Annotated in this window: 57 protein-coding genes (2 of these 57 cut by a window edge); 37 read left to right on the plus strand and 20 right to left on the minus strand. The window is 42.5% G+C overall.

Features of this window, described 5'->3' with window-relative positions; translation table 11 throughout:
- The 5 genes from cyoA to cyoE form a co-directional block, all read left to right on the plus strand.
- On the plus strand, positions 1-614 hold the 3' portion of the coding sequence (gene cyoA, locus ACSSVW_RS15645; RefSeq protein ID WP_454179633.1) for a ubiquinol oxidase subunit II. It extends 301 nt beyond the left edge of the window; only the last 614 of its 915 coding nucleotides appear in the window; its start codon lies off the left edge, out of view; it ends in the stop codon at positions 612-614.
- A gap of 2 nt (positions 615-616) precedes the next feature.
- Positions 617-2,605, plus strand: a complete 1,989-nt coding sequence (gene cyoB, locus ACSSVW_RS15650) for a cytochrome o ubiquinol oxidase subunit I (protein WP_036966505.1) — start codon at positions 617-619, stop codon at positions 2,603-2,605.
- The gene (gene cyoC, locus ACSSVW_RS15655) at positions 2,602-3,237 is read left to right on the plus strand and encodes a cytochrome o ubiquinol oxidase subunit III (protein ID WP_036966507.1); all 636 of its coding nucleotides are present in this window, start codon (positions 2,602-2,604) and stop codon (positions 3,235-3,237) included. Before cyoB ends, cyoC begins: the two co-directional genes overlap by 4 nt.
- Complete coding sequence (gene cyoD / locus ACSSVW_RS15660; RefSeq protein WP_065978652.1) at positions 3,237-3,596, plus strand: cytochrome o ubiquinol oxidase subunit IV; 360 nt, start codon at positions 3,237-3,239, stop codon at positions 3,594-3,596. The genes cyoC and cyoD overlap by 1 nt, the downstream gene beginning before the upstream one ends.
- 146 nt (positions 3,597-3,742) lie before the next feature.
- A complete protein-coding gene (gene cyoE, locus ACSSVW_RS15665) occupies positions 3,743-4,627 on the plus strand; it encodes a heme o synthase (RefSeq protein WP_036966514.1) in 885 nt (294 codons plus the stop codon).
- A gap of 152 nt (positions 4,628-4,779) precedes the next feature.
- Here the strand turns inward: cyoE and ACSSVW_RS15670 are convergent, their stop codons facing one another.
- The 3 genes from ACSSVW_RS15670 to ettA form a co-directional block, all read right to left on the minus strand.
- Positions 4,780-5,688: a histone deacetylase family protein gene (locus ACSSVW_RS15670; protein ID WP_075594435.1), complete on the minus strand. Its 909-nt coding sequence runs from the start codon at positions 5,686-5,688 to the stop codon at positions 4,780-4,782.
- Positions 5,689-5,741: 53 nt separating this feature from the next.
- Positions 5,742-6,107 carry a PilZ domain-containing protein gene (locus ACSSVW_RS15675; RefSeq protein WP_075594436.1) on the minus strand — a complete coding sequence of 122 codons (366 nt, stop codon included), beginning with the start codon at positions 6,105-6,107 and terminating at the stop codon, positions 5,742-5,744.
- Between the two features lie 149 nt (positions 6,108-6,256).
- A complete protein-coding gene (gene ettA / locus ACSSVW_RS15680; protein ID WP_036966523.1) occupies positions 6,257-7,930 on the minus strand; it encodes an energy-dependent translational throttle protein EttA in 1,674 nt (557 codons plus the stop codon).
- Positions 7,931-8,382: 452 nt separating this feature from the next.
- Between ettA and metA the strand changes: the two genes are divergently transcribed.
- The 4 genes from metA to ACSSVW_RS15700 all read left to right on the plus strand — a co-directional run bounded on the left by metA (position 8,383) and on the right by ACSSVW_RS15700 (position 14,294).
- Positions 8,383-9,330, plus strand: coding sequence for a homoserine O-acetyltransferase MetA (gene metA / locus ACSSVW_RS15685; RefSeq protein ID WP_036966526.1), 948 nt, complete (start codon positions 8,383-8,385; stop codon positions 9,328-9,330).
- On the plus strand, positions 9,320-10,387 hold the full coding sequence (locus tag ACSSVW_RS15690; protein ID WP_065978650.1) for a homocysteine S-methyltransferase family protein: 1,068 nt from the start codon (positions 9,320-9,322) through the stop codon (positions 10,385-10,387). Before metA ends, ACSSVW_RS15690 begins: the two co-directional genes overlap by 11 nt.
- Positions 10,388-10,397: 10 nt before the next feature.
- Positions 10,398-13,028, plus strand: a complete 2,631-nt coding sequence (gene metH, locus ACSSVW_RS15695) for a methionine synthase (protein ID WP_036966532.1) — start codon at positions 10,398-10,400, stop codon at positions 13,026-13,028.
- A gap of 225 nt (positions 13,029-13,253) precedes the next feature.
- Positions 13,254-14,294 carry a GGDEF domain-containing protein gene (locus ACSSVW_RS15700; protein ID WP_180311039.1) on the plus strand — a complete coding sequence of 347 codons (1,041 nt, stop codon included), beginning with the start codon at positions 13,254-13,256 and terminating at the stop codon, positions 14,292-14,294.
- Positions 14,295-14,372: 78 nt separating this feature from the next.
- Here ACSSVW_RS15700 and ACSSVW_RS15705 read toward each other — a convergent pair whose 3' ends face one another.
- Positions 14,373-14,570, minus strand: coding sequence for a CsbD family protein (locus ACSSVW_RS15705; protein WP_036966535.1), 198 nt, complete (start codon positions 14,568-14,570; stop codon positions 14,373-14,375).
- A 237-nt stretch (positions 14,571-14,807) separates the two neighbouring features.
- Here ACSSVW_RS15705 and hrpB point away from each other — a divergent pair, with 237 nt between their 5' ends.
- The 8 genes from hrpB to ACSSVW_RS15745 all read left to right on the plus strand — a co-directional run bounded on the left by hrpB (position 14,808) and on the right by ACSSVW_RS15745 (position 24,501).
- Positions 14,808-17,228: an ATP-dependent helicase HrpB gene (hrpB, locus tag ACSSVW_RS15710; RefSeq protein ID WP_454179665.1), complete on the plus strand. Its 2,421-nt coding sequence runs from the start codon at positions 14,808-14,810 to the stop codon at positions 17,226-17,228.
- Between the two features lie 151 nt (positions 17,229-17,379).
- Positions 17,380-17,823, plus strand: a complete 444-nt coding sequence (locus ACSSVW_RS15715; protein ID WP_371915647.1) for an acyltransferase — start codon at positions 17,380-17,382, stop codon at positions 17,821-17,823.
- A 125-nt stretch (positions 17,824-17,948) separates the two neighbouring features.
- Positions 17,949-18,416, plus strand: a complete 468-nt coding sequence (locus ACSSVW_RS15720; RefSeq protein ID WP_075594438.1) for a nuclear transport factor 2 family protein — start codon at positions 17,949-17,951, stop codon at positions 18,414-18,416.
- Between the two features lie 292 nt (positions 18,417-18,708).
- Positions 18,709-19,299, plus strand: coding sequence for a transcriptional regulator BetI (gene betI / locus ACSSVW_RS15725; protein ID WP_036966541.1), 591 nt, complete (start codon positions 18,709-18,711; stop codon positions 19,297-19,299).
- A 1-nt stretch (position 19,300) separates the two neighbouring features.
- A complete protein-coding gene (gene betB, locus ACSSVW_RS15730; RefSeq protein WP_036966544.1) occupies positions 19,301-20,764 on the plus strand; it encodes a betaine-aldehyde dehydrogenase in 1,464 nt (487 codons plus the stop codon).
- Positions 20,764-22,434, plus strand: coding sequence for a choline dehydrogenase (betA, locus tag ACSSVW_RS15735; RefSeq protein ID WP_454179634.1), 1,671 nt, complete (start codon positions 20,764-20,766; stop codon positions 22,432-22,434). The genes betB and betA overlap by 1 nt, the downstream gene beginning before the upstream one ends.
- A gap of 130 nt (positions 22,435-22,564) precedes the next feature.
- A complete protein-coding gene (locus tag ACSSVW_RS15740) occupies positions 22,565-23,782 on the plus strand; it encodes a choline transporter (RefSeq protein WP_036966549.1) in 1,218 nt (405 codons plus the stop codon).
- An 11-nt stretch (positions 23,783-23,793) separates the two neighbouring features.
- Positions 23,794-24,501: a TorF family putative porin gene (locus ACSSVW_RS15745; protein WP_036966552.1), complete on the plus strand. Its 708-nt coding sequence runs from the start codon at positions 23,794-23,796 to the stop codon at positions 24,499-24,501.
- A 61-nt stretch (positions 24,502-24,562) separates the two neighbouring features.
- On the opposite strand, the gene ACSSVW_RS15750 is transcribed toward ACSSVW_RS15745, so the two are convergent.
- From ACSSVW_RS15750 to ACSSVW_RS15760, 3 genes are read right to left on the minus strand one after another with little or no spacing between them, the layout of a single operon-like run.
- Entirely contained in the window at positions 24,563-24,778 is a 216-nt protein-coding gene (locus ACSSVW_RS15750; RefSeq protein ID WP_036966555.1) for a hypothetical protein, read from the minus strand.
- 49 nt (positions 24,779-24,827) lie between these two features.
- Positions 24,828-25,718: a dienelactone hydrolase family protein gene (locus tag ACSSVW_RS15755; RefSeq protein ID WP_036966557.1), complete on the minus strand. Its 891-nt coding sequence runs from the start codon at positions 25,716-25,718 to the stop codon at positions 24,828-24,830.
- A 48-nt stretch (positions 25,719-25,766) separates the two neighbouring features.
- The gene (locus tag ACSSVW_RS15760) at positions 25,767-26,918 is read right to left on the minus strand and encodes a hypothetical protein (protein WP_454179635.1); all 1,152 of its coding nucleotides are present in this window, start codon (positions 26,916-26,918) and stop codon (positions 25,767-25,769) included.
- A 126-nt stretch (positions 26,919-27,044) separates the two neighbouring features.
- On the opposite strand from ACSSVW_RS15760, the gene ACSSVW_RS15765 reads away from it, so the two are divergent.
- Positions 27,045-27,509: a MarR family winged helix-turn-helix transcriptional regulator gene (locus ACSSVW_RS15765; protein ID WP_454179636.1), complete on the plus strand. Its 465-nt coding sequence runs from the start codon at positions 27,045-27,047 to the stop codon at positions 27,507-27,509.
- An 86-nt stretch (positions 27,510-27,595) separates the two neighbouring features.
- Positions 27,596-28,345, plus strand: a complete 750-nt coding sequence (locus ACSSVW_RS15770; RefSeq protein ID WP_036966563.1) for an RIO1 family regulatory kinase/ATPase domain-containing protein — start codon at positions 27,596-27,598, stop codon at positions 28,343-28,345.
- A 33-nt stretch (positions 28,346-28,378) separates the two neighbouring features.
- Here the strand turns inward: ACSSVW_RS15770 and ACSSVW_RS15775 are convergent, their stop codons facing one another.
- From ACSSVW_RS15775 to ACSSVW_RS15805, 7 genes are all read right to left on the minus strand, one after another.
- Positions 28,379-29,791 (minus strand): family 43 glycosylhydrolase, encoded by a 1,413-nt coding sequence (locus ACSSVW_RS15775; RefSeq protein ID WP_454179638.1) that lies wholly within the window; start codon positions 29,789-29,791, stop codon positions 28,379-28,381.
- 202 nt (positions 29,792-29,993) lie between these two features.
- Positions 29,994-30,464: a hypothetical protein gene (locus ACSSVW_RS15780; protein ID WP_036966570.1), complete on the minus strand. Its 471-nt coding sequence runs from the start codon at positions 30,462-30,464 to the stop codon at positions 29,994-29,996.
- Positions 30,464-31,606, minus strand: coding sequence for a PepSY-associated TM helix domain-containing protein (locus ACSSVW_RS15785; RefSeq protein ID WP_036966573.1), 1,143 nt, complete (start codon positions 31,604-31,606; stop codon positions 30,464-30,466). Before ACSSVW_RS15785 ends, ACSSVW_RS15780 begins: the two co-directional genes overlap by 1 nt.
- 106 nt (positions 31,607-31,712) lie before the next feature.
- Positions 31,713-32,555 carry a mechanosensitive ion channel family protein gene (locus tag ACSSVW_RS15790; RefSeq protein ID WP_075593798.1) on the minus strand — a complete coding sequence of 281 codons (843 nt, stop codon included), beginning with the start codon at positions 32,553-32,555 and terminating at the stop codon, positions 31,713-31,715.
- Between the two features lie 33 nt (positions 32,556-32,588).
- Entirely contained in the window at positions 32,589-33,299 is a 711-nt protein-coding gene (locus ACSSVW_RS15795) for an LrgB family protein (RefSeq protein ID WP_036966578.1), read from the minus strand.
- Positions 33,289-33,642: a CidA/LrgA family protein gene (locus ACSSVW_RS15800; protein WP_036966581.1), complete on the minus strand. Its 354-nt coding sequence runs from the start codon at positions 33,640-33,642 to the stop codon at positions 33,289-33,291. The genes ACSSVW_RS15795 and ACSSVW_RS15800 overlap by 11 nt, the downstream gene beginning before the upstream one ends.
- Before the next feature lie 71 nt (positions 33,643-33,713).
- Positions 33,714-34,505 (minus strand): crotonase/enoyl-CoA hydratase family protein, encoded by a 792-nt coding sequence (locus ACSSVW_RS15805; protein ID WP_036966584.1) that lies wholly within the window; start codon positions 34,503-34,505, stop codon positions 33,714-33,716.
- 268 nt (positions 34,506-34,773) lie between these two features.
- Here ACSSVW_RS15805 and ACSSVW_RS15810 point away from each other — a divergent pair, with 268 nt between their 5' ends.
- The 5 genes from ACSSVW_RS15810 (at position 34,774) to ACSSVW_RS15830 (ending at position 40,888) form a co-directional block, all read left to right on the plus strand.
- Positions 34,774-35,973 carry an efflux RND transporter periplasmic adaptor subunit gene (locus ACSSVW_RS15810; RefSeq protein ID WP_454179639.1) on the plus strand — a complete coding sequence of 400 codons (1,200 nt, stop codon included), beginning with the start codon at positions 34,774-34,776 and terminating at the stop codon, positions 35,971-35,973.
- A gap of 9 nt (positions 35,974-35,982) precedes the next feature.
- A complete protein-coding gene (locus tag ACSSVW_RS15815; protein ID WP_454179640.1) occupies positions 35,983-39,096 on the plus strand; it encodes an efflux RND transporter permease subunit in 3,114 nt (1,037 codons plus the stop codon).
- A gap of 120 nt (positions 39,097-39,216) precedes the next feature.
- Complete coding sequence (locus ACSSVW_RS15820) at positions 39,217-39,537, plus strand: HI1450 family dsDNA-mimic protein (protein WP_454179641.1); 321 nt, start codon at positions 39,217-39,219, stop codon at positions 39,535-39,537.
- Between the two features lie 11 nt (positions 39,538-39,548).
- Entirely contained in the window at positions 39,549-40,391 is an 843-nt protein-coding gene (locus ACSSVW_RS15825; RefSeq protein ID WP_118844560.1) for a DUF481 domain-containing protein, read from the plus strand.
- Positions 40,392-40,405: 14 nt separating this feature from the next.
- Entirely contained in the window at positions 40,406-40,888 is a 483-nt protein-coding gene (locus tag ACSSVW_RS15830) for a hypothetical protein (protein WP_074989039.1), read from the plus strand.
- Between the two features lie 55 nt (positions 40,889-40,943).
- Here ACSSVW_RS15830 and ACSSVW_RS15835 read toward each other — a convergent pair whose 3' ends face one another.
- The gene (locus ACSSVW_RS15835; RefSeq protein WP_036966596.1) at positions 40,944-41,429 is read right to left on the minus strand and encodes an FKBP-type peptidyl-prolyl cis-trans isomerase; all 486 of its coding nucleotides are present in this window, start codon (positions 41,427-41,429) and stop codon (positions 40,944-40,946) included.
- Between the two features lie 12 nt (positions 41,430-41,441).
- Positions 41,442-42,353: a tRNA-modifying protein YgfZ gene (gene ygfZ, locus ACSSVW_RS15840; protein WP_454179643.1), complete on the minus strand. Its 912-nt coding sequence runs from the start codon at positions 42,351-42,353 to the stop codon at positions 41,442-41,444.
- 120 nt (positions 42,354-42,473) lie between these two features.
- Between ygfZ and ACSSVW_RS15845 the strand changes: the two genes are divergently transcribed.
- Positions 42,474-42,725, plus strand: coding sequence for an FAD assembly factor SdhE (locus ACSSVW_RS15845; protein WP_036966599.1), 252 nt, complete (start codon positions 42,474-42,476; stop codon positions 42,723-42,725).
- Positions 42,726-42,882: 157 nt separating this feature from the next.
- The gene (locus tag ACSSVW_RS15850; protein ID WP_454179645.1) at positions 42,883-43,131 is read left to right on the plus strand and encodes a hypothetical protein; all 249 of its coding nucleotides are present in this window, start codon (positions 42,883-42,885) and stop codon (positions 43,129-43,131) included.
- Here ACSSVW_RS15850 and nadB read toward each other — a convergent pair.
- Positions 43,100-44,722, minus strand: coding sequence for an L-aspartate oxidase (nadB, locus tag ACSSVW_RS15855; RefSeq protein ID WP_454179646.1), 1,623 nt, complete (start codon positions 44,720-44,722; stop codon positions 43,100-43,102). The two genes, ACSSVW_RS15850 and nadB, sit on opposite strands and share 32 nt — an antisense overlap.
- Positions 44,723-45,126: 404 nt before the next feature.
- Here nadB and rpoE point away from each other — a divergent pair, with 404 nt between their 5' ends.
- From rpoE to pdxJ, 10 genes are all read left to right on the plus strand, one after another.
- The gene (gene rpoE, locus ACSSVW_RS15860; protein WP_036969086.1) at positions 45,127-45,708 is read left to right on the plus strand and encodes an RNA polymerase sigma factor RpoE; all 582 of its coding nucleotides are present in this window, start codon (positions 45,127-45,129) and stop codon (positions 45,706-45,708) included.
- A gap of 1 nt (position 45,709) precedes the next feature.
- Positions 45,710-46,336 (plus strand): sigma-E factor negative regulatory protein, encoded by a 627-nt coding sequence (locus tag ACSSVW_RS15865; RefSeq protein ID WP_036966603.1) that lies wholly within the window; start codon positions 45,710-45,712, stop codon positions 46,334-46,336.
- Positions 46,337-46,340: 4 nt separating this feature from the next.
- On the plus strand, positions 46,341-47,297 hold the full coding sequence (locus ACSSVW_RS15870; protein WP_036966604.1) for a MucB/RseB C-terminal domain-containing protein: 957 nt from the start codon (positions 46,341-46,343) through the stop codon (positions 47,295-47,297).
- Positions 47,298-47,300: 3 nt separating this feature from the next.
- Positions 47,301-47,750, plus strand: a complete 450-nt coding sequence (locus ACSSVW_RS15875) for a SoxR reducing system RseC family protein (RefSeq protein ID WP_036966606.1) — start codon at positions 47,301-47,303, stop codon at positions 47,748-47,750.
- A gap of 70 nt (positions 47,751-47,820) precedes the next feature.
- Positions 47,821-49,608: a translation elongation factor 4 gene (gene lepA, locus ACSSVW_RS15880; RefSeq protein ID WP_036966608.1), complete on the plus strand. Its 1,788-nt coding sequence runs from the start codon at positions 47,821-47,823 to the stop codon at positions 49,606-49,608.
- 26 nt (positions 49,609-49,634) lie between these two features.
- Positions 49,635-50,570 carry a signal peptidase I gene (lepB, locus tag ACSSVW_RS15885; RefSeq protein ID WP_036966610.1) on the plus strand — a complete coding sequence of 312 codons (936 nt, stop codon included), beginning with the start codon at positions 49,635-49,637 and terminating at the stop codon, positions 50,568-50,570.
- A 2-nt stretch (positions 50,571-50,572) separates the two neighbouring features.
- Entirely contained in the window at positions 50,573-51,250 is a 678-nt protein-coding gene (gene rnc / locus ACSSVW_RS15890) for a ribonuclease III (protein ID WP_036966612.1), read from the plus strand.
- Positions 51,240-52,172, plus strand: a complete 933-nt coding sequence (era, locus tag ACSSVW_RS15895) for a GTPase Era (protein ID WP_036966614.1) — start codon at positions 51,240-51,242, stop codon at positions 52,170-52,172. Before rnc ends, era begins: the two co-directional genes overlap by 11 nt.
- 17 nt (positions 52,173-52,189) lie before the next feature.
- Positions 52,190-52,876, plus strand: a complete 687-nt coding sequence (recO, locus tag ACSSVW_RS15900; protein ID WP_182395323.1) for a DNA repair protein RecO — start codon at positions 52,190-52,192, stop codon at positions 52,874-52,876.
- Positions 52,877-52,919: 43 nt separating this feature from the next.
- Positions 52,920-53,651 carry a pyridoxine 5'-phosphate synthase gene (gene pdxJ, locus ACSSVW_RS15905; RefSeq protein WP_036966619.1) on the plus strand — a complete coding sequence of 244 codons (732 nt, stop codon included), beginning with the start codon at positions 52,920-52,922 and terminating at the stop codon, positions 53,649-53,651.
- 71 nt (positions 53,652-53,722) lie between these two features.
- On the opposite strand, the gene ACSSVW_RS15910 is transcribed toward pdxJ, so the two are convergent.
- From ACSSVW_RS15910 to barA, 3 genes are read right to left on the minus strand one after another with little or no spacing between them, the layout of a single operon-like run.
- Positions 53,723-54,049, minus strand: coding sequence for a hypothetical protein (locus ACSSVW_RS15910; RefSeq protein WP_199525152.1), 327 nt, complete (start codon positions 54,047-54,049; stop codon positions 53,723-53,725).
- Positions 54,050-54,061: 12 nt separating this feature from the next.
- Complete coding sequence (locus tag ACSSVW_RS15915) at positions 54,062-54,538, minus strand: energy transducer TonB (protein WP_075593794.1); 477 nt, start codon at positions 54,536-54,538, stop codon at positions 54,062-54,064.
- 36 nt (positions 54,539-54,574) lie between these two features.
- On the minus strand, positions 54,575-57,343 hold the full coding sequence (barA, locus tag ACSSVW_RS15920) for a two-component sensor histidine kinase BarA (protein WP_036969088.1): 2,769 nt from the start codon (positions 57,341-57,343) through the stop codon (positions 54,575-54,577).
- Positions 57,344-57,423: 80 nt separating this feature from the next.
- Here barA and rlmD point away from each other — a divergent pair, with 80 nt between their 5' ends.
- Positions 57,424-57,671 carry the 5' end (the start) of a 23S rRNA (uracil(1939)-C(5))-methyltransferase RlmD gene (gene rlmD, locus ACSSVW_RS15925; protein ID WP_421418717.1) on the plus strand. Its footprint extends 1,078 nt past the window's final position, so the window shows 248 of its 1,326 coding nt (coding positions 1-248); it begins with the start codon at positions 57,424-57,426; its stop codon lies beyond the right edge, outside the window.

Consider the following 57,671-nt stretch of genomic DNA (forward strand, 5'->3'; position numbering starts at 1 on the left):
TGATCACCTGGCAGTCAACGCAAGAGCTTGACCCTTATAAACCGCTAGAAGGGAAAGGTGAGCATCTCACTGTTGAAGTGGTGTCTTTAAATTGGAAATGGTTATTTATCTACCCTGAGCAAGGCATTGCGACAGTCAACGAGTTGGTGTTTCCCGCTAACGTGCCTGTTCAATACAAGATTACCTCAGAAAGCACCATGAACTCGTTTTTCATACCTCAGCTTGGTAGCCAAATTTATTCAATGGCAGGCATGGAAACCAAACTGCATCTAATAGCTGATGAACCGGGTACTTTTAAAGGTTTCTCTGCTAACTACAGTGGGGCAGGTTTCACAGGCATGAAGTTTAATGCTATCGCCACGCCAACCCAAGCTGACTTTGATGCATGGGTAAATAAGGTGAAAAATTCAGGGTCTGCGCTTACTAAAAAGACCTATGTTGAACTAGCTAAGCCAAGTGAATACGACCCAGTTAAATACTATGCCAGTGTAGACAAAGATATGTTTCATTCAATTGTAATGAAGTATATGCAAGCGCATGGCTCACACGGTGCAATGCAACACGCAATGCCTGAGCACTCTGCTCATAAAGGGCACGGCGAGGACGAGGAATAATCATGTCGTTGTTAGGTAAATTAACATTAGACGCAATCCCGTTTCATGAACCAATTATCATGGTTACCATGACGGTGGTTGCTGTCTTAGGCTTGCTAGTTGCAGGCTTAGTAACAAAATATAAAAAATGGGGCGTGCTTTGGCACGACTGGATCACGTCAATTGATCATAAGCGCTTAGGGGTTATGTACATCATTCTTGCGCTTATTATGTTATTCCGCGGCTTTGCTGATGCCATTATGATGCGATTACAATTAGCAATGGCTACGGGCGGTGCAAGTGGTTACTTACCACCTGAACATTACGACCAAATTTTTACGGCGCATGGGGTGATCATGATCATCTTTATGGCGATGCCGTTCATGATTGGTCTAATGAACATTATTTTGCCACTGCAAATTGGTGCACGTGATGTTGCTTTCCCATTCTTAAATAATTTAAGTTTTTGGCTAACTGCTGGCGGTGCGATATTAATTAATATTTCACTGTTTTTCGGTGAGTTTGCAAAAACAGGCTGGGTTGCCTATCCACCATTATCCGAGTTGTCGTTTAGTCCGGGCGTGGGGGTCGATTATTATATCTGGGCCTTGCAAATATCCGGCTTAGGTACTTTGCTAACGTCGGTTAACTTCTTAGTGACAGTTTTTAAGATGCGTGCACCCGGCATGACCTTAATGAAAATGCCTATTTTTACGTGGGCATGTACGTGGGCAAATATCTTAATTGCAGCCTCGTTCCCAATTTTGACTGCTGTGCTTGCAATGCTGACACTTGACCGTTATCTCGATTTCCACTTTTTCACCAATGAATTAGGTGGTAACGCGATGATGTACATCAACTTATTCTGGGCGTGGGGTCACCCTGAAGTTTACATTCTAATTTTACCTGCGTTTGGTATTTTCTCAGAGGTTATCTCTACTTTTGCTGGTAAACGTTTGTTTGGTTACAAGTCGATGGTTTATGCAAGTGGTGCGATTTCTATTTTAGGTTTCATCGTATGGCTTCATCACTTCTTCACTATGGGGTCAAGTGCGAACGTTAATGCCTTCTTTGGTGTCATGACCATGGTGATTGCAGTGCCGACGGGTGTAAAACTCTTTAATTGGTTATTCACTATGTACCGTGGTCGTTTACGAATCACAGTGCCCGTACTTTGGACTCTGGGTTTCATGGTGACATTCACCATTGGTGGTATGACAGGTGTATTACTTGCAATCCCTGGTGCTGACTATGTATTACACAACAGCTTATTTCTAATTGCTCACTTTCATAACACCATTATTGGTGGTGCAGTGTTCGGTTACTTAGCAGGTTTCGCATTTTGGTTCCCTAAAGCAATGGGATTCAAACTTGACGAACGCTGGGGCAGAAGATCTTTCTGGTGCTGGTTAATTGGTTTCTTTGTGGCATTCATGCCGTTATACGTGCTTGGTTTCTTAGGTATGACTCGTCGTTTAAACCACACAAATAACCCAGATTGGAACATGTGGTTATACATTGCAGCAGGCGGTGCGGTGATCATCATGTTCGGTATCTTGTTCCAAGTAGTACAACTTGTTGTGAGTTTTAAAAACCGCGAGCAATTAGATGATACAACAGGTGATCCATGGAATGGTCATACGCTTGAATGGGCGTCTGCATCACCTCCGCAGTACTACAACTTTGCAAAAATTCCCCATGTTGATGACATTGATGCATGGACTGACATGAAAGAAAAAGGCTTAGCTTACAAACAAGAAGCATCTTATAGCCCAATTCACATGCCAAAAAATACGCCAGCGGGTGTATTGATGAGCGGTGCATTAACAACGTTCTGTTTTGCCATGATTTGGCATATATGGTGGCTTGCAGCCTTTGGTTTACTGGGTGCTATCGCGATATTTATTAAACGTTGTTATACAACTGATGTTGATTATTACGTGCAACCAGATGAAATTGTTGAACTTGAAACGGCGCACAATACCGCCGCGACTAAAGGGGTGAATGCATGAGTACTATCACTGCAGATTTAAACACCTTAAGTAATGCTCAAGGTCATGTTGAAGCACATGATAGTGAGCATCACGACACAGGTGGCAACACGGTATTCGGTTTTTGGCTTTACTTAATGACCGACTGCTTATTATTTGCTTCTTTCTTTGCAACTTATGCCGTGCTGTTTATGAACACAGCCGGCGGCGTGTCAGGCAAAGACATTTTTGAACTTGATTTTGTCGCGGTTGAAACCGCGGCACTCCTACTAAGTAGTATTACATTTGGCTTTGCGATGATTTCTGCACATTCGCAGAAAAAGGCAGCAACATTAACTTGGTTACTTGTCACTTTTGCTTTTGGTGCTGTGTTTATTGGTATGGAAGTGTATGAGTTTCATCACCTAATTGCGCACGGTAATGGCCCGCAACACAGTGCCTTTTTAACGTCGTTTTTCTCTTTAGTCGGTTTACATGGTCTGCATGTAACAGCGGGTTTAATTTGGATGACAATCATGATGATCGAAGTTGTTCGTCGTGGTTTAAACCCGCAAACAGTGACACGCTTAAGTTGTTTAAGTTTGTTCTGGCACTTTTTAGATGTGGTGTGGATCTGTGTGTTTACCGTTGTTTATTTAATGGGAGCAATGTAATGAGTCACAGTGAATCGCATGTCATTAATAACTTAGAAGTACACGCACACGACACACAATCACATGGCAGTATGAAAGACTATTTTATTGGCTTCGTGTTGTCAGTGATTTTAACGGCTATTCCATTTTGGGCTGTGATGAGTGGGTCGTTTTCAAAACCAGCCACCGTCTGGTGCATTGTGACGATGGCGGTTGTGCAAATTTGGGTGCATTTAAAGTACTTCTTGCATTTAAGCTTTAAAACTGAAGACGGCAAAGCCAGCTCATTGTCATTTATCTTCAGCGCCATAATTATCGTGATGGTGGTTGGTTTGTCGGTGTGGATCATCTACGAATCGAACGCCATGATGATGTATTAAATAACAATTATTTTTATGTAATTGATATAAAGATTTACGAAAGGAGCTGGTTAGTTTGAGATTGTGTCTCCAGTTCTTACAGTCTGTTATTAGCTAGTTTCTTTCGTAATTTTGCGTTTGTGCAGAATATTAGAGGAGTCGAGGAAGTGTTTCGACGTTATTTAAATGTCACTAAACCTGGCATTATCATGGGCAATTTAATCTCTGTTGCGGGGGGATTCTTGCTAGCCTCTCGTGGCGATGTTGACCCATGGTTAATGGTCGCAACTTTGCTTGGGTTATCTTTAGTTGTGGCATCTGGATGTGCTATCAATAATGTGATTGATCGTGATATTGATGTTGCAATGGCGCGCACTCGCAAACGCGTCACAGTCACTGGCGAAATGTCAGCAAAGGCCGCTATGGCACATGGCATCGTGCTGGGTGTTTTTGGTTTCACATTATTAGCCGTTTATACCAACGTGGTGGCACTCTTATTTGCTACGTTTGGTTACGTCATTTACGTCGGTGTATACAGCTTATATATGAAACGTCGTTCTGTGTATGGCACCTTTGTCGGTAGTTTATCGGGCGCAGTTCCACCTGTGGTGGGCTATTGTGCGGTAACGGGACAGTTTGATGCCGGTGCTGTGATTTTATTGGTAATGTTTAGTTTATGGCAAATGCCTCATTCATATGCAATTGCAATCTTTCGTTATAACGACTACCAAGCGGCCAGAATTCCCGTGTTACCCGTAGCGCAAGGGATCGAAAAGGCAAAGCATCACATTGTTTTATATATCGCCGTGTATGCGTTGGTTGTGATGTTATTAACCATTAGTGGTTATACAGGTTTAGCTTTCATGGCTGTAGCTTGTACAACGAGTTTTTGGTGGTTGCTTATGGCGCTCAGAGGTTATCGTCGCAATATTGATGTAAGCGGTTGGGCGCGCCAAGTGTTTGCTTTTTCGATAGTAAATATTACGGTTTTGAGCATAGCGATGGCTTTAGATTACCACTCAGTAGCTCCTCAGCTACTGGTTTTAACTTAGAAAAAAGTTGCTAACATATCCCAATGTTACAGTAGCAAAGGCCCGGTTTTTTCTCCACCGGGCCTTTTTTCGTTTCGTTAGTTAATAAAACGAGTTAGACCAATTTTTTAACTAATCCCTCACTATCTTTCGTGTGACTACAAGTGGTATCACTAAAACTGTGCAGCTTGCTCTACCACTATGCCATGACGAGCGGCTAAGCGGCGATGATCTTTATCATAGCCACCACCAATGACCGTTGCGACAGGCACATTATGTTCTAGGCAACGCTTAAGGACTAAATGGTCGCGTTGTTCAATACCTTGCCAGCTTATATCTAATTTTCCTAGGCCATCTTGCTGCCATACATCAACGCCTGCATCGTAAAGTACTAAATCTGGATTAAGGGTTTTTAGTAAGTAACTTAGCGTATCATCAACGATGCCAACGTATTCTTTATCGCTAACACCTGGGTTTAAGCCAATATCGAGATCGCTGGCTGATTTGCGAAATGGAAAGTTCTTCTCACAATGAATCGAGCACGTATACGCATAGGGTTGATGGGTGAGCATGGCTGCAGTGCCATCACCTTGGTGAACATCTAAGTCAAAAATTAGCACATTGGTCACTTCGCCGCTCTTTATCAGTGTTTCACTGGTGAACGCTAAATCGTTTACCATGCAATAACCCGAACCAAAATCATAATGGGCATGATGAGTGCCGCCAGCTAAGTGGCAGGCAAGCCCATGTTTTAAAGCGAGGCGAGCGGTTTGTAAGGTGCCAAGTGGGGCTGTGAATGTTCGTGCCATCAATTGTTCAGACCAAGGTAAACCAATTCGGCGCATGGCTTTTTCATCCAAGCGGTTATGCCACAGGTCATTAATGTAGTCATCGCAATGCACCAGCTCCAGTGGTGCGGGGCTGCCTAATATCGGCTGTACTAAATTATCACTGATCAGGCCAAGGCTTTGAACATGGTCATATAAATAAGCGAATTTACTCATTACAAAGCGATGGTTAGGATCGAAGCTAAAGGAATAATTAGGGTGATATACCAAGGGTAAGTGGGGGTTTAAGTACATAACTCATTTAATAACGGGATTTGCTACAGCATAGCGAATTTATTCGCCGTTGTTTACTCTGGCATGTGAATTAAGTGTGCTAACTCACGATGTAATAGGCCTTCATCGCCTAAGTTCAGCTCAATCAGGCGCTTCAAATGACTGATACTGTCGATATCAATATGTTCGCAAATAAGTCCAGCATGCTGCTGTTCTACATGGCACAACTCGACTTGCATTTTAATCTCTACAGTTGAGTCGGGTAGGGTAAACGATAAAACGGCTTTACTGTGGATAGGAACTAAAAATGAATCGCTTTTGGTTATAAGCGCACCATGCAAGGATAAATCAAGCAGTTGACATTGATACTTATACTCATCAATACAAAGCGTTGCAGGGCAAGAAAATAATACCCGAGAAAACTGTCTACGCTCATTCATGGTGTGATCCCCAAGTCATTGTCGTTTCATAAACTTAATTCGCTAAAATCAGTATAGTTCAATATGCAAGGTGTAAGTGAAACGATTGCTGGTAAACCTTATCGGCCACAAAAAAGCCCCAAGAAGGGGCTTTTGAATAAGACGGTAAATTAACCAATCTTTTTATATTTAATACGCTTAGGTTGTGCGGCTTCTGCGCCTAAGGTTTTCTTCAACCACTCTTCGTATTCTGTGTAGTTACCATCGAAGAAGTTAATTTGGCCTTCGTCACGGTAATCAAGAATATGCGTAGCGATACGGTCAAGGAACCAACGGTCATGCGAGATACACATTACACAGCCAGGGAACTCTAGAATTGCGTTCTCAAGTGCACGAAGTGTTTCAACATCAAGATCGTTAGTCGGCTCATCCAGTAGTAATACGTTACCACCCGCTTTTAATAGTTTTGCAAGGTGTAAACGGTTGCGCTCACCGCCTGATAAGTCTTTAACGAATTTTTGTTGGTCGTTACCTTTGAAGTTAAAGCGACCAACATAGGCGCGGCTTTGGAATTCAAAGTTACCAATTTTTAATACGTCTTGACCGTTAGAGATCTCTTGGAAAACGGTGTTGCTTTCATCCATGTCGCCACGGAACTGATCAACGGTAGCAAGCTCAACAGTTTCACCCACAAGGATTTCACCACTGTCTGGCTTTTCTTCACCGCTTAACATTTTGAATAAGGTTGATTTACCTGCACCATTGGCACCGATAATACCTACGATTGCACCTTTTGGCATCGCAAAGTTTAAGTCGTCGATTAAAACACGATCGCCAAAGCTCTTCTTAAGACCTTTTACTTCAATAACTTGGTCGCCTAAGCGTGGACCCGGTGGAATGAATAGCTCATTCGTTTCGTTACGTTTTTGGTAATCGTTCTGTTGTAGCTCAGAGAACTGTGCCATACGCGCTTTAGACTTAGCTTGACGGCCTTTCGGATTTGAACGAACCCATTCAAGTTCTTGTGCAATTGACTTTTGACGTGCTTTTTCAGATTTTTGTTCTTGTTGTAAACGTAAATCTTTTTGCTCAAGCCATGATGAGTAGTTACCTTCCCACGGAATACCTTCACCACGGTCAAGTTCTAAAATCCACCCAGCAACGTTATCTAAGAAGTAACGGTCGTGGGTTACAGCGACCACAGTACCTTCGTAGTCGTGTAAGAAACGCTCTAACCATGCCACAGACTCTGCGTCTAAGTGGTTGGTTGGTTCGTCAAGAATCAGCATGTCTGGTTTTTCAAGCAGTAAACGACAGATGGCAACACGGCGACGCTCACCACCCGAAAGGTGTTCAATTTTAGCATCCCACGGTGGTAAACGAAGAGCATCTGCTGCGCGCTCTAATACGTTATCGATATTGTGACCGTCGTGTGCTTGGATAATTGCTTCAAGCTCGCCTTGCTCTTTTGCAAGTGCATCAAAGTCAGCATCTTCCATAGCATACTCGTTGTATACTTCATCAAGACGGTTTAGCGCATTTTTTACTTCGCTTACGGCTTCTTCAACGGTTTCGCGTACTGTTTTGTTTTCGTCTAAAACAGGCTCTTGCGGTAAGTAACCTATTTTTGTGCCAGGTTGTGGACGAGCTTCACCTTCAAAGTCTTGGTCAACACCTGCCATAATGCGAAGTAATGTCGATTTACCTGCGCCATTTAGACCAAGCACACCAATTTTTGCGCCCGGGAAAAAGTGTAAAGAGATATCTTTTAAGATAGTGCGCTTAGGCGGCACAACTTTAGAAACTCGACTCATCGAGAATATAAACTTATCTGGTAACACCATGAAAAGAGCCTTCAATTTATAAGAAAAATTAACAGCCACTATTGTATACCCAAACCACCTCAAAATACAGAATTCAGCGTTTATCAGGGGCTTAATATCATGGTACTGCTTTGCAAAAATAGCGCATGCATTTAAGGAGCATAAATGCAGAGTAAGCGCCTTGTAAGCATTGCACAAAGGCTTAAAACTCATTTTTACAGCGGTGTTGGCTTAAACACAGTAACAAGCCACTTTTTGAGGTGCTTGCTCTTTTATCGTGATTAAACACAACCGTCATTCGTAGAGGCACTGCTTTTGGCAATTTAAGGGCCTGCGCATCAACGAAACTGGCTTCCTAAGAGATTGCTTTAGCACAAATAAAAAAATCATTTGGACATCTAAACATCTAGAGGTTGAAATTTCTAACTATCCGTTCATAATTAGCAGTCTAATAAGTATGCTCGGAGCCCACTATGCCCATTACAGTCAAAGATGAATTGCCCGCAATTGTAAAATTACGTCAAGAGAACGTATTTGTAATGCCTAAAAGTCGTGCGAAAACGCAAGAAATTCGTCCAATGCGTTTGGCCATCTTAAACTTAATGCCTAATAAAGTGGAAACCGAAGTGCAGTTTATTCGGTTGTTGGCTAATTCACCGTTGCAAGTGAATGTTGAGCTGCTGCGTTTAGACACCCACCGAAGTAGCAGTACCTCAGAGCAACACCTCGATACGTTTTATCGTTACTTTTCTGAAGTAAAAGACAATAACTATGATGCCATGATCATCACAGGCGCGCCGCTTGCACATTTAGAGTATGACGATGTTGCTTACTGGGATGAGTTAAAAGTGATTTTAGACTGGGCTGAGCACCACGTTACGTCAACATTATTTTCATGTTGGGCGGCTCACGCAGGGCTTTATCATCACTATGGTTTAAAACGAGAGTTAATGCCTAATAAGCTCAGTGGCGTGTTTACGCACAAAAGTTATTTTGAGCATGCCGCGTTAACGCGCGGTTTTGATGATACCTTTTTAGTTCCGCACTCGCGCTATGGCCACATTGATATTGAAAAAATTAACAGCTGTGATGATTTAGTAGTATTAGCAGGGTCTGAGCGTGTTGGGGCGTATTTAATTAAGAATAAATCAGGCAGCCAAGTATATATAACGGGCCATCCTGAGTATGATGCGCATACATTAAAAGGGGAATATTTACGCGACTGCGAAAAGTCAGACGACGCGCCAAAACCAGAAAACTATTTCCCTGACGATAACCCAGATAACGAACCGTCGAAAACATGGCAAAGTCACGCCTTTTTATTGTTTTCGAATTGGTTAAACTACTACGTGTACCAAACAACACCGTATGATATTAACCTAGTTAGCCAAGACGTAAGGACTAACAACTATGCCGAGTAATGCAGTGAATAAACGCGAACAATTAACCGAGGCGCTCAAGCAGCGAATTTTGATCCTCGATGGCGCGATGGGCACCATGATCCAAGAACATAAATTAGAAGAACAAGACTATCGCGGTGAGCGTTTTAAAGACTGGCATGTCCTTATAAAAGGCAATAATGATTTATTAAGCCTTACTCAGCCAAAGATTATTGCTGATATTCACCGCGCATACCTTAATGCAGGTGCCGACATTATCGAAACCAATACGTTTAATGCCACCACTATTTCGATGGAAGATTACGACATGGCGAATTTAAGCCGTGAGATCAACCTAGAATCAGCCAAGCTTGCTCGCAGTGTCTGCGATGAATTTGAAGCAAAAGATCCAAGTAAACCTCGTTATGTGGCGGGGGTATTAGGGCCAACGTCAAAAACTTGTTCTATTTCGCCTGATGTCAATGACCCCGGTTATCGTAACATTAGCTTTGATAAGTTAGTGACAGCATACGTTGAATCAACCTTGGCACTGATGGAAGGGGGAGTTGATTTAATCTTAATCGAGACCATATTCGATACCTTAAATGCAAAAGCGGCCTCGTTCGCAGTAGAAGAAGCCTTTGAGCAAGCAGGGCGCACGTTGCCTGTCATGATCTCAGGCACCATTACTGATGCCTCAGGGCGAACTTTATCGGGGCAAACGACCGAAGCTTTTTATAATTCGATTCGTCATATTAAGCCGTTATCTATTGGTCTTAACTGCGCACTGGGTCCGGATTTATTACGCCAATATGTCGAAGAGTTATCACGCGTTTGTGAAACTTTTACCTCGGTTCACCCTAATGCAGGTTTACCCAATGAGTTTGGTGAGTACGATTTAGAAGCACCTGAAATGGCAGAAGAAATAATCGATTGGGGCAAGTCAGGCTTTATTAATATTGTGGGTGGTTGCTGTGGTACAACCCCTGCACACATTAAAGCCTTTGCCAAAGGCCTTGCAGGAGTTAAGCCTCGTCCATTGCCTGAGCTTGAAGTGCGTATGCGCTTATCTGGCCTTGAAGCGTGTAACTTAAACTAAGGTAGCCGAAATGACACAACAAATAGCAGTATTTACTAACGTCGGCGAACGTACCAATGTGACCGGTTCAGCCATGTTCAAGCGTTTGATTATGGAAGAAGATTACGAAACCGCCCTTAATGTTGCCCGTGAACAAGTCGAAAATGGTGCACAGATCATTGATATCAACATGGATGAAGCCATGTTGGATTCAAAAGCCGCGATGGTGAAGTTTCTGAACTTGATTGCCTCTGAGCCAGATATTTCTAAAGTACCGATCATGATCGACTCATCAAAATGGGAAGTCATTGAAGCCGGCTTAAAATGCATTCAAGGCAAGGCGATTGTAAACTCAATTTCACTGAAAGAAGGTGAAGAGCCCTTTATTCGTCAGGCAAAGTTAATTAAACGTTTTGGTGCTGCCGCAGTCGTCATGGCGTTTGACACCGACGGACAAGCAGAAACCGCGGATCGTAAATTTGAAATTTGTGAGCGGAGTTACCGTATTCTAGTGGACGAGATTGGTTTTCCACCAGAAGACATTATCTTCGATCCGAATATATTTGCAGTAGCAACCGGGATTGAAGAGCACGACAACTATGCTGTTGAATTTATTGAAGGCACGCGCCGAATAAAGCAAAACCTACCGTACTGTAAAGTGTCGGGCGGGGTGTCAAACGTGTCGTTCTCGTTCCGTGGTAACAACCCCGTACGTGAAGCGATCCACTCAGTATTTTTATACCATGCCATTAAAGCGGGCATGGATATGGGGATTGTGAATGCAGGCCAGTTGGCAGTGTATGACGATATTCCGGCTGAGCTTAGAAAAGCCGTTGAAGACGTTATACTGAATACCGACCCCGGTGCGGGTGAGCGCCTTGTAGAGCTGGCTCCAAAATACTCAGGGATGGCGCAAGCTGAGCGAGTTGAAGATTTAGAGTGGCGTACATGGCCCGTTGAAAAGCGCCTAGAACATGCGCTTGTAAAAGGCATTACTGAGTATATCGACGAAGACACTGAAGAGTGCCGAGCTGCAGCTGATAAGCCTATTCATGTGATTGAAGGCCCGCTGATGGATGGCATGAATGTGGTGGGTGATTTATTTGGTGCAGGTAAAATGTTCTTACCGCAGGTGGTTAAATCGGCGCGCGTAATGAAACGCGCAGTGGCTTACCTAGACCCCTTTATCGAAGCAGAAAAAGAAGAAGGTGCCACGAACGGTAAAGTGGTTATGGCGACCGTTAAAGGGGATGTACATGATATTGGTAAAAACATTGTTGGCGTAGTGCTGCAATGTAATAACTACGACGTGATCGATTTAGGTGTGATGGTGCCTGCGGAAAAAATTCTACAAACCGCGATTGACGAAAAAGCCGATATTATCGGTTTATCAGGCCTTATTACGCCCTCATTAGATGAAATGGTGCATGTTGCTAAAGAAATGACTCGTCGTGGTTTCGACTTACCCTTATTAATAGGGGGTGCAACTACCTCGAAAGCCCATACCGCAGTGAAAATTGAGCCACAGTACGATAAAGGTGTGGTGTATGTAAATAATGCCAGTCGTGCTGTTGGTGTGGTCTCTAACCTATTGTCTAAAGAGTTAAAACCTGCGTTTTTAGAAAAAACCAAAGCGGAGTACGAAAAAGTACGTGAACAGCAATCGCGTAAAAAACCACGCTCGAAGCCTGTCACCATTCAACGTGCTCGCGATAATGCCGCACAACTTGACTGGGATAACTACACCCCACCCGTGCCTAAAAAGCTCGGAGTGACAGAGTTTAAAAATGTGTCGATTGCCACGTTAAGACAGTACATCGATTGGACACCGTATTTCATGACATGGTCAATCGCAGGGAAGTATCCGCGTATTCTTAACGATGAAATTGTGGGTGAGCAAGCGCAAAGCTTATTTGCTGATGCCAATGCGATGCTCGACGATTTAGAACAGTCAGGTGCGCTACAACCACTGGGCGTGATTGGTTTATTCCCGGCAAACCGAGTGGGTGATGACATTGAAATTTACACCGATGAAACGCGTACAGACGTGTTAACAACCTCGTGCCATCTGCGTCAGCAAACAGAAAAAACCGATTTTGCGAATTATTGTTTAGCGGATTACATCGCACCTAAAGGAACCCCCGACTACTTTGGTGCCTTTGCCGTAACCGGAGGGCTTGAAGAAGACGACCTTGCTGATGCTTTCGATGCGAAACAAGATGACTATAATAAAATTATGGTTAAAGCTGTTGCAGACCGTTTAGCAGAGGCTTTTGCGGAATATTTGCATGAGCAGGTACGTAAAGAGTATTGGGGCTATGCAAGCGATGAAAACTTATCGAATGATGAGCTTATTCGCGAAAATTACCAAGGTATTCGTCCTGCGCCGGGTTACCCTGCGTGCCCTGAGCACACAGAGAAAAAGAAAATCTGGCAGCTACTCGATACTGAAAATCGCATAGGTATGAAGTTGACGAGCTCTTACGCAATGTGGCCGGGAGCGGCGGTGTCTGGTTGGTACTTTTCTCACCCGGATTCTAAATACTATGCTGTGGCGCAGATTCAAAAAGATCAGGTTGAAGACTACGCTAAGCGCACCAACATGACGCTTGAAGAAGCAGAGCGTTGGTTATCGCCTAATTTAGGTTATGAGCCAGAGTAAAAAGCAATAACGTGCTATTCAAAAGCACCGTAAGTACTTAACTTACGGTGCTTTTTTGTTTTTATTTAAGGAAAATTACATTTCTACCTCCGTTAAAACGCGCTTTAAAATCATACTTTCTTCCTTTTAATCAGCATTTAGCATGTGAAATGAGGCCAATATCCTTCAAATTTAAATATTTGTGTTAAAGTTATTAGTGTAAAGCAAGGAAATTAGGGTAAAGGTGTGATTGATTCAAGCAGCGCAAGTGACAAAGATAAAGCGCTATTTTTACGCGTATTTGCATTTATTGGTGCCATTACTTCTTTTGTAATGTCGGTTACAAGCTACCAAGATGGCTACATAACGCTCAGTTTTTTACTGGTTATTGGCGGCTTTGTTTTTGTATCGCCCTTTGTCCTTAAAAATCGCGACCGTGCTATTGCTGTGTTAATGCTTTATGCCTTGTACTCGATGATGTGCTTTTTGATAGTGTCTGGTGGTAATAATGGAACAGGGCCTTTGTGGTTATTTATTGTATCGCCTGTTACCTTTTTTATACGAGGTTTAAAACGCGGCGCATTTGACTTAATCATACTGGCTATTGTGATTTCAGTGCTGTTTTACTTCACCGATAAGCTTGGGTATTACAGCTATCCGAATCATTATTTTACGACCCGTGTCATGCTGTGTTTTTCGATTCTTTGTATTCTTGGTGGTTTCTACGAGTATTACCGTAATAAGTACAGTCGAGAGCTTATTGAGCAACTAAAAATAAATCAAAAATTAGCCCGTATTGATGCCATGACCGATTTGTTTAATCGCCGTTACGCTACTGAATGCTTGCAAGATGCGCGTTTTAACGAAGGGGCTGTCTTTTTGTTGATTGATGTAGATAACTTTAAACAAGTGAATGACACCTATGGTCATCAAATTGGTGATGATGTGCTCACTTTCATTGCTTCAATCCTCAAAAGTGTGAGTGGCGAAGAAGACATTGTTGCTCGCTGGGGCGGAGAAGAGTTCCTTATTGTGACCCCGCAAGGACATGAGCGTAGAGCAAGACAATTAGCTGAAAACATTCACCAGCAATTGGCGCAACATGCATTCCAACAAGGGGTTCATAATTTTAAAGTGACGCTGAGCATAGGGCTTCATCAGCGGGCTTCTAACGAGAGCATTGATCACTGTTTAAGTGTGGCAGATAAGTGTTTATACCTTGCTAAATCACACGGTAAAAACCAAACCGTTGCTGAGCTAGATAGTGAAACACATTCACCTGCTTAGGTAATAAAAAACCGCCAAAATGAAGTGACCCCCAATAGTTGGACATTCCAATTACTGGGGGTCTTTTTATGTGCAAAATTAGTGACTATTTTCAAAGTCACTAACTTCGCTCTCAGCTTCTTCTTTCGATTTGCCGTATTTTTGTTGGATTTTACCAACAAGCTCTTTACGGCTACCTTCAATTTTATCTAAATCGCCATCGGTAAGTTCACCCCATTTACGTTGTGCTTTACCTTTCAACTCTTTCCAATTGCCTTCTAAACGATCGCTGTTCATCATAATCTCCTTACTTTGTTAAACATTCACTTTAATAAAAGCAATCGTTATGCCATTCATGGTTTATATATAACCAACTGAATTACATCGTTTTTATTATTATGATTAGACATAGAGTGTTACATGCCTGCAATTTGTACTGGGTTTTAAGGAAAACCTTGTAATTCTTTCATTCAATGAGAGGCTGTTCATCGTTTTTTGATACAATGGGCAAAAAGAAAGTAAGAGATGCCAGACGTGCTGCCAGTTGAAGATATTTATCAATCCCTGCTAACAACAATAAAAAATAACCCTATGGCCTTATTACAAGCACCACCGGGCGCAGGTAAATCAACATGGCTGCCACTCACATTAATGCGTGAAGGGCACTTTAAACACATCGTCATGTTAGAGCCAAGACGACTGGCTGCACGTAATATTGCCCAGTATTTGGCGAGCCAACAAAACGAAAAAGTCGCTGAAAGTGTCGGTTTGCGTATTCGAGGGGAGTCAAAAGTGAGCCCCGCCACTCGGCTTGAGATTGTCACCGAAGGTATGCTGACCCGTATGCTGCAAAACGATCCTGAGCTAAGTGGCGTTGATTTACTTATTTTTGATGAGTTTCATGAGCGTTCAATTGCTGCAGATACCGCGCTTGCCTTTGCCCTTGAAACGCAAGCGGCATTGAGAGACGACTTAACAATATTACTGATGTCGGCCACCTTAGACGGTGAGCGGTACAGTGAGTTTTTTGACTGCCCAATAATATCCTCTGAAGGGCGAAGTTACCCGATTGATGAAGTGTATATTCCACTCAAAGACGAAAGCCGATGGCTCGATGATATACCCGCAATTATTAAACAAGCGCTCAATGAGCAAGCTGGCAGCGCATTAGTTTTTTTACCCGGACAGCGCGAAATATTACGGGTGCAGCAAGCACTAAGCGACCTTGCAGATCAGTGCGAGGTGTTTACTTTATTCGGTGAACAAAACAAAGCAGAACAACAAGCTGCAATCGCCCCTGCAACGAAAGGGAAGCGTAAAGTTGTGTTGACCACCAATGTAGCTGAAACCAGTTTAACCATCGAAGGTATACGTATTGTAATTGACAGTGGTAAGCGCCGTGCAGCCAGCTTTAATTTAAAAACCGGTGTTACAGAGCTTATAACGCAAAATATTTCGCGCTCATCGGCGGTGCAGCGTGCCGGTCGCGCAGGGCGTATTGAACCGGGTGTGGTGTATCGCTTAGGGAGTAAGCAAACCTTTGAGCGTCGCAATAATCACGACGCACCTGAAATTCTCACCAGTGATATTAGCCAGTTATTACTTGAGGCAAAGCAATGGGGCGCTTCACTTGAAGAGCTAAGCCTGCTTGATGTACCAAGCAAGCAACAAATTAAGCAAGCAACAGCGCTGTTGAAAATGCTGGAAGCCATAGATGAAAATGACAAGCTGACACCGCTTGGCAGTCAAATGCTCAGCTTTGGTGCCGATATTCGGTTGTCACATATGCTGATTAAAGCACAAAAATTACAAGTAACGATGCCAGGCATATATGAGCTAGCGGCGTATTTAATCGCCTTACTTGAAAGCCGTATAACGATGCCTGCCGATCTTAATTTGGCGTTGCATAGCCAGCATACAAAGCCGCATCCCGTGTTTAAACAGCAATTAAACTATTGGTTATCACGTTTGCAATTAAAAGCAGCTTTTGAGCTTAAAACGCAATACCTTGCCTTGCTGGTGGCGTTTGCATTTCCTGACCGATTGGCGAAAAAACGCGGTAATGGTTACTTACTTGCTAATGGCGCAGGTGCTGATTTAAGTGAAGAGTTTTGGCATAACGATGACTACATTGCCATTGCCAGCATGGGCGGCCATAAAGGAAGCCGCGTATTTGCTGGCGTGGCGTTTGTGCCCAGTGAACTTGAAGATGAACTCGGCCATTTATTTACATCGCAGACGCGATGTGAATACGACGAAAAAACAGGACGTTTCATCCATCAAGATGAAGTAAAACTAGGGGCTATCACAGTATCAAGTCAGCCAAGTAAACAGCCGCTTGATAAAGCTCAGCGCACTCAAGCGTGGTTAAACTTATTTAGCAAGCATGGTTTTCAGTTATTTAATGAGCAAACTGACAGTGAACAGTTACTCACTCGTATGAGTTTGGCAAGCACGCTGTTGCCAGAGTCATTCCCGACCATTAATCGAGATGAACTACGTGCACATAGCCAATGGCTAGCGCCTTACCTGAGTGATATTAAAAATCTTGAGCAGTTAAAAAAGTTTAATTACGGCGAAGCACTAAAAAATTGTTTTGATTGGCAGCAACAAAATGCATTAAATGAGTTACTGCCATTGCGTTTAACTGTGCCAAGTGGCTCTAATGTAAGAATTACCTACCAGCTCGATGGCCCTGCAAAGCTGAGTGTGCGTATGCAAGAAGTGTATGGCATGACCAGCACACCTTTGCTTGCACAAGGTAAGTTACCGTTATTAATGGAGCTTTTATCACCTGCAAAACGGCCTCTGCAGCTTACTCAAGATTTAGCGAATTTTTGGCAAACCAGTTACCGCGACGTACAAAAAGAGATGAAAGGGCGTTACCCAAAACACTTTTGGCCAGACAACCCAGCTACGAGCCAAGCAACAAATAAAGTAAAAAGTAAAATGTGAAGTAAATAGCAAACCAAGCGAGTAGCGGGGCTTTATAGTGACCCATCTAATTAAGTTTGCCATGGTCATAACCCGTTACAATTTCCTGCATTGTATAGGTTTCGTTTTTACAGTCTCTTTAGTAGTCTGATAAGGTCAATAGCAAAAGAGAATGCCAGTGTCTACGCCTATAACCCTTGCTCAATACGTTAAAAAACGCACCGGTGTGCCGCTGGGGCATAAAGACTCGATGCGTAATATGCTGAGTCGTTCGTTAGGTGCAAGTTCGTTTTATTTATTTTGGCGTTATTGGAATCCCATTTGGAGCTACTACTTATCGCGCTACGTGATGAAACCCAGTAATGAGGTGTTGCCAGTTTGGTGTGCTGTACTGGTAACCTTTGCTGTTAGCGGCGCTTTACATGATTTAGCGGTGAGTATAGTGAAGTTAAAACCGGTGTTCTTTTTTACTCCCTGGTTTAGTGTCATGGCTGTGGTGGTGCTTATTACTCAATTTAGTCAATTACAGTTTAGCTTTGCCCCCTGGTGGGTAAGGGCGCTCGCCAACATCAGTTTTGTGGTGCTGAGCTATTGGTTGACGAGCTTACTGTTTTAAATGCTTTAAATATAATGTGGTTATTTTAATACTCAGCCGCAGTGTCTTTACTAAGTAATTGCTAGTTACAGTCTTTGTCGTTATTTTAGGTTTAAGATTAATAGAATAACGAACAAGGAATAACAGTGAAGCATCTTTATTTTTTAGCTATTTGCCTGCTTAGCGCATTTAGCAGCCAAGCAAAGCAAGCTAACCCGGAGCTCGCAGCGCTGGCGCAGCAATACTTTAATACCATGGTCGCAACGCAAGCGCCTAACGCCACTAAAAAAGAATTAGAGGCCTTTTTAGCTTTATTAACAGACGATGTAGCAAACCAACATTTACCTTATCAAACTGATGATTCAAGAGAGCCAGATGGTAAAGCGATGATGCGCAAAGGGATGACTTTTTACCTTGGTGCACACACTGAATATCAAGCCAACTTACTAGACACCTTCATTTTTAATGACTCAGCCATTGCGTTGCGTTACACCCATCACGCAAAAGGTATCCACCCGCAAAATCAGCAAGCCATTGAGTACACGCAAACCATCATGGATGTACTCGAAATAGAAAATGGCAAGGTAGCCGTTATTCGAAAATACCATGAATGATCTTAGCTGTACTTTTAACGTATCGTGAGCGCTTGAATAAGCGCTTTTTTAATAAAAACAACCCGCAAAAAATAACCTCCGTTTCCTACTTATTTGCCTAAATTCATACTTTTTAGACTTTATTTTGCATAAATTTAAAACTTTTTTATATCTCGAATAATAAACTGAATAACAGAGGCTTAGCTAAACTTTAGTGGGTCGGTTTTCGGGTGTTTACAATTTGTCAACCTTGAATTGGCAAATTGATTACCTTACCATTTATTTTAATTGAACGTTCAATCAATAAAAAATTATGCCGAAAGTTGGAATGGAACCTGTTCGCCGTCAGCAGTTAATTGACGCCACAATTGAGTCGGTTGCAGAGCTTGGTTTGCAAGGCACCACCATAAATAGCATTAGTAAAAAGGCCGGCTTATCGTCGGGCATTATCAGTCATTATTTTGGTGGTAAGCAGGGCTTGATTGAAGCCACTGTGCGTTATTTATTGTCGAGCTTAAAGAGTGCTTTATTGAATCGAGTAACGCAACAAACCAGCCCTGAGCAACGACTGATGTTTATCGTTGAAGCAAACTTTTCGCGTACTCAGCAGCAAAGCAATAACACCAAAACCTGGTTGAGCTTTTGGGCGCATTCAATGCACGATGCTCAATTGCATCGCTTACAAAACGTTAATAGTAAACGTTTGTTTAGTAATTTATTGAGCTCATTCAAACAGTTAATGAGCGATAGCGATGCTAATTTAGCTGCTGAGTTAAGTGCAGCCATGATCGATGGTTTATGGTTAAGAGCCGTATTAAGTAAGTCAGACCAAGATCAATTTGAACATTGTGAGCAATTAGTAAAAGACTACATTCGTTCACTAATAAAACAGTATGGAGCCTAAAATGACCACACCTGTTTACGAAAATTTTATAAATGGCCACTTTTTGAAGAATCAAAGTGGCGATACCTTTGCGGTAAAGAACCCAGCGACAGACGAGGTGATTTATCACGTTGAAGTGGCCGATGAGTTTATTCAAAACGCCGCTATTGAAAGTGCGAAGCAAGGCTTTGCTGCTTGGTCTGCAATGACCCCGATTGAGCGTAGTCGCATTTTATTAAAAGCGGTGTCTATTTTGCGTGAACGTAATGATGAACTAGCAAAAGTTGAAGTGCTTGATACAGGTAAACCATGGCAAGAAGCTGAGTGTGTTGATGTAGAAACTGGCGCAGACGTGATTGAGTATTTTGCTGGCCTTGCGCCTGCTCAAGTAGGTCAGCAGCAAATGGTCGGTAATGACTTTTATTACACGCGTAAAGAACCTTTAGGTATTTGTGCGGGCATTGGCGCATGGAACTACCCACTGCAAATTGCGTGTTGGAAATCAGGCCCCGCACTCGCTGCAGGTAATGCGGTGATTTTTAAACCATCAGAAGAAACCCCACTGGGTGCCATTAAACTTGCTGAAATATTTATCGAAGCAGGTGTACCAGCAGGTGTATTCAATGTTGTACAAGGGGCTGGTGAAGTAGGTCAATGGCTAACAGCAAACCCAGACATCGAAAAAGTGTCGTTTACGGGTGAAGTAGGCACAGGTAAAAAAGTGATGGCAAGTGCTGCGGGTTCACTAAAAGACGTGACCATGGAGCTTGGCGGTAAGTCACCGCTGTTAGTGTTTGATGATGCCGATGTTTCACAAGCAGTAAGTGCCGCAATGCTAGGTAACTTTTATACTCAAGGCGAAGTTTGTACTAACTGTACACGAATTTATGTGCACAAAAATGTGTATCAGCAGTTTATTGATGAGCTGAAAACACGCACTGAGCAAAATATTATTGCTGGCGACCCAATGGATCCTGAGGTGAATTTAGGGGCGCTGATCTCTAAAAAACACCAAGAGTTGGTGCTTAGCTATATCGATAAAGGTATTTCAGAAGGGGCGACGTTATTAACCGGTGGTAAGGCTTTATCACCTGCCTCAGCACCGAACGGCTATTTTGTAGAACCGACCATTTTCGTTGATTGTAAAGACGACATGACCATTGTTAAAGAAGAAATCTTTGGTCCGGTAATGAGCGTATTAGTCTTTGATGACGAAGACGATGTGATTCGCCGTGCGAACGATACTCACCTCGGTTTAGCTGCGGGCGTGTTTACGAAAGATATCCAACGTGCCCACCGTGTTATTCATCAATTACAAGCGGGTATTTGTTGGATTAATAGCTATGGTAACTCACCAGCAGAAATGCCTGTAGGCGGTTATAAGCAATCGGGCATTGGTCGCGAAAACGGCATTGAAACACTTGATCACTACACCCAAACAAAATCGATTTACGTGGGTATGAGCAATATAGAGAGTCCATTTTAATGAGTACACAGAACTATGATTACATCATAGTCGGTGCAGGCTCAGCAGGCTGCGTGTTGGCTAACCGACTATCAGCAGACCCTTCAAACAAGGTGTTATTACTTGAAACGGGTGGTAGCGATAAAAGCATCTTTATTAAGATGCCTACAGCGCTGTCAATTCCAATGAATACTGATAAATATGCATGGCAGTTTCACACTGAGCCAGAGCCTTATTTAGATAACCGCCAAATGCACTGTCCTCGCGGGAAAGTGTTAGGTGGCTCGTCATCTATCAACGGCATGGTGTATGTCCGAGGCCATGCAAAAGATTTTGATGAGTGGCAGCAGCATGGCGCAGAAGGTTGGGATTACCAAGCCTGTTTGCCTTACTTTAAACGCGCTGAATCGTTTTATTTAGGGGGAGATAGTTACCGTGGTGATAACGGCCCATTAGGGGTTAATAACGGTAATGAAATGGCGAACCCTTTATACAAAGCGTTTATCAAAGCGGGCCAACAAGCAGGGTATGCTCACACCGATGATTATAACGGTGCACAGCAAGAAGGTTTTGGGCCAATGCACATGACTGTGAAAAATGGTGTGCGCAGTTCGGCAAGTCGCGAGTATTTAGACCCCGTTAAGTCACGTAAAAACTTAACCGTGGTAACCGGCGCATTAGCTGAAAAAGTATTGCTTGAAGGTAAAAAAGCAACCGGTGTTGAATTTTCTTTATCGGGTACTAAACAGCAAGCGTTTGCCACAAAAGACGTTATTTTAAGTGCCGGTCCAATTGGCTCGCCGCATATTCTTCAGTTGTCTGGTATTGGCGATAAAGAGGCACTCGCTAAAGCGGGTGTAGAGGTTAAACACCACTTACCAGGTGTGGGCAAAAACTTACAAGATCATTTGGAGTTTTACTTTCAATATAAGTGTAAGCAGCCAATTACTTTAAATGGCAAGTTAGGGCTTATTTCGAAAGGCTTAATTGGGGCGCGTTGGTTATTAAACCGCTCAGGTTTAGGGGCGACGAACCACTTTGAATCGTGTGCGTTTATTCGCTCAAAACCCGGTGTCGAATGGCCAGATATTCAATATCACTTTTTACCAGCAGCGATTCGTTACGATGGTAAAAGTGCCTTTGATGGGCATGGCTTCCAAGTGCATGTTGGTCATAACAAACCTAAAAGCCGTGGTGAGGTGACGATTAAGTCGGCTGATCCTAGGGTTGCACCTAAAATACAATTTAATTATTTACAACACAAAGATGACATTGAAGGCTTTAGAGCTTGCGTGCGCTTAACTCGAGAAATCATTGAACAAAGCGCTTTTGATGCGTATCGCGATGATGAAATTCAACCGGGTAAAAATGTGCAAAGCGACGAAGAAATCGATGCATTTGTTCGTCAAGCGGTCGAAAGTGCTTATCATCCTTCGTGTTCGTGCAAGATGGGTGAAGACGAGATGGCAGTTGTTAACTCGCAAACTCAAGTACACGGCATTGAAGGTTTAAGGGTCGTAGATTCGTCTATCTTCCCAACCGTTCCAAACGGAAATTTAAATGCGCCTACCATTATGGTGGCAGAAAAAGCGGCAGATCTAATTTTAGGTAAGCCTTTATTAACGGCATCAAGCGCAGATGTTGCTATGGAAAAACAATGGCAATCAACGCAGCGTAGTTCGGAGATTTAATAGGGCCACCCGCAGTGTCGGCTGTGGGGCTTGCAGTGGCGCGCATCATAAGTTGTTTGTGATGCGTTAATGCGAGGGAAAAAAATGGGAGAAACAATGAAGTATTATTACTTATTTTGGGGGGGTAACTATGACCTTATGGCTTAGTGCTGGCATCATTTTTACCCTATTAGCAATTGCGGTTATTTTATTTAAATGGGGTACTGTAAGGTGTGTAGGTGTCACACCGGTGAGAACATTTACGTTCATAGCAATTTTATTTACATCAGGCCTAGACGTTGGCTTGATTATGTTTCCACTGACAGAGTTTGCAGGTTATGCAGACATAAAAGCAAGCCCAGAGTATGCGTTTGCCAATCCATTAGCCATTGAGTTTGGTTTTTGGGGCTTCTTGATCTGGGGATTTTATTTCCTTACGTGCTTTTATTTCTGTGTAATAGAACCCAAAGTGAAGTTTTTTGAAATCGCTTGGGTAAAACTAATTAATAACATCGTTATTATTGGTACATGCGCATTTACTGCATTTTTACTACTGTCGAACCTACCGTGGTATTTACCTTCATTAGGTGATGGTGAGTCAATTATTCCGACTTTCTACTTACTGGTGTTTGCTGCAATCTGTTTTGCGGTGTACTCAAGTACTGACATTAAATATGTGCGCTTTTTAAGTATTTCTACAACGTGGTTATTTATCGCATTAATTGCGTTTATGTGGGTCGGTGCATTTGTTGGCTCAGAAGCGCAAACATCTGCGTTTGTCGATAACTTAACCCTCATAGGTGGCTATTTTGGCAACATCGATGAGTTTGTATTACCTCTGAACGATTACCATGCTTTTTATCTATTTTGGTGGTTTGCGTGGAGCATAATGATTGGTCAATTTACGTCGCGTTTTGTGGGCGGGTTAAAAACTTATCACGTGCTGGCAGCCATGTTAATTTTTCCGTCTATTCCTATTGCTATTTGGTTTAGTGTTTTATACCAGTACCACGAAGCGGGTATTGCCACTGCGGGCCTTAAAAACATAGCGATGGTATTTGTTGGTGTGGTGTTTGTGATTAACTCACTCGATTCTTTGATCCGTTTATACACAGATAATCTAAACTTAACGGTGAAGCGTTTAGGCAAACTTAATTATATTGCCTTAAATGTGGTTGCGCTTTCATTACTGACTCTGCTGTTTAAGTTCGACTTTTTACAGATCCAATGGGTTGGTGCGTTAGTTATCGCGTTATTTTTCGGCTGCGCCGTGTTTATTGGCTACAGCAAATATAAAACCGTGAAAAACATCGAAGGCTCGCCAAAAGACAACAAATTAGATTTTACAAAAATAGAAACAGTTAGCTAAGGGAAACCAACATGACAACAAGACAAACAGTATTAGCAACAGCGTTGCCATTGGCACTACTTTCGACATCAGCGATGGCTGACTTATCTACCACCGTTACACTTGCATCTGACTATACCTTTAACGGTGTTAGTCAAACGATGAACGACCCTGCCATTCAGGGCAGCCTAGATTATGCCTTTGCAGATTCAGGCATGTATGTCGGTACGTGGGCCTCAAATGTTGATTTTGGTGAAGGCACTGACATTGAATGGGATGCTTACTTAGGTCATTTTGTTGAGCTCAATGAGGCCCTCAGTGTTGATTATGGTATTGCATATTACTCGTACCACGGTGAAGATTATTCTAGCGATGGTAACTACTTTGAAACCTACGCTAAATTTGGTTATACCAACAGCTTAGGTTTCACAGAGTTGAACTTTTGGTATGCATGGGATTATTTTGGTACCGATGCAGGCCATGTGATTTCTATGATTGCCCACACGGTTGAAATTGCGCCGAATCATGCGATACGTGCAAGCTTTGATATTTCTAACTCGTTAGATGGTAATAAATTTGCGTGGGATGGCAACGATAAATCTTATAACCATTATCGTTTGGCGTACCAAACTAGTTTTGCAGGTTTTGACTTTGAGCTTGCAGGTGAAAACACCAGTCTAGACTGGGATACTGCCGATGAGCGTATCGTCGCGTCTATTTCGCGCAGTTTTGATCTGTAAAAAGAACCCCCTCTATTTATCAAAACGGCTAACCTAGGTTAGCCGTTTTTAATGCTGATAATTAAAACTCTATGCCTTCGTGTTGCATGGCCAAGTCATCAAGCTCGGCTAAGGTATAATCAAACCCTGAGTTATCCGCTTCATAGCGAATCTTCACGCCAAAACCGCCTTGGCATAGGCTGGCTTTAACATTAGCCACAGACCAGTGTCTGAGTTTATTTAAAAAGCGGTTAGCGGTTTGTTGAGAGTCAAAGCGATAACGAACCTCTGATTCCATGTACTTATTAGCCTTTAAATTTTTTCGAGAGTGTATGTAATTGCTCCGTTTAAATCAATTGCTCGTTAAAAAATGCGAGTGTGCGTTGCCAAGAAAGCTCTGCCTGCTTTTCATCATAGCGTGATGTTGAATCGTTATGAAAACCATGGTTTGCTTTCTCGTACATATGCATCGTGTAGGGGACTTGGTGAGCTTTTAAATCAGCCTCATAATCTGGCCAAGTCTCATTCACACGTGTATCGAATTCAGCTAAATGTACCAATAACGGTGCTTTGATGTTTTTTCTAAGCTCTTTAACCGCGGGAGTACCATAGTAAGGCACGCCTGCATTAATTAACGTGCTGTCGACGGCGGCTAAGTAATTCACCATATAACCCCCAAAGCAAAAGCCCACAGCGCCAAGTTTGCCATTGCTGTTTGGGTGTTGTTTTAAGTACTCTGCTGCGGCGACAAAGTCTTGCTGAATTTTTTCTTTATCCATTGAACGCTGCATTGCGCGGCCTTCATCATCGTTACCAGGGTAGCCACCTAACGGGTGCAACGCATCTGGGGCAAACGCAATAAATCCTGCTTTGGCAAGGCGGCGAGCGACATCTTTAATATAAGGATTAAGCCCACGATTTTCGTGAATAACGAGTACAATAGGGCGCTTAGAGGTTAAATTTGTCGGTTCGACTAAATAGCCTTTACCCTCGCCATGCCCTTTAAAGGAGTCGAAGGTTTTATAGCTGGCTTTTATGTCTGGGTCGTTAAAGGATACTTGCTCTGCTAAGGCGTAATTAGGCAGTAGAGCACTACTTAATACTGCCATCGAATAACCAAGAGCCACAAGACCACCGAGTTTTTTCATAAAAGTACGACGGTCTATCAAGCCATGGGCATATTCGTCGTACCAATCGAAGGCTTCTTGAGGAATGTGGTTGTGGCGTTGCTCAGTCATACTTATATCCTTTAAAAATGAATTCAGTTTATAACTTTAGACTAATTATCAGTGATTAACAGCCTGTTCTTTTGTTTGCTTTATGACATCGATAAAACGGCGCTGCCAAATAGCGTTGAATGCTTTATTGAACAAGTATAAGAATATTAAAGGCATTAATAGCAGCTTTAAAATAAGCAACGACAAAATATTTAAAAAGTCGATAAACAAGTCTTCAACGGTGGCCACCATATTACTAATGCCCGAGGTGACGGTGTCGATAATTTTACTCACTTGTGATGATGAATCGTGGTTAAGCGACGCATTCAGGGTGTCAAGTTGCTCGTTTAAGGCGTCTTTTTCTTGATTAAGCGCCATTTGTTGTTCAAGCACAGCATTAAACTTGCTGGTGAGTTGCTGCTTTTGATCGAGTAATGGTTTTGCTTTGGCTAGTTCTTTAAAAGTGATTACCTCAGATAAACTGCGAGTGGCTTGAATCGCTTCTATTTTTTTGTCGAGTTCAGCCATTTGTAGTTTGAGCTCGGTCGCTTGCTGGTGGTTTTTAATTTGTTGATCATTAAGTAACGATAGCTTGTCGAAAAGGGTCTGTTTTTGACTGTCGACTTCGGCTTTTAGCTTTGCTGACAGTGCCGACGTTGTGCTGGCATTATTATTTACGGTAGCCACTTTTTCGCTGACTTGTTCACTTTGTTGGTTTATTTGCTCGTCTAAAAATACTTGGCTTACCAACCCCGTCGTTAGCACCACCGCAGGAACTAAAAAGCGAATAAGGATCAGGCTCGCCATTAATTTATGGCGAAGCGTTGGGTAAAAATCACGCCACTCACAAATAAGGTATGCAATTACTGATACTGTAAAAACACTGCTAAATATGACGCCGGATGAAATCGTGTATAAAATTCGCTGTAAAAATAGTGAGCCAATGGCAAGACGCATCGCATCCGACATGTACTCCGCTAAATCGTTGACGGGGTCAAGTAGCTGAGCTGGTTGAATACTGGCTATACCAATACCGACTTCGGCGGATTGTAATAAAGAAATTGCCGCATTGACGGTACGTGAAGACGCATACACAAGAGTCGATTGCAGCAGGGCGCTGTCAATAAAGCTCATAATATACTGTTGAAACTGTTCTAACCAACACAGTAGTAACAGTACTATGAGGCTTAAATACTTGATAATATGTTGTTTACTTAGCATAACGCCCTCTGAAATTTGTACGCTTACCTACGCTACACTAATCATAGGCGTTGAAGCAATGAACTCAGATTGAATTATTTTAGTGGTTAACGGTCTATGAATGACGATTAACTGCGGTGAGGAACTATGAAAGAACCTGTATCTATTGGGCAATGCCGTATTGAAGACTTAGATCCCATTCAAGATCTCGGGCGATTGGTGTCGTATTTGCGCTCTAATTTAGTGACTCACCTAGACTGTGCTCTAAAAAGTAAAGAACTGACTTCGGCACAATACATTGTGGTGGTATTGCTTGCTCGAGGAAAAGTAACAACGTTGGCTGAACTGTGCGAGCACATGGTGTATGACCGTGGTGCCATGAGTCGCCTATTAAGCCGTTTAGAAGATAAAGGGTTAGTGGCTAAACAGCAGTCAATAGAAGATCGCCGTTCAACCATTTTATGCCTTACAGAAAAGGGCAAACAGCTTTATCCTGAGATACTGCCCACCGTTAATGATATTTACCGTGAGGCATTAGCGGGCTTTTCTGAGGATGAGAAAAACCAACTTGCCAGCTTACTCTTTAGAGCGATTCATAATTTAAAAGCATAAATTTCTCTAAGCGGTACATTGTCGCTGCCGTGTCGTTTTGATAATATAGTTGCCTAGGCATTTAATTTAATAAATACTGGGTTGTTATGTTTGAATCATCGTTACTCGCTCAGCTTCAAGCTCAGTTTCCATCACATCAATTTAGTCGTGAAGGCTTGTCTGTATTGCACACAGGGCGCTTTGCCAATGCAATTGTGTATCGTTATAAAGACGCACAACACGATTTAATCATTAAAGATTTTCAGCATAGCCCGTGGTGGGTTAGAAAAACCATTGCTCCACTGTTTATAAATCAAGAGTACAAGGGATTGTCACGGCTTAAAGGTGTTGACGGTGTGGTAGACCACTTTTGTCGTTTATCGCCTATTGCCATTGCCTATGATTTTATTGAAGGTACACCACTAAGGGAGCTTGCATTGCAACAGCAGCAATTACCGCGCGACTTTTTTAAAGAGTTTGAGCGTTTAGTCGCAAAAATGCATCGCCACGGTGTGGTGCACTTAGACCTGCGTAATCTGGGTAATGTGATTTGTTCACAAGATGGTAAGCCCTATATCATTGATTTTCAGTCAGCAATTCGGTTTGCTCGTTTTCCGCGTTGGTTGCAGCGCTTTATGCGAGGGGCTGATATGAGTGGGGTTTATAAAGCATGGCAAAAACTAGCAAACGACTCATTACCGCAAGCAAAAGCGGCGTATTTGCATGACTTTAATCATGTTCGTAAACGCTGGATTTTTAAAGGATACCCGCTACAGCGAGCATATGTGTGGGGCAGTGGCGTTGTCACACAAATTTTAAACTCTGACTTTATTCGCAGTATTTTTGAAAGGTTCTAAAAAGCGCGTTTGCACGCGCTTCATGAAAGAAAACTAGTATTTAGGCCACCCATTCGCATCCCAATTAAGTGTGCTAATAAGCAGCTTTGGTCTGCCATTGTCACCCGCATCATATGCATGGCGCACAATCACATCGGTATTAAGGATATCTTGTCCACCTGGACCGACCCACTGGCTGTTACCTGCATCAAGGATACTACCGCCCCCTGATAGCATGTTGTTACCATTTTTATCAAGGTAAGGGCCACGGATATCAGTTGAACGGCCGTATGCAATTCGATAGGTACTGTTAGTGCCTTCACAACACTTACCCATAGAAACGAATAAGTAGTAGTAACCTTGGCGATAGATAATAGTAGGGGCTTCTATACCACCAGAGCGACTCGCTAATGAGTAAATTTCGCCAAAGGGTTTCATGGTCATTGGGTTAATGCGCGTAAGCTTGATCCCTGAATTCCATGAGCCAAATGTAAGCCAAGGCGCACCATCTTTAGCCACGATTAAATCGGGATCAATCGCGTTGTAATTATTGCTATTTGTGGTGTTGATCACTAAGCCATCATCACGCCAATTGCCTGCGGCCACGCTACTGGCTGATGCTAAACCGATGGCACTGACTCGTGAACCAAATGTCGAAATAGCGTAGTATAACCAGCTGCGATTATTGTATCGTTTTAATTCAGGCGCCCACACATCTATTCCATCATGATCAGGTACATAGTTGCCCCACCAAGCAAGTCCGTTTGGAAAAACAGGTAAAGCATCATTCCAATCTACGCCATCACTTGAGTATTTGCCGTAAATACCGGGACCTGTTTGAAAAATCCACCATGTGCCATTTTCGTAACCAATCGTCGGATCATGGGTCACTAAACTGCCTGTTAATGGCCAGTGATTGGCTGCACCATTGGTGGTCGATGGGTCAAAAGGAGTGGATTCTACATTGGCGAGTTTAGTAAGTTGCCATTGCTGAGCATCACTGCCGTTGTAACTCCACTGACTAATATTCGCGCCATCATTACCATTAAATTCATATAAGTCGAGTGCTTTACCGCTGTGATCATTGATAAAGCTATAATAGCCACTGCCTTCTTCATTGATTTGCCAGTGCTGACTGGCAATGTTTGCATACTCATATTGTACAACGTTGCCTCCATCGTCAGTCGAGAAATCAAATACTTCGAGAGCTTTACCACTGTTCAAGTTAATGACCGAATAATTACTGCCGCCAATGTTGGTAATTAGCCAGCGCTGTGTATCGTGGTTCGTATTCCCCCATTGACTCACGTTTGCGCCATCATTGGTTTGGGCGTTAGCAACTTCGACAAGTTTTTCACTGTATTTCGATTTAATCGTATAAACGCCGTTATCAATGGCATAGGCACTCGGTAACAGCAAACTGACGGCTAATCCGATAACGCCGACTGTATTTTTAGAAAGTATCATTGTGTCTCCAAATCATTGTTTTTGAGCTTTCCTTGGTGTGTTCTGATCCTTGGATTAGTTTGAAGAAATCAAACTATTTATAATACTTTATTATATTATTATTTTTGTAAAGGTTTTGGTGAAATAAATTAACAAATAATTTACTTGGTGGCGGTTAGAGAGGGAAGTTATAAAAAAGCCACTCAGTGAGTGGCTTTAAAAATTATTGACTAATAAACTGATTAGGAATGTCCCATTGTAGGGTGTGTAATTGACCCTGCCATGTCTGAATTGTGACCCACAATTTGTCATCGGCCGAAATAGCTTTCGGGGCTATTGCATGTGCGTGTTGACCATGTGCCGTTCCATGCATAAGGCCTTCTTCATCTTTTGCAAATTCAGTGAGTGGCAGCGGCGCTTCACCTATATTTAAATAGGCTTGACGTATATTGCTAATATCACCTTGATTAAAGGCGATAAAGAAATCTTTTACATATTCGTTATGATGCGAATAGGGGGCATCTTCATTAAGTGGCATTGGCGCAATTTTAAACTCACCTGCTTGTTGTTCTTGCCAAAGAGCAGGGAATTGTGGGTTGAGCGATTGGTAAATAAACCACACCGGTAAGGCGAGCACAATTGCATGTAACAGGTACTTTTTACGTTGCCACCACGTTGCGTTTAAACGTGCCATTAGTTTGCCTCCTGAATGTTATTAACGGGCGCAGCTTGGCGTGCTTTTTCAGGTTTATTTTTTACCAATTTAGAGGTGTACATCATAAACCCTGTGACCGACATACCACTTAAAATTAAGCCAAAGATAAACCAGATAACTTTGGTCCAAAGGCCACCAATATTACCGTAATGAAGGGGGTCGGTAATGTGCGATAGAGTTTGTAATCCTGTCATTGTTTCTGGACTTTTGCTGGCTGCAATCTCACCGGTCCATGGATTAACAGAGGTTGAGTACGCATAGTTATCATAAAAAATCGTATCACCACTGCCCATAATGTTGAACATACCGCGATTATGCTCTGGTAGCATCACATAGCTCGGTTTAAAGTCGGGATACTTTGCTTTTGTGGCTGCTAATGCGGCTTTTAAATCAGTTGGTGGTGTTTGTTTTGTGGCGGGCAGTGTCGACACCGCGACTAACGGGGCGTGCTCTTCAATATCAATTTCGTTGTGCCACATAAAGGCTTGTACAAAATACCATAAGCCAGTCAACGCCATGATTGCCATAAACCAAATTGACCATACTCCGCTGAGTGTATGTAAGTCCTTGAGGAAGGTTTTACGGCCTTGATTAAAGCGCAATTTTGGTTGCGTGAATGCACGCCAGAAATTTTTATAAATAACTAAGCCAGTGATTAGAGCACCCAGAATAACAAATGCCATTGCACTCACTAAGTAATAACCAATGCTGTAGCCTTCTTGCCAAGGGAAAAATAACCAACCATGCAGGGTACGCATAAACTCAATAAACGAAATGGTGCTGTTTACAGCTTGCACTTCGCCAGTGTATTGATTGACGTAAGCAACAGCATAAGGTTTGTCTGTGTCGGTAAAAATGACTGCGTTTACAAGGTAAGGCTCATAAGTAAGTACACTCATAACATCGGCACTTGGGTAAGCACTTTCTACGCTTTCAATAACCTGATCAACAGGCATCGCCGGTAAATTATTAGGGTTAGTTGCGCGTGCTTCGCTGTTGGTTAACCACGTCAGTTCATGGCTTATTACTGAAATTGTGCCCGTAACACAGATAAAGCAGAATAACACCCAGATAGGCAGCGAAAACCAACCGTGTAGCTGGAACCAAAGACGTTTACTCATGAAAAATAGCCCGACATTTAATTGATGATAGTAATTGTTATCATTCAAATTGTACTACAAAGCTTTAATGAAACACAATCTCTGTCGTTGCGGGGTAAAAAAGGTGCTATTCAGCACCTTTCTCATGTGTATGATTAAGTGTAACGATCCGCTGTGGGAAGGGAATGTCGATATCTGCACCCTGAATAGCGCTGAATACTTTGCGGTTAACCGAGAGCTTGGTTTCAATAATTTTGGTAGTCGGCACCCAATAACGATAACTTAATGTCACGCCGCTGTCTGCAAAGCGCTCGATACCCACTTGTGAATGAGGCTCGTCGGCAACTAATTCGTGCTCTTTTAATACTGTTTCGATGAGTTCAATTGCTAAGTCTGCGTTGGCATCGTAGGCAATATCAATTTCACCTTTTACCAGTGAATAACTAAACGAATTATGTAAAATTTCACCAACAATGTGTTTGTTTGGGATAGTGATTTCGACTTTTTCTTCGTTAATCAAAATAGTATACCCAAGTTCAATAGTTTTAACTTGTCCGCTAACGCCCTTTACTTCAATCGTGTCGCCAACAACAAAAGGGCGCGTGGCAATGATTGCAAGACCAGCCCCATAATTTGACAGCATACCTTGCAGTGCTAAACCAGCCCCTAACGATGCAGCACCGATTGCTGCAACAAATGGCGTAACACTGATGCCTATTTTACCCAGTGCGATAACCAAAAACATAATAATAAGCAGTACTTTAACAACGTTACTGACAAAGTTAGTTAAGGTTATGTCAATGTTGTGCCGTTGCATTAATCCAGCAATCATTTTTGATACTTTTTGTGCGACCCATAAACCAAAGAACAGGATTAAGATGGCACCAAAAATTTGCATGCTGTAGGTAACGAGGTATTCGGTAATCAAGTGGTAGTATTTTTCAACTTGTTGTAATTCAGAATCGATCATGTGTTTTCCTAACAAGGTTACTGCTTGCCCTGACTATACCAGAGCATGTTGTAAAACAGGATAGAGTAAGGGCACTATTATAGCGCTTAAAAGCGCACTCAGTGCCATTGCGACCGATGCAAATGCGCCGGCTTTTGCCTCTTCAGTAATAAGTGAGGCGGTGCCAATAGCATGACACGCGGTGCCGATGGCAACACCTTTAGCTTGTGCATTACGGATGTTTAATAGCGAAAAAATTAAATTGCCAAAAATCCCACCCAGTACACCAATAAAAATAACCATTGCAGCAGCAAGAGAAGGAATACCGCCCAGTGCATCCGTGACGATTAACGTGATGGGCGTTGTAACAGAAAGGCTGGCAAGCGATGCACTAAGCTCAGCGGGGGCAGCAAAAAAATAGCAAATGAGTGAGGCAACAACAGTGGCGTTAATCACCCCTAAGCTACAGCTAATCACAATGAGTAATAGGTTTCTTCTTACGTGCACAAACTGCTGATACAGCGGCAAAGCGAGGGCGACTATCGCCGGTTCTAATAACCAGCTGAGTATTTTGCTGTGCTCAGCAAACGGCGCATAAGGTAAGTCGAGTGTTACAAGTAACGCAGCAATAATCAAAATAGCCCAGCAAACAGGGTTGCTAAGTGCTTTAGAAACACCGTGAGTTGTTTTGTTGTTGAGGACTCTTAGTAACAAAAAAAGGCAAATAATGACTGGAACGCTTAACCACCATAAATTAGTCGTCATTTTCACGCCCCTTAAAATAGGCGATAACGCCACCAATGAGCAATACGCTGCTCAAAGGCACAATAATAAATACAGTGAGCAGAAGCGACCAATGTTGACCAATTAAACCAAGGTGCTCAACGATGCCAACGCCCGCTGGAATAAAAAATAATGGCATGTAATTTAACAGAGGGCTGGCTGTCGGTTTTAGCTGATGCTCTTTAACAACCCCCGTTAATAGCAGTAAAAGTAACATGACCATAGCGAGCAATGGCGCAGGAAAAGAGCTGTTAAGTAACAGGCTTAAATACTTAGCGACCGCTAAGCACGCAAGAATAATGGCACTACTGAACAGGTATTTCATGATAGATGGAAAATGGCTTGTGAAAGTTCAACTACATCATACCCTTGTCAGTAGTACTATGCGACTTTAGCTTACCATGACTTGGCGTTGTTAAACTCAATATCATCTGCTCCTTTTGCTTTAGCAATGGCTTTTTTGGTATTTGGGTTCATTAATAAGCGAATTTGGCTCCAGGTTTCTTTTGCTAAGATTTTACGTTGCTGCGAGCGATAGCTCTGTTGAGTAAGCCGCTTAATTGCTGCCAATGTATCTGGTGAACGCGCCATGAGTGTTTCGAGCATTGCCGCGGTGTGTTTATCAACATCATCTGTAAGCTGGGTAACAAGCCCATAGTCTTTAGCGTCTTCAGCAGATACGGGACCGGCATGACTTGCCAACCAGAGTGCTTGGTCACGTTTCATTAATCCTGCAAGCACCACATTTGCTCCCATATCGGGGCATAACCCCCAGCGTGCTTCCATAATGGCCAGTTTGGCGTGTTTATCTACAATTCGGTAATCGGCACCGAGTGCTATTTGCATCCCTCCGCCAAAGCAATGCCCCGAAATTTTTGCGATTACAGGAATACTTAAATCTTGCCAGCCTAAGACCACTTTTTGCGCAAGGTTCTGATTGCCCGGCAGCCACTTAAAAAGCAGCTTCATGATGTTACTGGGCTTTTTCATAACGGCTGCGACATCGAGCCCAGAGCAAAAATGTTCACCTTCACCACTAATCACCACAGCGCGTAAGCGAGGGTCACGTTTAATTTTTTTGATGACGCGTGACAGCTCGACAAACATATCAAAACTAAGCGCATTTTGCTTTTCTGGACGAGCAAGGTAAACCCAAGCGACGTGTTGTTTTATTTCTAGCTTTATCATGGCAACTCCTCTGACCTGTGTGTTAGAGCTTACGAGCTAATGACAAGTATGTAAAGAAATGCTGATGTGTCGCAAAGAAACGTTAATTTTTTCAAAAAACGGTAACTCTGTCATATGCTTGATTACAAATTGATGTATATTTTTAAAACAAAGAAGCAGGTTTTCAACTAGCTCAATTTTGCTATCGGTAAGATACTGGCTCAAACTTTCGCAAAATACCACGACACGACTAGACTTAGCGTTAAGTCGCGCTACAAGGAGTATACATATGCTGATGCGCAAAACAGCTCGCATAAAGAATCAACCATCATCTTTTATAACAACCGCCTTATTTACCGTGGCTTTTAGCTCGGCTTTAGTAGGCTGTTCCGATGATAAATCAACGAAACAGGCTACGCCGCCACCGGCGGTATCTGTTTTTAATGTTGTTACCCAAGAAGTCGGAGATTATCGAGAGTTTGTCGCCCGCACTGAAGCGTTTCAAGAAGTTAAAATTAGAGCCCGTGTTGAGGGGGAGCTCATTGAGCGTCACTTTGACGAAGGATCTGCGGTTGAAAAAGATCAGTTATTATTGCGTATAGACCCGTCTGAATACCGCTCCACGGTGGCCGAGGTTGAAGCCGATCTTAAAAGTAAAAAGGCTGCTGCAAGTGCTGCCCAAAGAGACTTAAAACGGGGTCGAGATGTTGCCTCTCAAGGGTTTATTTCGCAGTCCGATTTAGACAAGTTATTAACTAACTTTGAACAAGCGACAGCCGCGGTGAAAGCGGCCGAAGCTGAGCTTGAAAAGGCAAAGTTGAATTTAAGCTACACTGAAATTCGAGCCCCATTCGCGGGTCGTATAGGTAAAGTGAACTACGATGTGGGCAACATTATTGGGCCCTCATCGAATGAACTGGCAGAGCTGACTGATGTAGACCCCATTTATGTGAGCTTTCAAGTTGAAGAGGCTGACTACATAAGCTACCGACAGCAACATCAAACCCCAGATCGCGACCCACGTGATGTACCTATTGATTTAAGTTTACGATTACCAAATAACTCCGTTTTTCCAGGCAAGGGAGTCCTTGATTTTGCGGATACTAAAATAAATCGAAACACGGGGACCGTTGAATTAAGGGCTTCGTTCGACAACCCCGACGGCATGGTTATGCCTGGCTTGTTTGTTACATTAATAGTCGAGAGCACCAACAAAAAAGAATTAGCCTTGATTCCACAAGTTGCAGTACAAGAAAATCAACAAGGTAAGTTTGTACTTGTTGTTAATGATGAAAACACAGTATCGATGCGCGTTGTGAAACTTGGTCGCCGTATTAACGCGATGTGGGTGGTTGAATCAGGCCTTGAAGCAGGCGAAAAGGTGATTATTGAAGGCTTACAAAAAGTCCGCCAAGGTGCAGAAGTCAAAGCCGTTGAAAAAAATGTTGATGCAACAACGGGCACTATTACTAGCAAAGCCAACTCTTAGGGGGCAGAGATGATTAGTAAAACGTTTATATCTCGCCCTAAATTTGCGCTGGTAATATCGATAGTCATTACGATTGCGGGTTTAATCTCAATGACATTATTGCCGGTGAATATGTACCCGCAGATCACGCCACCGCAAGTACAAATTTCGACAAGTTACCCCGGAGCCAGTGCTCAAATAGTGGAAGAGTCGGTGATCAGGCCCATTGAAGAGCAAGTCAATGGGGTTGAAGACATGATGTACATAGAATCGACTTCGACAAATAACGGCACGGCAAATATTACTGTTTATTTTAAGGTTGGTACCGACACAGACATAGCACAAGTGAACGTGCAAAACCGTGTTGCGCTCGCTGAAGCGGGATTACCTGAGGAAGTAAAGCGCCAAGGAGTGTCGGTTAAGAAAAAGTCGAGCTCTATGTTGTTAGGGATTAACCTTTACTCGAGTAAAGATAATATCGACGCTATTTTTCTAAGTAACTATGCAACAAACTATTTAACAGAGCCGCTTGGTCGTATAAATGGGGTTGCCTCTGCGGAGGTGATGGGTGAGCAAACCTATTCGATGCGTTTATGGCTTCGCCCAGATCGAATGGCATCATTAGGCTTAACGGTGGCCGATGTTAGAAGCGCATTGCAAGAGCAAAATACCATTGTTGCAGCAGGTAAGTTAGGCGCGGCTCCTTCGGGGCCCAGTCAGCAATTTGAATATTCGATTCAAGCAAAAGGGCGCTTAAAAACCCCAGAGGAATTTGGCCAAACCATTATTCGTTCGAGTAAAGACGGTAACTTTGTTCGTTTACATGATATTGCCCGTATCGAAATGGGGGCGGCAAGCTACAGCACCTCCGCTAAATTGAATCAGCAAGATACAGCATTTATCGTTATTTATCAGTTAACAGAAGCCAATGCCACGCAGGTTGCAGAGGATGTTAAAGCCCGTATGGCTGAGCTGGCAAAGCAGTTACCCGATGGCATCGAGTATTCTATTCCTTACGATACAACCGAATTCATTAACCGTTCTATTGAAGAAGTCGTGGTAACCCTTTTACAAGCGGTTGGTTTGGTTATTTTAGTGGTATTTTTGTTTTTACAAAATTGGCGCGCAACCCTGATTCCCACTGTTGCTATTCCGGTGTCTTTGGTGGGGACGTTTGCTTTTATGATGATGATGGATTACTCCATCAATTTAATCACCTTATTTGGTTTAGTACTGGCAATCGGTATTGTGGTGGATGACGCGATTATCGTTATAGAAAATGTTGAGCGTATTTTAAAAGAAGAGAAACTACCAATAAAAGAAGCCGTTACTAAAGCAATGGAACAAGTGTCTGGGCCTATTGTTGCAACCACACTGGTGTTGCTAGCGGTGTTTGTACCGGTTGGATTTATGCCTGGCATCACCGGAGAGTTATATAAACAGTTCTCGGTGACTATTTCATTTGCAGTGCTAATTTCCTCGGTGAATGCATTAACCTTGAGTCCGGCGCTTTGTACGCTATTACTGAATGAAAAAGCGATGAAACCGATTAAGTGGCTAGCCCCATTTGAAAATATTATTACGCGCTCGACCAGTGGCTACAGTAAAGTCGTTAACTTTATTCTAAAGCGTAGCGCACGAATGGCGCTGTTTGCGGTTATCATTTTTGCGGCCGCGGGATGGTTAGTTAAAGCAGTCCCCACCGGATTCGTGCCAGCCGAAGACCAAGGTTTTCTATTTGTTGATGTGCAACTGCCAGATGCTGCGGCAAGTAACCGCACCAAAGAAGTCATGCATAAATTGGGTGATATTATTAAAAATGAACCCGCAGCAACTGATTTTATCGCCGTTTCAGGTTTTTCATTATTAGGCGGTGCAGGTTCAAATAATGCCTTGGGTATTGTGGTACTAAAAGATTGGGAAGAGCGTACAGACGCTAATTTAGGTCTGCGAGCGGTGTTAGGTCGTTTGATGGGGCAGTTTTGGGCGATGCCAGACGCACAGATAATGGCATTTAACCCGCCATCAATACCGGGGCTTGGCACCAGTGCCGGTTTTGAATTTAGACTGCAAGACAGTGAAGGGCGTGAACCCGCTGCGCTTTCTCAGGTGCTTAACGGCTTAGTATACGAGGCTAATCAACGGCCTGAACTGTCAAATGTGTACAGTACATTCAGAGCAAATGTCCCGCAGTACTTTTTAGAAATTGACCGTAATAAAGCCAAAGCACAAGGTGTGGCGTTGAGTGATATCTTCTTAACGCTGCAAGCACAGCTAGGTTCTTTGTACGTTAATGACTTTAATCAATTTAGCCGAACGTATCGGGTCATAATGCAAGCCGAAAGTCAGTATCGTCAAAACCCCGCAGACTTACAGTACTATTACGTGCGTAACGACGAAGGGGTAATGGTTCCTTTAACAACACTGGCCAAACTTGAACCGATTCTAGGCCCGACAAGTTTAACGCACTTTAATTTGTATCGAAGTGCCAGTATCAGTGGCCAGCCAGCGCAAGGGTATTCAAGTGGGGATGCGATTGCTGTTATGCAAGAATTGGCCGCTAAGCTACCCTCTGGGTACGTGTATGAGTGGGCAGGGCAATCTAAGCAAGAAATTGAAGCGGGCAACGTCGCGCCAATTTTATTTGGTTTAGCGGTCGTATTTGTTTACTTGTTCTTAGTTGCGCAGTACGAAAGCTGGACTATTCCATTTTCAGTTATTGCAGCTGTTCCTTTAGCTTTGTTTGGTGCCATGCTTGCACTGTACGTGATTGGGATGGAAAACAATATTTATGCGCAAGTTGGTTTAGTGTTGCTGATAGGTCTGTCGACGAAAACGGCCATATTAATTGTTGAATTTGCGATGGAAGAGCGTGCCGCCGGAAAAGGCATCGTTGAAGCAGCACTCAACGCAGCAAAATTGCGTTTTAGAGCGGTATTAATGACGGCCTTGTCATTCGTGCTTGGCGTATTACCGCTTGTGTTTGCGAGTGGGGCTGGGGCAGGCAGCCGAATATCATTAGGTGTGACTGTGCTCTTTGGTATGCTAGCGGCCACTATTTTTGGCACGTTGCTTGTTCCGCTATTTTATACGTTAGTGCAAGCTATGCGTGAAAAAGTGAAAGGCCAAAGGGTCGAAAACTAAAAAAAGAGACAAGAACGATAAAAAAGTCAGGGTAACCTGGCTTTTTTTTTGGCAAAACAGAAAAGAGGTTTGTTATCATACCTAAAATAACGCAGTTTGCATGTGCAGAGGGTTTAAGGAATGGCTGTTCCACGCTTATATAGTGAAGAAGAAGTAACGCATCAGGCGTATGATATCTTTTTAGAGTTAGCACCCGATAACTTAAGCGAACAAGATATTAATGATTTTAACGAGCACAGAGAAGAGTTAGGTTTTATCGAAGAAAGTGAGCCTGACGATCAATGGCAAGATTTTGTTGCATTAGAAATTGAACCTGAGCTGTTTGTACAAGTCTTAGTAGGGCTTGAGTTTGATAACCAAGATATTTTATTTGCCAAGATTTTAATTAGCCGAGATAAAGATGCACCGTTTTGCCACATTCTCTGGAAAGATAGCGAATAACTCTCCAGCCGATGTTTGACTCTACTTTTTGTTGTCTTAGTACAATTAAACGTGTTTTTTTAGCCGCCTTACTGCTTAGCAGTTGGCAGGCTATTGCTGTTGATCCATTTGAAGATTTTCATGAATACGGGCAGTTGTCAGAAGAAGAAATCCATAAAATCCATAAAGGCGAAATGCTGTATGGTGATATGGAGTTCGGTTTTATGGTAAGTAGAGGCAATACCAATTCAACGAGTTTCAAGTTCAAAGGTAACCTTTATCAAGACTTTGAAAAGTGGCGTAATCAATTCAAAATAGACACGCTTTACAAACGCGATCGCAATGAAGAAACCGGCGATGAAGAAGTATCAGCAGATCGTATTTTTGTCTCGGGGCAAGGAAACTATAAGCTGAACGTGAAAAATGAGTCTTTTTTCATTTACGGAGATTACGAAGAAGATAAATTTAGTGGTCTTGAGTTTAAGAGTACGGTTGCAACAGGGTATGGCAATCGTATTTATCAAGGCAGTAAAAATAAAGTCGATATAGACGTTGGACCGGGCCTTTATCGTTCAGTTGCCGATCAAGAAATTGCAACGGAAGAAGACGAAACAAAAACCGGTTATCTGCTCCGTTTAGCGTTGCAATGGGAGCGTACCGTTTCTGAGCGCACACGCTTTAATCAAGATGTGAGTTACGAGCAATCTTTGTCAGGTCTTAACTCGCGATTAAAGTCAGAAACATCATTGATCAGTAAGATTATGGGCGATGTGTCACTTAAATTTACCTATATGTATCGCTACAACTCAAAACCAGAGGAAGACAAGCTTAAGTATGACTCAGAGCTAAGTGCGACCTTTGTTTATAGCTTCTAATTAGAGAATTCTTTATGTATCAACATAAGCAATACGCAGTGTTTATTTTTGTTGTTTTGGGCTGGATAGGTGGTTTTCTTGCCTTGGCGTGGAACTTAATCGGCGCAGATGTGCCATTAATGGGGTTTTGCGCCATTTTAGTGTTAGTGGCTTTTTTATTTCATAGCTTAACCATCAAAGTAACTGATAAAACAGTGAGCTGGGCATTTGGGCCGGGTGTATTTGGTAAAACGGTGAGCTTTGACGACATTGAATCAGTCAGAGCGGTCAGTAATTCATTTCGCCATGGAATTGGTTTACGTATAACCCACGATGGCTGGGTTTACAGTGTATCAGGGTTTAAAGCTGTAGAATTAGCAATGAAAGATGGCACTCACTATCGTTTAGGCACCAACGACCAAGAAGGCTTGCTAGCGGCATTGCAGGCACACATAACTGAACCTGAATCTAAGCCAGAGCCGGAACATAAACCAGAACCAGAGCAAGTGGATGATTAAATTAAGCGAATTAGTATAAAAAAAGCGCCTCAGGCGCTTTTTTTATACTACGGGTTTAGTGGCTGTGACCACAACCGCCTTCACCGTGCACATGACCATGTGCTAACTCTTCTTCTGTTGCATCACGTACTTCAAGTACTTCAACATCAAAGTGTAAAGTAATCCCTGATAATGGGTGATTACCATCAACAATCACTTCTTCATCTTGGATATCGATGATCATCACTGATTGATCGCCTGCATCGGTTGTTGCACGAAACTGCATACCCACTTCAATGTCCATCCCTTCAAACATTGACTTAGGCACAGCTTGCATTAAGTCGTCGTGACGCTCGCCATAGCCTTGGTCTGGTTCAACGGTAACACTGAAAGTATCGCCAGCTTCTTTACCTAGTAGTGCGTTTTCTAGGCCTGGGATCAAGTAACCTGTGCCAACGATAAACACCAGTGGTTCACCATCAAACGAGTTGTCGATGGTGTTTTTGTTATTATCCAATACTGAATAATGCATTTTTACCACTTTGTTTTCTGCTGCGATCATAGTCATTCCTATTTATTCATCTTCGAGAGAGTAAGGCAGAGCTTGAATCGATAGCTCAACCTGAGGGAGGTGTTTAGCACGTAATAATTGGCCTGTTTCATTGTCATTCGGTAACACAACGAGTCCCATTAAAGTGCGCGTTTCTTGATTATAACTTTGACTGATAAGCTTGCCAGCGCGACGCCAGTTTTCACCCATTTGTGTTTCGAGTTCAAGCTCATCGAGTAAACCATCTGCTTCACCCGCAACGATATACATGGCGCGCTTGTTTTTGCCAAGATACTTCATACGGGCAACGGTTTCTTGGCCTGTGTAACAGCCTTTTCTAAAGCTGATACCGCCAATCGCGTGTAGGTTAACCATTTGTGGCACATATTCGCCAATGGCCTCACTGTTAAGTGAAGGCTCACCCGCGGCAATCGCTGCTTGTTGCCATTGGGCATCGTTATCGAGTGCAATAACGTTTTCGGGTAAACTAAAGTCACTATTGACCATGAGTAACACGCGGTTTTCTGCAAGCTTAAGGGCTTTACCGTCGGCAAAATCGACAGCCGTTTGCTCATCATTAAATTGAATATTAAGTGCCTCTAGCACCTGTGAGAGGTCATCACCCATCAAACCAATTAATGGCTTTTCACAGGGTTCTATTTCAACAGCAGAAAAGACCGCATATTTTTTTAACTCAACCAGAGACTGCTCAACTTCGGCTTTAGAACCAACAAGGTAGTAACTGTCTTGGTAGGTAAACAAGCGAAAAACGCCCCAAAGCTTACCTTTGGCATTACAGTGGCCCGCCCACAAGAACGTATCATTAGTGAGCTTATTGATATCCTGTGTAATTTGTCCGTGAAGGTAAGACAACTTATCTTTACCTGTTAGGCTGATAAGCGTATGAGATAATGGACTTGCGTAAACAGTCGACATAAAAACCTTCTTTACGATATAAATGAGTGCTAATGATAACTTAGTTAGGGTGGCAATTTAAATAGCTGTTTATTCGATAGCAATTTGTTAAACTGCTGACAAATAAGTACGAGGTTTAAAATGACTGAAATTCACAGTAAAGAACGTATTCGTTGGGCATGCCGTCGTGGCATGTTAGAACTTGATGTTTTATTTATGCCATTCGTTGAAGAAGCGTTTGACTCGTTAAGCAAAGAGCAACATGCCACATTTCAACGCTTACTAGAATGCGATGATCCAGACTTGTTTGCATGGTTCATGGGTCACGAAACGTGTAAAGATCCCGAGCTTAATAGCATGGTCTCATTAATTTTAGACCGAGTTCGTGTATAGATTTAGCGTTAAACAAAACACACCAGACCACAAACCCTTTGTGGTCTTTTTTTGCTTTATAGCCATCATACTTAGCTTTGCGTATCAGCAACTTTTTTCTCAATGTCTTGTTTTCGTCTCAAGCTTTATTATTGGGGTGATTAGCTATAAAAAAGTAATGCAATTACAGCCAACACATGGCGCTATTATTTTAGAACAGTCACAGCTTCGTTTTTTAAATAATCGTGTGCAAATGCAAGGTGCGATAAGCCCCAAGAGTAAGATCTTTTCGAATTTTGTGGTTATAAAACTAGCGGGATTTTATAAATCACACTGGCTGATTATAACGGCAGCCAGTGTTGATGAGGTAAGCTTTTCACGCTTAAAGCGGGCAATTATTGCAGTGCAGCAACCGACTTCGGTGTAAGTACCGTAGGTGTTGGGTTTTCATTTTGCGCTGGATAATCAATGGTGTAATGCAAGCCTCGGCTTTCTTTACGTTCCAGCGCACTGCGAATAATCAGTTCAGCGACTTGTACTAAGTTACGTAGCTCTAATAAGTTGTTAGAAACTCTAAAGTTAGCGTAGTAGTCGTGAATTTCCTGTTGCAGTAATTCAACACGATGCAATGCACGTTCTAAACGTTTAGTTGAACGCACGATGCCAACGTAATCCCACATAAATAACCGTAGTTCATGCCAGTTATGCGTGATAACAATTTCTTCGTCAGAGTTCGTAACGCGGCTTTCATCCCACAGCGGTAGTGTTTCAAGTGCAGGACTTGCATCAATTTTACTCAGAATATCCTGTGCTGCTGCGTGGGCAAAAACAATGCATTCGAGCAATGAGTTGCTCGCCATTCGGTTTGCACCATGCAGACCTGTGTAAGCAACTTCACCAACTGCATACAAGTTATCTAAATCAGTACGTCCATTAAAGTCAGTCATGACACCCCCACAAGTATAATGGGCTGCAGGGACGACAGGAATAGCTTCTTTGGTGATATCTAAACCAACACTTAAGCATTTTGCGTAAATTGTCGGGAAATGCTCAATAATAAAATCTTTATCTTTGTGGCTAATATCTAAATAAACACAATTAGCGCCTAAGCGTTTCATTTCAAAATCAATCGCGCGGGCAACAATATCGCGGGGAGCCAGTTCTTCACGTTCATCAAAGTCTTTCATAAAGCGTGTGCCATCGGGGCGTTTTAAGTACGCACCTTCACCACGCATTGCTTCGGTAATTAAAAAGTTTTGCAGCTCAGGGTGGTACAGGCTCGTAGGGTGGAATTGGTTAAATTCCATATTGGCAACACGGCAGCCCGCTCGCCATGCCATGGCAATACCATCGCCACTCGATACATCGGGGTTAGAGGTATATAAATACACTTTACTCGCACCGCCTGTCGCCAGCGCAACAAACTTGGCTGCAATTGTTTCTACTTTTTTGTCTTCACAATTCCACACATACAGACCGTGGATGTGTTTACCTTTTCGGCCTAAGCTTTTATCACCAATTAAATCAATGGCATTGTAGTTTTCTAATAAAGTGATATTTGGGTGGGCTTGCACTTGGCTGATAAGCGTAGTTTGAACGGCGCGACCTGTCGCATCGGCAGCATGCAAAATGCGGCGATGACTGTGACCACCTTCGCGCGTTAAATGAAAACGTTCTTTACCTTTTGAATCAAACTCCATATCAAAAGGCACACCTTGCTCAATTAACCATTTTAAACATTTTTTGGCATTACTGGCAGTGTAGTGCACAGCGTCGCGGTCACATAAACCACCGCCAGCATCGAGCGTATCTTGAACATGCGACTCAATACTGTCATTTTTTTTATCAAAAACCGCGGCAATACCACCTTGTGCATATAAAGTAGAGCCTTCAGTTAATGCGCCTTTGCTAAGCACGGTTACGTTACAGTGATTAGCAAGTGATAAAGCAAGCGAGAGGCCAGCGGCGCCGCTGCCGATAATAGCGACATCAGTAATGTGATGTTTATTTTGGTTCATGTCTGTGGTCTTTGCAGTTACAATGCTCTGGAAATAGTGCTAAAAGTATGAGCAAAAAAAATTGTATATGATATACGTATATGTACCATATTTGCCGTAACACTATTAGTCATTTTAATACGTTATACCAATATTATTAGGTTTATCGTCACTTAAACAGCGAATTTTTAACTGTTTAGCATTGTGAATCAAACTGACTTTGAATAGAGATAACCGTTGAATTATCAGCAGTTACTAGGATTGTCGAGTAATAAGATTGGTATAACTCACATTATTTGCGTGCTATTTTATAAAAAAATTATTTTAAACTGAACTTTTATATTCATGGTGCAGTCATAGTTTGTGTAAACAATGGCGAGTATATGAATAGCAAGCAAGAATCAAACAGAGGAGTACCGGCTCGAATGAGCGAGCAGGATTTGGATTTAGCGCTAGTAAAAAGGGTCCAGCAAGGAGATAAAAACGCCTTCAACCTATTAGTTAGAAAATATCAGAATAAAATTGCAGGTTTGATCTCACGTTATGTTTCAAACCAAGGTGATGTTGCTGATGTCGCACAAGAAGCCTTTATTAAAGCTTATCGTGCTTTGCCTAACTTTAGAGGTGATAGCGCCTTTTATACTTGGTTGTACCGTATCGCCGTAAATTGTGCTAAAAATTACTTAGTTGCTCAGGGGCGTAAGCCGCCAGCTAACGATGTTGATGCCGAAGAAGCAGAATTTTATGACAGTGCAGACGCAATGCGTTCAAACGCATCGCCAGAAAACCTGTTATTAAGTGACGAAGTACGTGCTGTAATTTTTAATACGATTGATAGTTTGCCTGAAGATCTTAAAACTGCGATTACCCTTCGTGAAATTGAAGGTATGAGCTATGAAGAAATAGCCGTGGTTATGGATTGCCCCGTGGGGACGGTACGTTCGCGTATTTTCCGTGCCCGTGAAGCGATTGACAATAAATTAAATCCATTAATAGGTGAGTCTTAGTATGACAAAAGCAGACGTTAACAAGTTGGATAATGAGCAGTTATCCGCATTACTTGACGGCGAGCAGCAGTTAACTGATGAAGCGATTACAAACGACGATGTAACAACATTTGGTCGTTATGCAATGATCGGTGACGTAATGCGTGCTGAGGCAAATAACAGCGCCTTCAATTTTGACATTGCTGATGCAGTGGCAGATGCACTCGAACATGAACCTGTGTACGCAGATTTCGCGAATAAAACAACGGCACCAAAAAGCGAAGAAATCGTGGCGGCAACAGGCACCGACAATGTTGTTGCATTTAATTGGCGTCGACCCTTTGCCCAAGTAGCGATTGCTGCAAGTGTGGCTATGTTTGCGATTGTTGGTGTACAAACACTGCCGCAAAACAGCGAATCACCGCAGAGCGAAATTCCTTTATTACAAACAACACCACTAACCGGTGTGGCATCACCTGTCAGTTACTCATCTGAGCAACCTGCACTTGAAAATGCCCAACAAGGTTTACGCGAATTACAACAGCAACGTATTGGTGCGCTTGTACTTGAACACCAACGCCAAGCACGTGTTGCATATTCGCTTGAAAAGTCACAAACTGCGGCTAACGCAGATGAGGAAAAAAACTAATTAAATGAAAGTGTTTACTTTTATTTTGTCGCTGGTGTTAATAGCTCCCGCTTTTGCCAGCGACGAAAACCCCGCCAAAGCATTATTACTCGATATGGCTGAAGCCGTTCATACCCGCAATTTCGACGCATCGTTTGTCGTCGTTAAAGGCCAAGCAATGGAACCTTATCGCTGGCTGCATGCCAAGCAAGGTAATGTAGAGCTTGAACATTTAAGTTTACTGAATGGCGCAGGGCTTGAAATGGCTCGCGTAAACGATCAAGTGACTTATTTTGAGCCCCATTCAGAGCCATATTCTGTGCAAACTGATTCAATTGCAGGGCCTATTCCTGAAGTGCTTTTTAAAGATATAGAGCGTTTAAGTGCGCAGTACGATTTTGTACTAGGCGGAAAAGGTCGTATAGCAGGGCGCTCAGCGCAGCTTGTGCGTATTGAGTCAAAAGATGAGTACAAATTCAATTATTGGATATGGTTAGATTTAGAATCATCACTGTTATTGAAATCAGCGTATGTGAACCACAAAGGTGAAATGCTTGAGCAATTACAGTTGACCCACATTAGTGTGACAGAGCAACCTGCACAGATGCTGTTAGAAATGCAAAATCGTGATTTTCCTCCTCCGCTTCCGGTCAGTGAAATTGATAACGAAAGCACAGGCAGTGCGGTTAATAATTGGAAAATTGGCTGGTTGCCAGCAGGCTTTAAATTATTAAAGTCAGACCGTCACAAGTTAGATTTAAATAACGAACTAACCGATTACTACTTGTACTCTGATGGTTTTGTTGAGGTTTCTGTGTTCGTACAAAGACCACTGCCTGGTAAACGACCCAGTGGGGCGCTGTCATCGGGTGCGACAACCGTGTATGTTCACAATGGTGGTAGCTTTGACGTGTCGGTTGTTGGTAATATCCCCGCTATGACAGCCAAAGCCATTGCAGAGTCGGTAGCGCGACCTCTTTAAATAATGATAGAACAAACACTCACTGTCGTGTCGGTAAAAGGCACGACAGCCGATTTAGAAGCCGAGCAAAAACAAGCCTGCGCAGGATGCAATGGCCGTTGTGGCTCGCAAATCTTTGCCAAGTTATTTGGTACTGCCAAAAAAACATTCCCATACACTTTCGACAGTGAGCTAAAAGTCGGACAAAAAGTCACCTTAGCATTAGACGATAGCCACCTTGTAAAACACGCAATGGCCGTGTACATGTTGCCGTTATTATTTAGTTTAGGGTTTGCTTTGGCTGCTTTTTCAGTGTTTTCGCTTGCTGAGGGGTGGCAAATTTTAGCTGCTGTATTAGGGGGCTTAACTGGCTATGCGATAGCTAAATCAAGGGTTAAGAGCCTAAAACATGATATTAAAGTAATAAAAATTCACCCAATTACTATTCCTTTCACTCAAATAGATGGTGATTAAAGCCAATTAAATGTAAAATTGCCGCTTTATACACTTAGTCCATTTTATATAGAAGTTTAGAATCCAGTTTATGAAGCATATCCGTAATTTTTCGATCATCGCCCATATCGACCATGGTAAATCGACTCTCTCTGACCGTCTTATCCAAGTTTGTGGTGGTTTAACAGACCGTGAAATGCAGCAGCAGGTGTTAGACTCAATGGACATCGAGCGTGAGCGTGGTATTACCATCAAAGCGCAAAGTGTAACACTCAATTATACAGCCAAAGATGGCGAGACCTACCAATTAAACTTTATCGACACACCAGGACACGTTGACTTCACTTACGAAGTATCACGTTCGCTTGCTGCCTGTGAAGGTGCGCTTTTAGTTGTTGATGCTGGTCAAGGTGTAGAAGCGCAAACACTTGCTAACTGCTACACAGCGATTGAAATGGATTTAGAAGTTATTCCAGTACTGAATAAAATCGACTTACCGCAAGCGGACCCACTTCGTGTTGCAGAAGAAATCGAAGACATTATTGGTATTGATGCGCTTGAAGCCGTGCGTTGTAGTGCAAAAACAGGCGTGGGTATTGAAGACGTACTCGAAGTTATTGTTAAAGATATTCCGCCACCAGTTGGCGACAAAGATAAGCCATTACAAGCGCTTATTATTGATTCATGGTTTGACCCATACCAAGGCGTTGTGTCACTTGTGCGTATTAAACACGGTGAATTACGCGCGGGCGATAAAATTAAGATCATGTCGAACGAACAAGTTCATATCGCAGATAAAGTGGGTATTTTCACACCAAAACAAACTAACACAGGTTTATTAAAAACCGGTGAAGTAGGCTTTGTTATTGCTGGTATTAAAGAGATTCATGGTGCACCTGTTGGCGATACAATTACGTTACAGCGCAACTCTGCACCAGAGCGTCTACCGGGTTTCCAACGCATTAAACCACAGGTTTACGCGGGTATGTTTCCAATTTCATCGGATGATTATGAATCATTCCGTGATGCGCTAGATAAACTTAGCTTGAACGATGCATCGTTATTCTTCGAACCAGAAAACTCAACTGCACTTGGTTTTGGTTTCCGTTGTGGCTTCTTAGGTATGCTACACATGGAGATTATTCAAGAGCGTCTTGAGCGTGAATACGACATTGATCTTATTACTACGGCACCTACGGTAATCTACGAAGTAGAAACCAAAGAGGGCGTTAAACAGATTGATAATCCATCTGATCTTCCGCCGGTAAACAACATTCTTGAAATCCGTGAGCCAATTGTTGAGGCTAACATATTAGTTCCGCAAGAGTTTTTAGGTAACGTTATTACGCTTTGTGTTGAAAAGCGTGGTGTACAAACTAAAATGAACTATCACGGCAAGCAAGTTGCGGTAACGTATGAATTACCGATGGCTGAAGTGGTTATGGATTTCTTTGATAAGTTAAAATCAACAAGCCGTGGTTTTGCTTCGCTTGATTATAACTTTAAGCATTTCCAAGCATCAGACATGGTACGTGTTGACGTACTTATTAATGGTGAGCGTGTAGATGCATTAGCAATTATTGTACACCGTGATATTGCACAATCGCGTGGTCGTCAGTTAGCTGAAGCGCTTAGAGAGCTAATTCCGCGTCAACAATTTGATATTGCAATTCAAGCGGCAATTGGTCAGCATGTTATAGCGCGTACAACGGTTAAACAATTACGTAAAAACGTAATTGCAAAATGTTACGGTGGTGACGTGAGCCGTAAGAAAAAGCTTCTTCAGAAGCAAAAAGAAGGTAAAAAGCGAATGAAGCAACTAGGTAACGTTGAAGTACCGCAAGATGCATTCTTAGCTATCCTCAAAGTTGGTAAATAATTAGAAGTAAATAAAGGAATTAATGCATGGCGGGTTACTTTTCGATTTTTTTAGTGTTGTTAACGCTAGGCTCAGGCTTAATCTGGTTAATTGACCACTTTATGTTTGCGCCTAAACGTCAACAGCGTATCGCCCTTGCTCAAAACGCGGCGGGCGGTGAATTAGACGAAGAAACCGCTGCATTAATTGCACCAGAGCCAAGTATTACTGAAACGGCTAAATCAATCTTTCCGATGATTGCGGCTATTACTATTTTCCGTTCATTTATTTTTGAACCGTTTCAAATTCCATCAGGCTCAATGATGCCAACATTACTTGTTGGTGACTTTATTTTGGTACAAAAGTACTCATACGGCATTAAAGACCCAATTTGGCGCACCCAACTAGTGGATGTGGATGAGCCAGAGCGCGGTGATATTGTGGTATTTAAATACCCATTAGATGAGCGTATTGATTACATTAAACGTGCCATTGGTTTACCTGGCGATAAAATTGTTTATCGCAATAAGCACCTTTATATTCAGCCAAAATGTGAAGAAGGTGTCGAACAGCAAGGTGATTTGCTGTGTAATGAATACAATAAAATAGATATGGAAATTCTCAATAGTGACGAGTTCAAGCAAGGGTCAATGAATTTAGTGCGTTTAGAAGAAAACCTAAGCCCATTGAATCACAACATTTTGATTAACCCAGAGGCGCTTGAAATGAAAGGCCGTTATTATCAACAACCGGGTACACGCTCTGACGAGTGGGTTGTTCCTGCCGATCATTATTTTATGATGGGTGATAACCGTGATAACAGCCAAGACAGTCGCTTTTGGGGCTTTGTGCCAAAAGAAAACTTGGTAGGTAAAGCCGTCTTTATATGGATGAGTTTTGAATTTGAAAATGGCCCAGATGACTTTTTACCAGGCTGGGTTCCAACTGGTGTTCGTTTTGAACGCCTAGGTAATATTCAGTAACGATGAAAAAAAACGTAACAGAGTTATACAACAAAATAGGTTATACATTTACTGATCAAGCTTTGCTTGAACAGGCAATGACGCACCGCAGCCACAAAGGTCAACATAACGAGCGTTTAGAGTTTTTAGGCGATTCGATTTTGAGCTTCGTGATTGCGAATGCGCTTTATACTAAATTTCCAAAAGCACGTGAAGGCGACTTAAGCCGCATGCGCTCAACCTTAGTACGTGGTCAAACACTGGCTGAGTTTGGCCTTGAATTTGGTCTGGGCGATTACTTACGCTTAGGGCCTGGCGAGCTGAAAAGTGGTGGCTTCCGTCGTGAATCGACTCTTGCCGATGCAGTAGAAGCCATTATTGGTGCCGTGTTCCTAGACTCAAGCATTGAACAATGTGGTGAGTTAATCTTAAATTGGTATGAATCACGCCTTGATGCAATTTCTCCTGGCTTAAACCAAAAAGATCCAAAAACATTACTTCAAGAGTACTTACAAGCGCGCAAATTATCGTTACCGGGCTACACTGTCATTGATACAAAAGGCCAAGCGCACAATCAAACATTCACGGTTGAATGTATTGTTGAAGGGATGGATAGCATTATCTCAGTAGGGAGCTCGCGTCGTAAAGCCGAGCAAAAAGCTGCTGAAAAAGCCTTAAAGATACTTAAAAATGAATCTTGATGATTTAATTAGCAAAGAACCTGCAGAGCTTGATACGCACTGTGGGATGGTGGCCATTGTTGGTCGTCCAAATGTGGGTAAATCGACCTTACTTAACTACATTGTTGAGCAAAAGGTGAGTATTACCTCGCGCAAACCACAGACCACGCGTCACCGTATTATGGGTATTCATACCGAAGGTAAATACCAAGCAGTCTACGTTGATACACCGGGTCTACATGTTGAAGAAAAGCGTGCCATTAACCGTTTAATGAACCGTGCTGCATCCAGTTCGATTGGTGATGTAGAGCTGATTATTTTTGTGGTTGAAGGCACTCACTGGAATGAAGATGACGAGATGGTACTGAATAAAGTCCGTCAAAGTGGTCGTCCAGTGTTATTGGTTATGAATAAAATTGACCAAGTAAAAGACCGCGACTTAGTGCTTCCACACATGCAGTTTTTAGGCAATAAATTTGATTTTGTTGGCATTATTCCTGTCTCAGCAAAACAGGGTAAAAACATTGAGCTTATAAAAGCAGAAGTAACCAAGCGTCTTCCGCTGTGTGAGTTTTACTTCCCTGAAGATTATGTGACAGACCGTTCGATGCGTTTTATGTCGGCAGAGGTTATCCGTGAAAAGCTAATGCGTTTTATGGGTGATGAATTACCGTATTCTGTTACCGTTGAAATAGAGCAGTTTAAATGGCTCGATAACGGCGTGTGGCAAATTAATGGCCTGATCTTAGTTGAGCGTGAAACGCAAAAACGCATGGTTATTGGCAATAAAGGCGAAAAGCTAAAAGTTATTGGCCGTGAAGCACGTAAAGACCTTGAAGAGATGCTTGATAACAAAGTATTTTTAGAACTTTGGGTTAAAGTGAAGTCTGGCTGGGCTGATGATGAGCGTGCGCTACGCAGCTTAGGCTATGGTGAAGATTAAGCTTAGCTTGAGACGCCATGGATAGCGATTTCTACACAGCATACTTGTTGCACCGACGTCCATTTAGTGACTCACAAGTAATGCTTGATATGCTGGTAGAAGGCGTGGGTCAGCTTAGAATGCTGGCCCGTATTAGTGGTCGCCAGGCCACTAAACATAAAGCACAACTGCAACCTTTCCAATCACTGCTGGTACAATACAGCGGTAAATCAGATTTAAAATACATTAATCGTTTTGAACCCCATGGCACGCAAACCATGCTCACGGGGACTGAGTTGTATTGTGGATTTTATTTAAACGAATTAACCAATCGTATCGTACCTATCAATGAACCCATGGAAAGTGTTTACCATTTGTATAAACAGCACTTGAGTGATTTATCGGGTACTCAACATTTGCAAGCAGTGTTACGTTCGTATGAATTTCAGTTACTCGAATTGCTCGGTTATGGAGTTGATTTTAGTGTCGACGCGCACGGTGATGAGATCATTGGCAGTGCCAGTTACCAGTACTTTGCTGAATATGGCTTTTTGCTGCATGACGACCCGCACAGTGGTTTTTCAGGTGCGCAATTAAATGCCATTGCTGCCCATGACTTCAGCGCGCCTGATGTGTTATATATGGCAAAGCAGTTAAGTCGTTACTTACTCAAGCCTTTACTCGGTAAAAAGCCATTAAAAAGTCGTGAGTTATTTATTAAGTAGGCTGAATAGCAGCCGTTAATCGTTGTTTTAAACAGGTAAAAAAATGAAAGATATTCTTCTTGGTGTAAACGTTGATCATATTGCCACTTTACGCCAAGCGCGTGGCACAAGTTACCCAGATCCTGCTCATGCAGCCAGTGTTGCAGAGCATGCCGGTGCAGATGGTATCACCATTCATTTGCGTGAAGACCGTCGTCATATTCAAGACCGTGACGTGTATGTAATGGCTAAAACCATTCAAACGCGTATGAATCTTGAGGTTGCCGTGACTGATGAAATGATTGATATTGCGCTTGAAGTAAAACCCGCTTATGTGTGTTTAGTGCCTGAAAAACGCGAAGAGCTAACAACAGAAGGCGGTCTAGACGTAGTGGGTAACTTTGAAAAAGTAAAAGCGGCGACTGAAAAATTAACGGCAGCGGGTATTAAAGTATCGTTATTTATTGATGCTGATAACGCGCAACTTGATGCTGCTAAAGCCTGTAACGCACCGTATGTAGAAATTCATACTGGCGCGTATGCAGATGCAGAAAACGACGAAGAGCTACATACAGAGCTTGAGCGTATTCGCAGCGGTGTACAATACGCCCACGGTCTTGGTTTAATTGTAAATGCTGGTCATGGCCTGCACTACCACAACGTAAAACCAATTGCTGCAATGCCAGAAATTTACGAGTTAAACATTGGTCATGCGATTATTGCGCGTGCCGCGATTGACGGCCTAGACAAAGCAGTACGTGATATGAAACGCCTGATGATTGAGGCGCGTTTGTAAATATAAGCTTCAAGCACTTTTAAGCAAGTATTGAATTGAGAGCGCGGTGGATGTTGTATCCAGCGCGCTTTTTATTTCATCAAATACGCAATAAATTGTGCAAGCAATGAAGATAACAAAGGTGAAATACAGAGTAGAGTAACGATGTACTGATGCTTTTTCTTAAAGCTTTTTAAAACACCATCATCAATGGCCGACAATTCGCCTTGTTTAATTGAATGAAACACAATTGAGTTGGGTGTTGCTCTCATTAAGCGGGCTTTACTTTCGTATGTTTGCCACTGCTCAGCGTAATTGATTTTTACGTAGTTATTAGCTTCTTTACTTAGTTCTTTATAGCGAAGAAAAAACCACGTGAGTGAAATAGCGCTAAAGAGAATAAGTAAGATAAAATACAAAGCAGGCTCCCTTTAATACTTCACAATTCGTGTACCCGTAGAATAAATAATATCGCGACTAGGGCATGAATAATTAGGTTTTAGTGTTCTACAAGATTGCTCGGGTGTGTCAAAACAAAAATCAAAGCGAGTTTGGGTTTTCACCGCTTTATCAGTAATATTTTGCGGCAGCTCATTCCAGTGCCAATGCGTGATTACTTCTTTTGCTGCATCGGCAAATACAGGGTGAGTAGAGGCAACTACCTGAATATCTTTAATCTCATTGTGTGGCGTAATAACATACTCAATGGTCGCGCACCCTTCTGTTGCTTGGATAACTGCTTTTTTTGGGTATCTGGCAGGAAAGCGCTCAAGTTGCTGCCATTTTGGTGTTTTCAATTCATCATAGCTAACTGATAAATCCGCATACTCTAGTGTCATCGGTTTATCTGCAGTTGAAGCACAGCCAAAGGCAAGTAAACTGCCCGCTAGAATTAAATAACTTTTCATTTATATATTCCTTTATATCGTTTTATTGAGCGGCTTTTATCGTTGCTGCTCTACCATGCCTGCATCACTTAACAAATTATTCAGCTCATCAATAAGCTCAAATAATTCAGGTTCAATATAATTTAAATCACAATCGCCTTTGAGTGACGTTTCAAGGGTTTCGGCAAGCGATTTTAGCTTTGGTACGCCGGTGTAACAACATGCGCCATGGAACTTATGCACGATGCTAAGTACATGCTCACAATCTTCATTTTCTATTGCTTCATTGAGTAGACGCAAGGTCTCAGGCACGCTGAGTAACAGCATATTGAGCATTTCAAGAGCGAGTTCTTCTTTGCCGCCTGCGCGCTGTAGCGCAAGCTGCCAATCTAGGCGTGTGCTCTCAAATGGAGGTTCAGATTGAACGGCAACTGTTTTGCTTCGCTCTCGGTTAATAGGGGATTGTGGGCTATGATCACTAATGATCTGCTTTAGCATATCTTCGTCAATCGGTTTGGTTAAATAACCTTTAAAGCCATCTTTTAGCAGCTGCTCTTTTTCACCAGCCAACGCATGCGCTGTTACCGCAATAATTGGGGTGTCTTCATTAAGTGATGACTCACGAATAAGCTTACACGCTGTAATGCCATCCATAATAGGCATTTGAATATCCATAAATATTAAGTCGTATTTATGGCTTTTACTTAAGCTATAGGCTTGTGAACCATTATGGGCGGTATCAATGAGCTCAATTTGTTCATCTAATAGCGTACAAATAAGTTTTAGATTTGCGTCATTATCATCAACAACCAGCACTTTTAATGGCAGTAGTTTTTCATCGCCTTGCTCAATATTGTGTACCGGATGATCAAGGCGATACGGGGCTGCTAATACTTCACATAATTTACGATGATTAAGTGGTTTACTTAAACAGGCATCAGCACCACTACCCACAAAGGCTTCACGCATATTATGCGACACCGTATTGAGCATAATGTATAAATAGTCAGTGACAGGTCTTACCGCTTTAACGTAGCCTTTAAGCTGCTGCATATCATCGATTGTTGCGGTGTGACCGATAATACAAATATCGTAACTAAAGTCTTTGTTTATCTCGTTTAAGAAACTTTCTTCATCAGTACAGGCGGTAACTTGTGTTTGCCACTCATTCAACAATGACAAGGTTGCTTGGTGCGTATGTTCGTGCGGTTCTAAGTATAGAATGCGTTTATTAATCAGTGATTGAGTTGGTAAGTCACTGGTGATTGAATTAGACGGCGTTCTAAACACCGCATTAAACGTAAAGCAGGTGCCATTACCGGGGGCTGAGTTTAAGGTAATGCGGCCGTTCATGGCTTCAACAATATGCTTGGTAATAATTAACCCTAAGCCTGTGCCGCCAAATTTGCGGGTAATACTTGAATCGGCTTGGCCAAATGGTGTGAATAAAGCATCTTGCTTATCCATAGGAATACCCACACCGGTATCGGTTACCGACACCAAAATAGAGGCTCGCTCTTCATCAAGCAAACGATAACCGACATCGACTTTAATAGACCCTTTTTCGGTGAACTTTATCGCATTACTGAGTAAGTTAATTAAAATTTGCTTAAAGCGAGTCGGGTCGCCAGTTAAGTTATCGGGCACTTGCGGGTGAATAAATATAGATAGCTCGAGTTGTTTTTCGTGGGCGCTAGGAGCAAGCAATGTTAATACTTCATTGATGGTATCGCGCAGTTGAAACTGCATCGATTCGAGTTCCATCGCACCGGCTTCTAATTTCGAGAAATCTAAAATATCGCTGATAATGGTCATTAAGCTGTTAGCAGACAACTCAATCGTATCGAGGTAATCCTTTTGGTGTTTATTCAGAGGCGTTTTATATAGCTGACGCGTAAAGCCAATAACCCCATTTAAAGGAGTACGTAATTCGTGACTCATTTTCGCTAAGAAATCTGATTTAACACGGTTGGCATCTTGAGCATCTTTTTTTGCAATACTCAGCTGAATATTTTGTGTTTCGTACTGTTCGAGTGTTTCTCGGTAATCTGCAGTGGCTTGGTCAATGTGCTTTTGCATTTCATCGCGTTGCATCACCATGGTGTCTGAAATCGTATTAAGTCCTTCACGAAGGAGCTCAAATTCGCCAAACATTTTTTGATCAAGGCCTGTATCGACTTTACCCTCATTAAGTTTATCTGTAGCAAGTACTAACTTATTAAGAGGTTGAATAAACATACGCGATAATCTAAACGCCAGCACGGTTGCTAAAACAAGCGCCAGTAAAATAACCACACCACTCACTAATAACGCACGTTGTTGACCAATGATGGCCTGCTGTTTATTGAGCATGATCACCACAGTGCCTAAAGAAGCCTGATAACTATGGTGATTCCATATCATGTCTTGGCGGCTATGATTAATAATAGCTGTTGAAAAGGTTAAATAATGTTCTGAGCTTTGCATATGAACACCGTCTAATATCGGTTTGTTCGTGTTCATCAGCTCTCTAAATTCACTTTGATATTTACTGAAAATAACCAGCTCGTTATTTTCATCAAAAATAGCAATAGACTGAATAGCAGGCGAGTGTTTGTTGTGAGTATGACTAACTAAACGAGTTAACAGCGCTTTATTTCGTTTAAGTAAAGGTTGCTCTACAGCGATAGCAAGGGGCTCAATGATGGTCTCGCCTTGTTGATACAAAATTTCATCGAGCTCAATGTAACGATTTATTGTAAAATAACCGCCCAGCAACAAGCCTATGATCACAGTCGGTATAAGTGTGAGGGTTAAGACTGAGTCACGTAAGCCAAATTTAGTCATAAAAGATGTTGTTATCATTATTATCGTAGTTTAAGAGTATATACTTACTCCCGCTTTATCAATAATTAAGGTGTTGCCCGATGGCACAGATTTTCAAAGCTAAAAAGAAATCCGTCTCACAAAAAATGCTCACACTCACCGTTTCGGCCATGGATCACCAAGGACGAGGTGTTGCAAAGCAAGGCAGTAAAGTGTGCTTTGTGAACGGTGCGCTGCCCGGCGAGGAAGTTAAAGCACAGCTCATTGACGATAAGGCACGTTTTGCCAGTGCTGATTGCAAAAAAGTATTGCGCGCGTCAGCGCATCGAGTAACGCCTTTTTGTCAGCA

This window comes from Pseudoalteromonas sp. MBR-15 (assembly GCF_053628915.1).

Excerpts from the sequence above, each read along its gene's own strand:
- ACSSVW_RS15800 (WP_036966581.1), bottom strand. The coding sequence starts at position 33,642 with ATGAAATACCTGTTCAGTAGTGCCATTATTCTTGCGTGCTTAGCGGTC.
- cyoC (WP_036966507.1), top strand. The coding sequence starts at position 2,602 with ATGAGTACTATCACTGCAGATTTAAACACCTTAAGTAATGCTCAAGGT.
- nadB (WP_454179646.1), bottom strand. The coding sequence starts at position 44,722 with ATGAACCAAAATAAACATCACATTACTGATGTCGCTATTATCGGCAGC.
- recO (WP_182395323.1), top strand. The coding sequence starts at position 52,190 with ATGGATAGCGATTTCTACACAGCATACTTGTTGCACCGACGTCCATTT.
- ACSSVW_RS15705 (WP_036966535.1), bottom strand. The coding sequence starts at position 14,570 with ATGAACAGCGATCGTTTAGAAGGCAATTGGAAAGAGTTGAAAGGTAAA.
- ygfZ (WP_454179643.1), bottom strand. The coding sequence starts at position 42,353 with ATGTCGACTGTTTACGCAAGTCCATTATCTCATACGCTTATCAGCCTA.
- ACSSVW_RS15675 (WP_075594436.1), bottom strand. The coding sequence starts at position 6,107 with ATGAATGAGCGTAGACAGTTTTCTCGGGTATTATTTTCTTGCCCTGCA.
- ACSSVW_RS15820 (WP_454179641.1), top strand. The coding sequence starts at position 39,217 with ATGGCTGTTCCACGCTTATATAGTGAAGAAGAAGTAACGCATCAGGCG.
- ACSSVW_RS15750 (WP_036966555.1), bottom strand. The coding sequence starts at position 24,778 with ATGGAATCAGAGGTTCGTTATCGCTTTGACTCTCAACAAACCGCTAAC.
- cyoD (WP_065978652.1), top strand. The coding sequence starts at position 3,237 with ATGAGTCACAGTGAATCGCATGTCATTAATAACTTAGAAGTACACGCA.
- pdxJ (WP_036966619.1), top strand. The coding sequence starts at position 52,920 with ATGAAAGATATTCTTCTTGGTGTAAACGTTGATCATATTGCCACTTTA.
- ACSSVW_RS15775 (WP_454179638.1), bottom strand. The coding sequence starts at position 29,791 with ATGATACTTTCTAAAAATACAGTCGGCGTTATCGGATTAGCCGTCAGT.
- ACSSVW_RS15795 (WP_036966578.1), bottom strand. The coding sequence starts at position 33,299 with ATGACGACTAATTTATGGTGGTTAAGCGTTCCAGTCATTATTTGCCTT.
- lepA (WP_036966608.1), top strand. The coding sequence starts at position 47,821 with ATGAAGCATATCCGTAATTTTTCGATCATCGCCCATATCGACCATGGT.
- lepB (WP_036966610.1), top strand. The coding sequence starts at position 49,635 with ATGGCGGGTTACTTTTCGATTTTTTTAGTGTTGTTAACGCTAGGCTCA.
- ACSSVW_RS15770 (WP_036966563.1), top strand. The coding sequence starts at position 27,596 with ATGTTTGAATCATCGTTACTCGCTCAGCTTCAAGCTCAGTTTCCATCA.
- ACSSVW_RS15845 (WP_036966599.1), top strand. The coding sequence starts at position 42,474 with ATGACTGAAATTCACAGTAAAGAACGTATTCGTTGGGCATGCCGTCGT.
- ACSSVW_RS15915 (WP_075593794.1), bottom strand. The coding sequence starts at position 54,538 with ATGAAAAGTTATTTAATTCTAGCGGGCAGTTTACTTGCCTTTGGCTGT.
- ACSSVW_RS15815 (WP_454179640.1), top strand. The coding sequence starts at position 35,983 with ATGATTAGTAAAACGTTTATATCTCGCCCTAAATTTGCGCTGGTAATA.
- ACSSVW_RS15865 (WP_036966603.1), top strand. The coding sequence starts at position 45,710 with ATGACAAAAGCAGACGTTAACAAGTTGGATAATGAGCAGTTATCCGCA.
- ACSSVW_RS15690 (WP_065978650.1), top strand. The coding sequence starts at position 9,320 with ATGCCGAGTAATGCAGTGAATAAACGCGAACAATTAACCGAGGCGCTC.
- ACSSVW_RS15740 (WP_036966549.1), top strand. The coding sequence starts at position 22,565 with ATGACCTTATGGCTTAGTGCTGGCATCATTTTTACCCTATTAGCAATT.
- era (WP_036966614.1), top strand. The coding sequence starts at position 51,240 with ATGAATCTTGATGATTTAATTAGCAAAGAACCTGCAGAGCTTGATACG.
- ACSSVW_RS15785 (WP_036966573.1), bottom strand. The coding sequence starts at position 31,606 with ATGAGTAAACGTCTTTGGTTCCAGCTACACGGTTGGTTTTCGCTGCCT.
- ACSSVW_RS15760 (WP_454179635.1), bottom strand. The coding sequence starts at position 26,918 with ATGCTAAGTAAACAACATATTATCAAGTATTTAAGCCTCATAGTACTG.
- ACSSVW_RS15670 (WP_075594435.1), bottom strand. The coding sequence starts at position 5,688 with ATGTACTTAAACCCCCACTTACCCTTGGTATATCACCCTAATTATTCC.
- ettA (WP_036966523.1), bottom strand. The coding sequence starts at position 7,930 with ATGGTGTTACCAGATAAGTTTATATTCTCGATGAGTCGAGTTTCTAAA.
- metH (WP_036966532.1), top strand. The coding sequence starts at position 10,398 with ATGACACAACAAATAGCAGTATTTACTAACGTCGGCGAACGTACCAAT.
- rnc (WP_036966612.1), top strand. The coding sequence starts at position 50,573 with ATGAAAAAAAACGTAACAGAGTTATACAACAAAATAGGTTATACATTT.
- ACSSVW_RS15805 (WP_036966584.1), bottom strand. The coding sequence starts at position 34,505 with ATGATAAAGCTAGAAATAAAACAACACGTCGCTTGGGTTTACCTTGCT.
- ACSSVW_RS15745 (WP_036966552.1), top strand. The coding sequence starts at position 23,794 with ATGACAACAAGACAAACAGTATTAGCAACAGCGTTGCCATTGGCACTA.
- rpoE (WP_036969086.1), top strand. The coding sequence starts at position 45,127 with ATGAGCGAGCAGGATTTGGATTTAGCGCTAGTAAAAAGGGTCCAGCAA.
- ACSSVW_RS15835 (WP_036966596.1), bottom strand. The coding sequence starts at position 41,429 with ATGATCGCAGCAGAAAACAAAGTGGTAAAAATGCATTATTCAGTATTG.
- ACSSVW_RS15830 (WP_074989039.1), top strand. The coding sequence starts at position 40,406 with ATGTATCAACATAAGCAATACGCAGTGTTTATTTTTGTTGTTTTGGGC.
- ACSSVW_RS15850 (WP_454179645.1), top strand. The coding sequence starts at position 42,883 with ATGCAATTACAGCCAACACATGGCGCTATTATTTTAGAACAGTCACAG.
- cyoB (WP_036966505.1), top strand. The coding sequence starts at position 617 with ATGTCGTTGTTAGGTAAATTAACATTAGACGCAATCCCGTTTCATGAA.
- betA (WP_454179634.1), top strand. The coding sequence starts at position 20,764 with ATGAGTACACAGAACTATGATTACATCATAGTCGGTGCAGGCTCAGCA.
- ACSSVW_RS15780 (WP_036966570.1), bottom strand. The coding sequence starts at position 30,464 with ATGGCACGTTTAAACGCAACGTGGTGGCAACGTAAAAAGTACCTGTTA.
- ACSSVW_RS15870 (WP_036966604.1), top strand. The coding sequence starts at position 46,341 with ATGAAAGTGTTTACTTTTATTTTGTCGCTGGTGTTAATAGCTCCCGCT.
- ACSSVW_RS15715 (WP_371915647.1), top strand. The coding sequence starts at position 17,380 with ATGCCAGTGTCTACGCCTATAACCCTTGCTCAATACGTTAAAAAACGC.
- ACSSVW_RS15810 (WP_454179639.1), top strand. The coding sequence starts at position 34,774 with ATGCTGATGCGCAAAACAGCTCGCATAAAGAATCAACCATCATCTTTT.
- barA (WP_036969088.1), bottom strand. The coding sequence starts at position 57,343 with ATGACTAAATTTGGCTTACGTGACTCAGTCTTAACCCTCACACTTATA.
- betB (WP_036966544.1), top strand. The coding sequence starts at position 19,301 with ATGACCACACCTGTTTACGAAAATTTTATAAATGGCCACTTTTTGAAG.
- ACSSVW_RS15755 (WP_036966557.1), bottom strand. The coding sequence starts at position 25,718 with ATGACTGAGCAACGCCACAACCACATTCCTCAAGAAGCCTTCGATTGG.
- ACSSVW_RS15875 (WP_036966606.1), top strand. The coding sequence starts at position 47,301 with ATGATAGAACAAACACTCACTGTCGTGTCGGTAAAAGGCACGACAGCC.
- betI (WP_036966541.1), top strand. The coding sequence starts at position 18,709 with ATGCCGAAAGTTGGAATGGAACCTGTTCGCCGTCAGCAGTTAATTGAC.
- ACSSVW_RS15825 (WP_118844560.1), top strand. The coding sequence starts at position 39,549 with ATGTTTGACTCTACTTTTTGTTGTCTTAGTACAATTAAACGTGTTTTT.
- metA (WP_036966526.1), top strand. The coding sequence starts at position 8,383 with ATGCCCATTACAGTCAAAGATGAATTGCCCGCAATTGTAAAATTACGT.
- ACSSVW_RS15765 (WP_454179636.1), top strand. The coding sequence starts at position 27,045 with ATGAAAGAACCTGTATCTATTGGGCAATGCCGTATTGAAGACTTAGAT.
- ACSSVW_RS15790 (WP_075593798.1), bottom strand. The coding sequence starts at position 32,555 with ATGATCGATTCTGAATTACAACAAGTTGAAAAATACTACCACTTGATT.